Genomic DNA, 54,244 nt, shown 5'->3' with positions numbered 1-54,244 from the left:
ACCAGCTCGGCAAAGCGGTAGGCCTCTTCCAGGTGCGGATAGCCGGACAGCACGAAGGTGTCTATGCCCAGGTCCGCGTACTCCTTGATGCGGTCGGCCACGGTCTGCGCATCGCCCACCAGGGCCGTGCCCGCGCCGCCGCGCACCAGGCCCACGCCGGCCCAGAGGTTGGGGCTGATCTCCAGCTCGGCCCGCGTGCGGCGGCTGCCGCCGGCATGCAGGGCGGCCATGCGGCGCTGGCCTTCCGAGTCCATGCGCGCGAAGGCGGCCTGGGCCTGAACCACGGTCTCGTCCTTGAGGCGGCTGATCAGGCGATCGGCATCGGCCCAGGCCTCGTCCTCGGTCTCGCGCACGATGACGTGCAGGCGGATGCCGAACTTCACGCTGCGGCCATGGCGCGCCGCCTTCTCGCGCACATCGGCAATCTTCTTGGCCACCTCGGCCGGGGGCTCGCCCCAGGTCAGGTAGGCATCGACCTGCTCGGCGGCCAGGTCGTGCGCGGCCTCGGACGAACCGCCGAAGTACACGGGCGGATACGGCTTTTGCAGCGGCGGGAACAACAGCTTGGCGCCCTTGACCGAGAGGTGTTCACCTTCGTAGTCGAGCGTGCCGCCCTCATGGCTGCGCTCAAGGATCTCGCGCCAGATGCGGATGAACTCGGCCGATTGCTCGTAGCGCTGCGCATGGTCGAGGAAGACGCCGTCGCCCTCCAGCTCGGCGCGGTCGCCGCCCGTGACCAGGTTGATCAGCAGCCGCCCGCCCGACAGGCGGTCGAACGAGGCCGCCATGCGCGCCGCCAGGCTGGGCTGGTGCAGGCCGGGACGCACGGCGACCAGGAACTTCAGGCGCCTGGTGACCGGAATCAGGCTGGAGGCGACGACCCAGGGGTCCTCGCAGGAGCGGCCCGTGGGAATCAGCACGCCCTCGTAGCCCAGGCTGTCGGCCGCGATGGCGACTTGCTTGACATAGTCGTGGCTGAGCGGGCGGGCGCCCTCGGCCGTGCCGAGGTAGCGGCTGTCGCCGTGGGTGGGAATGAACCAGAAAACCTGCATGCGCTGCTCCAGTCAGGGGACGGAATCGAGGAAGGAAATCAAAGGGCGGAAGAAGGCCGTGCCGCCGCAGGCTCGGCCAGCCGCGCGTACTCGGCCGCCGAGGGCCGCCAGACGATGTCGGCCACCTGCACCTGGCGCGGAATCAGGCCCAGCCGAAAAAATGCATCGGCCACGCGCTGCTGCTCCACCACGGTCTGCGCAGCCAGCAGGCCCACGGGGGAGCTGGGCCGGCGCGCAATGAAGCGGCTGACCACCGCCGTATCCAGGCCGCTGAAGCCGGCCACCAGGGCCACGGCCTCCTGGCGTGCGCTCTGGGCCAGGCGATCGGCGCGCGTGAGCTCATCGAACAGCGCGCGCAGCACCTGCGGATGGCGCTCCACCAGTCCGCGCGCGGCCAGATAGAACGAGGCGTTGCCCGACAGGCCTTCGCCATTGGCCAGCACGCGCGGGCGAATCGCCAGCTCGGTGGCCGCGTAGAACGGGTCCCAGATGGCCCAGGCGTCCACGCTCTTGCGCTCGAAGGCGGCGCGCGCATCGGCCGGGGCCAGGTAGACGGGCTGGATCTCGTTCCAGGCCAGGCCCGCCTTGTCCAGCGCGCGCACCAGCAGGTAATGGGCGCTGGAGCCTTTTTGCAGCGCCACGCGCCGGCCCTTGAGGTCGGCCAGGGCGCGCAGCGGCGAGTCCGACGGCACGAGGATGGCCGAGCTCTCGGGCTTGGGCGGCTCGGCGCCCACGTACAGCAGGTCGCGGCCCGCGGCCTGGGCAAAGACCGGGGGTGAATCGCCGGTCAGGCCGAAATCCAGGCTGCCGGCGGCCAGGGCCTCCAGCAGCTGGGGGCCGGCCGGAAACTCCAGCCAGCTGACCTTGGTGCCCGCAAAGCGCTTTTCCAGCACGCCTTGCTGCTTGAGGATGACCAGGTTGACGGCCGACTTCTGGTAGCCGATGCGCAACTGCTCGGGCCCGGCCACGGCGGCCGGCGTCTCGGCGCGTGCGTACTGGCCGGCCAGGCTCCAGCTGAAGGCGGTGGTGCCCAGCAGTTGCAGGGCCTGGCGGCGCACGCGGTCCAGGCGGGGCTTCTTGGAATTGGCATTCATGGTGCGGACTCCTTGCAGTGGGCTCAGGGACGCGACGCGATCAGGTCCACGGGCGCGGCATGCAGCAGGTTGAGCTTGCGGGGGATGAGCTTGAGTTCGAAGAAGGTGTCGGCGATCTGCTGCTGCTCGGCCAGGATCTCGCGCGTCACGGACGAGGTGCCGAAGCGTGCGCGGCTCAGGTACAGCTCGGTGATGGACTTGTCCAGCCCCAGGATGCTGGACAGCTCGGCGGCCGCCGCCGTCTGGTTCTTCGAGGCCCAGCGGTCAATCCCATCGACCTCTTCGATGGCAATGCGCAGCACATCGGCATTGCGCGTGGCGAAATCGCGCGAGGTGAAGTAGTAGGCGCGGTTGTTGACCACGCCCGTGGCATCGGCCAGCAGGCGGGCGTCCAGCGTCTTTTGCGCGGCAGCCAGGAAGGGGTCCCAGATCAGCCAGGCATCGACGGAGCCGCGCTCGAAGGCGGCACGCGCATCGGCCGGCGCCAGGAAGACGGACTGCACATCGCCGTACTTCAGGCCGTGCTTTTCCAGCAGCTTGACCAGAAAGTACTGCACGTTCGAGCCCTTGTTGTAGGCCACGCGCTTGCCCTTGAGGTCCTGCACACTGCGGATGGGCGAATCCTTGGGCACGATCACCGCCTCCAGCCCGGGGCGCGGCACGGTGGCGCCCGCATAGACCAGGGGTGCGCCTGCGGCCTGCGCAAAGATGGGCGGGGCCTCGCCCACATCGCCGAAGTCGATGGAGCCCACGTTCAGCGCCTCCAGCTGCACGGGGCCGGCGTTGAACTCGATCCAGCGCACGGATACGCCCAGCGGCGCCAGCCGCTTTTCCAGCGTGCCCCGGCTCTTCAGGATGGACAGCCAGCCCTTTTGGTGGCCGACGCGCAGCACGCGGTCACCCGCCTTGTCCTGGGCCAGGGCCGGGCCGCCCACCGTGGCGACTGCTGCGGCAAGGCCCGCGCCCAGCAGTTGGCGTCGGCGCCAGTTGGCTGTGTGTCGGGGGAAGGAATCGAACGAGACCATGACGGACATCCTTGGAAGAGTGGTGCGTGGTGCGTGGTGCAGGCAAAGCGCTGCCCATGCATGCGCGCGGCATGCAGCCAGAAAACAAAAAGGGAAGGCGGAGCAAGGGGCAGCCGCCTGCAGGACCAGGCCTGCAGACGCGCCGCACGGAGTCGTCAGGTGCTACATCGCCGGCTGGCGAAGGCCACGGTCTCGAAGCGAGGAAAAGAGCTGGATGCCACCACGCCTGCCTGCGCCGTGCGGCGCGGGGCCTGCAAAGAGTGGCGGGAAGTCAGCAAGATGGACATGGCGGATCGTGGTAGTTGGCAGAGATCTGGGAAAGCGGGTGAATTCAGTGGGTGGGCGCCGGCCGGGCCGGCGCGCCGCACTCACTTCTTGGTGTAGATCTGGTCGAAGCTGCCGCCGTCGGCAAAGTGGTCCTTGTCGGCCTTGGCCCAGCCGCCAAAGGCCTGGTCGATGGTGACCAGCTCCAGCTTGGGGAACTTGTCCGCGAATTCGGCCTTGACCTTGGCATCGGTGGGACGGTAGTAGTTGCGGCCGGCGATGCGCTGGCCTTCCTCGGAGTACAGGTACTTCAGGTACTCCTCGGCCACGGCGCGTGTGCCCTTCTTGTCCACGACCTTGTCGACCACGGCCACCGAAGGCTCGGCCAGGATGGACAGCGAAGGCACGACGATCTGGAACTTGTCGGGACCGAACTCCTTGAGCGCCAGGAAGGCCTCGTTCTCCCAGGCCAGCAGCACATCGCCCACGCCGCGCTGCACGAAGGTGATGGTGGCGCCGCGCGCGCCCGTGTCCAGCACGGGCACGTTCTTGAACAGCTTGCCGATGAAGTCCTTGGCCTGTGCGTCGCCGCCGTACTTGCGCTTGGCGAATTCCCAGGCGGCCAGGTAGTTCCAGCGCGCACCGCCGCTGGTCTTGGGGTTGGGCGTGATCACCTGCACGCCAGGCTTGACCAGGTCGTCCCAGTCCTTGAGGTTCTTGGGATTGCCCTTCTTCACCAGGAAGACGATGGTGGAGCTGTAGGGCGCCGAGTTGTGAGGCAGGCGCTTTTGCCAGTCGGCCTTGAGCAGGTTGCCGTTCTTGACCAGGGCGTCGATGTCGCCGGCCAGCGCCAGCGTGGCCACGTCGGCGTCGATGCCGTCGATGATGGAACGCGCCTGCTTGCCCGAGCCGCCGTGCGACTGCTTGACGCTCACGTCCTGCCCGCTCTTGGCCTTCCAGTGCTTGGCGAAGGCTTGGTTGTATTCCACGTACAGCTCGCGCGTCGGATCGTAGGAGACATTGAGCAGTTGCACCGACTGGGCCAACGCCGGCAGAGCCGACAGGGTCAAGCCCGCGATCAGGCCGGCGGCAACAGGAAACTTGATAAAGTGGCGGCGAATTTTCATTGGAGTGTCGGTAGAGAGTGGAGACGACGGTCTGGTGCCGTGGAAAGCATTCTCAAAGCCAACTCTTAAAACTCAAACCAATAAGATTTCAGTTTGTTATTCCCAAAACATCTGAATCTCTGCAAGACAAGGACTCAATTCCCCATGGCACGTACCGTTCACTGCATCAAGCTTGGCGTTGACGCTGAAGGCCTGGATTTCCCGCCCTACCCCGGCGAGCTGGGCAAGCGCATTTTTGAAGGCGTGAGCAAGCAGGCCTGGGCCGACTGGCTCAAGCACCAGACGATGCTGGTCAACGAAAACCGCCTGAACCTGGCCGACGCACGCGCCCGCCAGTACCTGGCCCGCCAGATGGAAAACCACTTCTTCGGCGGCGGCGCCGATGCGGCGGCCGGCTACGTGCCTCCTACGGCCTGAGCCGCTTCGTGCCCTTTCACCGCCCCCGTCGCACCGCGCCGGGGGCGGTTTCATTTGCGGTGCCGCAAACGGCCGCCGCCCAGAGACCGCCTACAATGCCCGCCTTCTTGCGCTGGACGGCGCAGTGGCCGCACACCCTGCGGCGCGGGCCGGTCTTCATCCGAGGTTTTCCGTGCTTCCATCCGTCTCCCTGCTGGAATCGTTCCAGGCATCGCAGTTCACCGTCATGCTGGTGATCTACCTCGTGGCCATCACGGCCGAAGCCATGTCGGGCGCGCTGGCGGCGGGCCGGCGCAACATGGACATCTTCGGCGTGGCCGTGATCGCCTTCGTCACCGCGCTGGGCGGCGGCACCATCCGCGACATGGTGCTGGGCCACTACCCCATCGGCTGGACGCAGCACCCTGAATATGTCTACCTGGTCATCTCGGCCGGGCTGCTGACCATCGTCGTGGCGCGCCACATGCACCATCTCAAGCAGGTCTTTCTGCTGCTGGACGCCATGGGGCTGATCGCCTTCTCGCTGATCGGCTGCAACGTGGCGCTGGAGCTGGGCTACCCGCCCGTGGTGGTGGTGATGTCGGGCATGTTGACCGGCATCAGCGGCGGCATTCTGCGCGACGTGCTGTGCAACCAGGTGCCGGTCGTCTTCCGGCGCGAGCTGTACGCCAGCGTGTCCCTGGCCGTGTGCCTGCTGTTCCTGGGGCTGCGCACGCTGGACGTGGGCTCCAACCTCAGCACCGTCGTCTGCTTTGCCGGCGGACTCACGCTGCGCCTGGCCGCCATCCGCTTCAAGTGGCGGCTGCCCGTGTTCTCCTACCAGCAGCGCTGGGAGGAGTAGTTCTGCCCCTTGCCCATGTCCGAACCCATTGACTGGCTGCCCGATGGCACGCCCTACAGCCCGCGCTTCGGCGACCGCTACCACAGCGAACTCGGCGGCCTGGACCAGGCCCGCCACGTCTTTCTGGGCGGCTGCGGCCTGCCGACGGCCTGGGCCGATGCGCCGCAATGGCGCATCCTGGAGACCGGTTTCGGCTTCGGGCTGAATTTCCTCGTGGCCTGGGAAGCCTGGAAGGCCGATCCCCGGCGCCCGAGGCTGCTGCATTTCGTCTCGGCCGAAGCCTTTCCCGTCAGCGCCGACGCCATGCGCCAGGCCATGCCGCGCGAGCCAGGATTGCGCCTGCTGGCCGAGGAGCTGGCCACCCGGTTCCAGGGCCTGCTGCCCGGCGTGCACCGCCTCGCCTTCGAGCAGGGGCGCGTGCTGCTGACGCTGTACATCGGCGATGCCCAGGCCATGCTGCGGCGCCAGCAGCTCACGGCCGACAGCATCTACCTGGACGGCTTCACGCCGGAACTCAACCCCGACCTCTGGAGCGCCGATACCCTGCGCGCGCTGGCGCGCCATTGCCGGCGCGGCACGCAGCTGTCCACCTGGTGCGTGGCGCGCACGGTGCGCGATGGCCTGGCACAGCACGGCTTTCAGGTGCGCAAGGTCGATGGCGTCCCACCCAAGCGCCACAACCTGCATGCCGTCTTCGACCCGGCCTGGCAACCGCGCGGGCCGCGCGGGCCGGGAGCACAGCCGCAGGAAGCCATCACCCCACGGCGCTGCATGGTGCTGGGTGCAGGCATCGCCGGTGCGGCCGCCGCCGCCAGCCTGTCGCGCCGTGGCTGGCAGGTCACCGTGCTGGATGCTGCCGACGCGCCTGCAGCGGGCGCCTCGGCCCTGCCCGCGGGCCTGTTCTGCCCCCATGTCTCGCCCGATGACAGCCTGCTGTCCCGCCTGAGCCGCGACGGCGCACGCCTGACCCTGGCGCAGCTGCAAATGCTCTCCGGCCAGGGCCTGCTGCAACCGGCCACGGACTGGTGCGATACCGGCGTGCTGGAGCACGGCGTGGAGGCCGCCCCGCGGCTGCCGCGCGACTGGCAATCCCCCGGCCCGGGCGACCACTGGAGCCGGCCCGCAAGCGCCGATCAACTCTCGGCGGCCGGCCTGCCCGCCGACGCCCCGGCCTGCTGGCATGCGCAAGCTGGCTGGGTACGCCCGGCACGGCTGGTGCAGGCGCAACTGGCGCTGCCGGGCGTGCGCTGGCAGGGCCGCGCCTGCGTGGCGCGTCTTGCACGCACCGACACAGCCGGTGGCGCGCCCGTCTGGCAGGCCCTGGATGCACAGGGCAATCTGCTGGCCGAGGCTGAACTGGTCGTTCTCGCACTGGGCCCCGCAACCAATGCGCTGCTGGAGCACAGCCTGGGTGCGCAGGCCGCCTGGCCGCTGCAGCCCATACGCGGCCAGGTCAGCTGGGATGTGCACACCCCGGCCAGCGCGCAGGCCATGCCGCCCTTTCCCGTCAACGGCCATGGCAACCTGGTGCCTGCCATGCCGCTGCCCGGCGATGCAGCCGGGCCAGGCTGGGTCATGGGATCGACCTTCGAGCGCGACCAGACCGCGCTGCCGCCCAGTCCCGAAGACCAGGCCGCGGCCCATGCAGCCAATGGCGCCAAGCTGGCTCAGCTGCTGCCACGTGCCTACCAGGGCCTGCAAGGCTTCTTCGACGCGCCACCGCGCACCACCTGGGGCGCCGTGCGCGTGGCCTCGCCAGACCGGCTGCCCGTGGTCGGACCGGTGTCCGACCAGGCTCCCGGCCTGTGGGCGCTGACGGCCATGGGCTCGCGCGGGCTCACGCTGTCGCTGCTGTGCGGCGAGCTGCTGGCAACACGCCTGCACGACGAACCGCTGCCCCTGGATGCCAAGCTGGCGGCTGCCCTGGCCAGCGAACGCCTGGGCCGCAGGCGCTGAGCCGTTGAACCGCCCGGCCGCTGAACGGCCGGGCATTCACACAACGGCCTGAAAGAAAACCCGAGTCTTCCCGCAGACGGTTTTTTGTCACTCGTTATGTTTATCAGTACATATCGCTAGAATCCGGAACCTGTTTTCAAAAGGAAACAACCAGCCGCCCCGCGTCCACTCACACAACCACCGAAAATCGTGCCTCTCCAGCCCCGCTACAGCGCCCCAGCCTCCTCCCCTGTCTTCCGCCTGCAGTCCACGCTGGCCCACGCCCTGCTGCTTGCGGGCCTGGCCGCCAGCACCCAGGTACAAGCCCAATCGGGCACGTCCGCAACACAGGCTTCGCAGACCTTCCAGCTGGGCACGGTCGATGTGCACGGTGCGCGTGATGAAGCAGAGGCCATATCCGGCGATGAACAGCGACTGGACGCCGCCGAGATGCGCCAGCGCAATGCCGAAACCGTGGCCGACGCCGTGCGCCTGCTGCCGGGCGCCACGCTGTCGCGCAACAATCGCAACGAGGAAATGATCTACCTGCGCGGCTTCGATCCGCGCCAGGTGCCGGTCTTCGTGGACGGCGTGCCGCTGTACGTGCCCTATGACGGCTATGTGGACTTCGGCCGCTTCACCACGTTCGACCTGTCCGAGATCCGCGTGGCCAAGGCTGGCGCCTCGCTGATGTATGGCCCCAATACGCTGGGCGGCGCCATCAACCTGGTCACGCGCAAGCCGGTCAAATCCGTCGAGGGCGATGCGCGCATCGGCGCAGGCGCAGGCGGCGAACGCAAGGCCGCCGTGAACCTGGGCGGCAACCTGGGCACCTGGTACTACCAGCTTGGCGCCTCCTACCTGGACGCGGACAGTTTTCCGCTGCCCAAGGGCTTCAAGGACTTCAAGAAGCAGCCCACCGACACGGGCAACTACCGCGACAACGCCTACCGCACGGACAGGCGGCTGTCGTTCAAGCTGGGCCTCACGCCCAATGCCACGGACGAATACGCGCTGGGCTATGTGCGCCAGGAAGGCGAGAAGGGCAACCCCGTGTATACCGGCAGCGCCACGGGCAAGAACGTCATCCGCTACTGGCGCTGGCCCTATTGGGACAAGGACAGCGTGTACTTCCTGAGCACCACGCGCATCAATGCCGACAACCTGCTCAAGACACGCATCTACCACGACACCTACCAAAACGGCCTGGACATGTACACGGACGCGAGCTACACGCGCCATGACCCCACCAGCAGCTACAAGGACGTGAGCCAGGGCGCCAGCATCGAGTGGGCCAACTACAGCTTCAAGGGCCATGCGCTGCGCCTGGGCGCGCACTACAAGATCGACGAGCACACCGATGCCGCCTCGGCCAAGGACCCCAGCAAGCACTACCGCGACGTGACGCGCTCGCTGGTGATCGAGGACACGATCTCCCTGGCCGAACGCTGGAGCCTGAACCTGGCGCTCAGCCACGACCAGCGCGATGCGCGCGAGGTCTATCAGTGGCCCACGGGCTCGGCCAGCGCCACCAATGGCGTGGCCAAGCTCGGCTATGCGCTGGGCGGTGGCAGCGAGGCGTATTTCATCGCCTCGCACAAGACGCGCTTTCCCACCATCAAGGACCGCTACTCGGCACGCATGGGCACGGCCCTGGCCAACCCCGACCTGCAGCCCGAGACGGCCAACCACCTGGAGCTGGGCGTCAGCGGCTCGCCCTGGCAGGGCGGCCAGGGCCAGGCCGCGCTGTTCTACAGCCGCGTGCGCAACCAGATCCAGACCGTGGTCGTGGCGTCGGCCGAATGCGGCGGCACCACCTGCAACCAGGCGCAGAACGTGGGGCGCACGCGCAACATCGGCATGGAGCTGTCCCTGGCCCAGCAACTGTCCGCGCAATGGGGCGTGAACGCCGGCTACACCTACCTGAACCGCCGCAACACCAGCGACTCCAGCATCACGCTGACCCACACGCCACGCCACCGCCTGCTGGCCGGCGTTCAGTGGCGTCCGCTGGCGCAGTGGGAATTCAATGCCGAGGTCGAGACCGAGAAGGGCCGCTACGTGCCGCTGTCGGGCAGCGGCCAGCTGCAGACGCTCAAGCTGCCCGGCTACGGCATTGCCAACCTGCGCGCACGCTACAAGCCGCGCAGCGACATCACCGTGGACTTTGGCGTGGCCAATATCGGCGACAAGTGGTACCAGTTCGATGACGGCCTGCCCATGCCGGGCCGCTGCTGGTATGTCAACCTGGGCTATCACTTCTGAGGAGCGGACCTGGCGCGAAGCGCCCGCCCACGCCTGCCTGCGCTCCGGGTCCAGCCAAGCTGCCCATGGTCAACGACACCGGGGTCGGGCAGGAGTACAACAGCCCCATTGATACGCATCAACCTGCATGCCATGAACCCGCCCTTCACCACCCTGCCCCTGGCCGCCCTGGTCCATCCCGACGACGAGCATGCAATGGAGCTGCTGCTCGAACGCGTGGCACGCCGCCTGCAAGGCGCGGGCTGGCGCGTGGGCGGCCTGGTGCATCGCCAGGACCGCTATGCCAACGGCAACAAGCGCATGCAGCTGTTCGACCTGCGCAGTGACCGCCAATTCGAGCTGTCCCAGGACCTGGGCTGCGCCTCGCGCGCCTGCAGTCTCAACCCCCAGGCCCTGGCCCAGGCCAGCGCCGTGCTGCGCCAGGCGCTGGACGATGGCGTGGATCTGGTGGTGATCAACCGCTTCGGCATCGTCGAGGCCTCGGGCCAGGGCTTTGCCGCCGAATTCGCGGCCTTTGTCGAGGCCGGCACGCCCGTGCTCACGGCCGTCGCGGCCCGCCATCTTGAAGACTGGCGCAGGTACACCGGCAGCCTGCATGCCGAGCTGGCAGCCGATGAGGTGCAGATAGAGCAATGGTGCCAGGCACAGCTTGAGCGCCGTGGCTGCGCCAGCCCCATCCCCTGACTTTCATGACCGATCTTCTGTTCACCCGCCGCCGCTGGCTGGGCCAGGCCATGGCGGCGCTGGCCTCATCGGCTCTTGTTCCCGGCCATGCCCAGACCACGACCATTGCCGCGCGCATAGGCCAGATACCGGACGCGACCAAACTGCGCCGGGTGTTTGCCGCCGGCCCGCCTGCAGGCGTGCTGGTGGCCACGCTGGCACCGCACAAGCTGCTGGGCTGGCCCCAGCAGCTGGACGATGTCTCGCGCGCCTATCTGGGGCCCACACTGCAGGCGCTGCCGCATCTGGGCCGCCTGTCCGGGCGCGGCAGCACCATGCCGCTGGAGTCGCTGCTGAAGCTGCAGCCCGACCTGGTGCTGGACGCCGGCACGGCCGATGCCACCTATATCTCGGCCACCGAGCGGCTGGCGCGCCAGACCGGCCTGCCCTGCGTGCTGATCCAGGGCTCGCTGGCCGACCACGCACGCCAGTTGCGCGAGGTCGGCGCCCTGCTGGGCGAGGCCGCACGTGGCGAAACCCTGGCCCGCCATGCCGATGCCGTGGCGGCGCTGGCGCAGCGTTCCACCCAGGGCATGGCACCGGCCGAGCGCCCGCGCGTGTATTTCGCGCGCAGCGCCAACGGCTTGGAGACAGGGCTGGCGGGCTCCATCAATGTGGAAGCCGTCGAATATGCGGGCGGGTGCAATGTGGCCGCCGATGCAGGGCGTGGCGGGCTCACGCGCGTGTCCATGGAGCAGATCCTGGCCTGGGACCCGCAGGTCATCGTCACGCAGGAACCCGGCCTTGCCGAGCGCATGCGCCAGGACCCGCTGTGGCGCGGCGTAGCCGCCGTGCGCTCGGGCCGCGTGCACTGCGCGCCGGTCTGGCCCTTCGGCTGGCTGGATGGTCCGCCCGGCGTCAACCGGCTCATCGGCGTGCGCTGGCTGCTGGAAAAGCTCCACCCGCAGGCGCCGGCCCTGCAGGCACTGCCTCCGTTGGAGCGCGAGGTGCGCGACTTCTACCGCCTGTTCTACGGCGCCGACCTGTCGCCCGCAGCGCTGGGCAGGCTGATGGAGACTGCGCGTTGATGCCTGCCACAGGCCGCCGCCTGGGGTGGGTGCTCGCGCTGGCCTTGCTGGCCGCCGTGCTGCTGTGGGCACTGGCGGCGGGTCAGTTCTCCATCGCGCCGCAGCAGCTGTGGCAGTCGCTGCTGGCGCGCGCCACGGGCACGGCGTCCCCCTTGTCCACCAGCGCCGAGACCGTGCTCTGGAACATCCGCCTGCCGCGCATCGCCGCAGGCCTGGCCGTGGGCGCCACGCTGGCGGCGGCAGGCGCAGCCTACCAGGGCATGTTCCGCAACCCGCTGGTCTCGCCCGACATCCTGGGCGTCTCGGCCGGTGCCGGCCTGGGCGCGGTGCTGGGCATCTTCCTGGGCTGGTCCATGGCGGCCGTGCAGGCCCTGGCCTTTGGTGGCGGGCTGGCCGCCGTGGCCGTGGTGGTGGCCATCAGCACCAGCGTGCGCCGCCATGACCCGGTGCTGGTCCTGGTGCTGGCCGGCATTGCGCTGGGCGCGCTGCTGGGCGCGGGCATCGCCCTGGTCAAGACGCTGGCCGACCCCAATACGCAGCTGCCATCCATCACCTTCTGGCTCATGGGCGGCCTGAGCGCCGTGACCCTGCCCGAGCTGGGTGCCACGGCACCCGTGATGCTGTGCGCCCTGCTGCCCCTGATGCTGCTGCGCTGGCGCATCAACCTGCTGGGCCTGCCTGACGAGGAGGCGCTGGCCCTGGGCGTGCCCGTGGCACGCCTGCGCCTGCTGCTGGTGGCCTGTGCCACGCTGGGCACGGCGGCCGCCGTATCGCTGGCCGGCATCGTCGGCTGGGTGGGGCTGGTGGTGCCGCATGTGGCGCGCCTGCTGGTCGGCCCCAATTTTGTGCGCCTGCTGCCGGCCTCGGCGCTGCTGGGCGCGGGCTTCGTGGTGGCGGCCGACACCCTGGCGCGCAGCGCGGCGCGCATCGAGCTGCCGCTGGGCATTCTCACGGCCCTGGTCGGCGCGCCCTTCTTTCTCTACCTGCTGTCGCGCACGGGGCGCAATGACTGAAGTGCAGGCCCCACCCGTGCTGCAGACGCTGGCCCTGGCCACGGGCCATGGGCGCCGGCGCGTCAGCCAGGGGCTGGACCTGGCCATCACCGCAGGCGAGGTGCTGTGCCTGCTGGGCCCCAACGGCTGCGGCAAGACCACGCTGTTCCGCACCGTGCTGGGCCTGCTGGCGCCGCTGGCCGGAGAGGTGCGCGTGCAGGGCCAGCCCGTGCTCAGCTGGCCGCGTGCCGAGTTTGCGCGGCGCGTGGGCTATGTGCCCCAGGCGCAGGCCGGTGTCTTCGGCTTCGAAGCGCTGGACATGGTGCTCATGGGCCGTGCCGCGCGCCTGCCTGCGCTGGCCCGGCCTTCAAGTGCCGACCGCGCCCTGGCGCTGGGCTGCCTGGAGCAGTTGGGCATCGCCCATTTGGCGCTGCGCCCCTATACCGAGCTGAGCGGCGGCGAGCGCCAGCTGGTGCTGATCGCACGCGCCCTGGCCCAGGAGCCCGCGCTGCTGGTCATGGACGAGCCCACGGCCAGCCTGGACTTCGGCAACCAGATCCGCGTGCTGGACCAGATTGCCGCGCTGCGTGCACGCGGCATGGCGGTGCTGCTGTCCACCCACCAGCCCGAGCATGCGCTGCAGGTGGCCGACCGCATCGCCCTGCTGGGCCGCGGTGGCCTGCAGGCCTGCGGTGCGGCGGCGCAAGTGGCGACACCGGCCGCGCTGGCTGCGCTCTATGGGGTGAGCGAGGCGGCGGTGGCGGCGCGGCTGCCGGCAATCCCTAAGGTCTGGGCGGGCGCCACTTCCAACACGGCGGCGGCGTCAAGGGCCGGCCTGCATCCTTGAGCAAGCGCTGCAGCAATTGCTGCTCGCTGTGGATGGAAGGATCGGCCAGCAGCCGGGCAAACTGGGCTCCTCCGTCCTGCATGCCGAGCGGGGCGGACGCTTGCATCAGCCACTCCAACTGGCGGCGCCGGGCCTGGGCCGCGGCGCGCTCGGTCGGGGTTTTGGCCAGCCGGCGTTGAATCGCCAGCCCAAAGCCCTCGTCCAGCACGGTCGATGAGCGCTGCGTCAGCAGGTGGGCTACATGCAGGCAGTCGGCCTCGCGCGCCGGGGTTTTGCCCATCGCTTCGGGTTTGCAGGTATCCAGCAGCGCCTTGTAGCCCGTCAAGGGAAAGGCTGTCCAGATACCTATTGCAGTGATCACCGCGCCTTCCTCGAGCCGGTAGTTCGGACTGCCACCCAGCGCCTGCAGCTCCTGTGCCGTGGGCGGATGGCGCAGCAAAGCGGACTGCATCCAGCGCACGCCGTCATACATGTGCAGGTCCGCGTAGCGGCTTTCGCGCGCTGCAACCAGCAGTTCCTGCGGTCCCAGCGCCTGCTGCATCAGCGCAGAGAAATTGCTGGGCTCCAGCGCCAGCCAGCGGCGGGCAGCCTCGGAGCGCACTTCGCCTTCGTCCTCAGGGGCCTTGGAGGCCAGCAGTTGATAGGCCAGCGCATCCTGCCCTGCCCGCTCCAGCGCGTCCTGGCGCCAGCCCTCGGCCTGGCTGACAGCTCTTTTGTCACGGGGCGACAGATTGATCAGGATGGCCGCAAAGGCCAGATCGCGCCCGCTGCCGGAACTGGCCAACTGCGCCGCCACGCGATGCAGATACGCATCCCAGGCCGATTCCTGTGCGGATTTGTCGGGTTCAGGCATGTCAGCTGTGTGCGCTGCTGACAACGGGGACGGCGGCGGTGCCGGCTTTTGGACCTGCGCCTGAGCAGCAGTTGCCAATGCCAAGGCCAGCCCGATGGCGGCACAACGGTTTCGCATTCTGAAATCCTCCCTCTGGCCGGAAAGCATATCGGCCGCTCATGCGTTTGACATGCCCAGCCCCACAAAGCCTGCTGCCATTCACTTATATCCATATCCACATACTTGCAGGACAAAACAATCGTTTGCTTCTATAAGGCCATTGCTTACATTTCCGTCCATGCAGGGTTCTGCGCGCGTTTCCCGCAAGTGCCTCGGTGCCACGCAATGAACCCCTGCACCGCCGCCACTGGCGGCAGTCGAAGACCCCACATCCGAAGCGCCATGTACCAATACACCGAATTCGACAAACAGTTCATCCGCCTGCGCGCCGAGCAGTTCCGTGACCAGCTCGAACGCTGGCAGGCCGGCAAGCTCTCGGAGGATGAGTTCAAGCCCCTGCGCCTGCAAAACGGCTGGTATGTGCAGCGCTACGCGCCCATGCTGCGCGTGGCCGTGCCCTACGGCGAACTGTCCAGCGCCCAGTTGCGCGTGCTGGCCCGCGTGGCCCGCGAGTACGACCAGCCCGACGCCGCCCTGCTGGCCGAGGCCCGCGCCACCCAGGACAGGCTGGGCGACATCCCGCTGCACGACGGCCGCCGCATCGGCTCCGACCTGAAGTTCGGCTACGGCCACTTCACCACGCGCACCAACGTGCAGTACAACTGGATTCCGCTGTCCAAGGCCGCCGACGTGATGGACCTGCTGGCCAGCGTGAACCTGCACGGCATCCAGACCAGCGGCAACTGCATCCGCAACATCAACAGCGACGCGCTGGCGGGCATTGCCATCGACGAGATCGCCGACCCCCGCCCCTTCACCGAAATCCTGCGCCAGTGGAGCACGCTGCACCCCGAGTTCAGCTTCCTGCCGCGCAAGTTCAAGGTCTCCATCAGCGGCGCCGAGGAAGACCGCGCCGCGCTGGGCTGGTACGACGTGGGCCTGCAGCTGCTCAAGAACGAGGCTGGTGAGCTGGGCTTCAAGGTGCGCGTGGGCGGCGGCATGGGCCGCACGCCCATCATCAGCCCGGTGCTGCGCGAGTTCCTGCCCTGGAACCAGCTGATGAACTACCTGGAAGCCGTGATCCGCGTCTACAACCGCTACGGCCGCCGCGACAACGCCTGGAAGGCGCGCATCAAGATCCTCGTGAAGTCCGAGGGCCAGAACTTCATCGACCAGGTCGATGAGGAATTCCGCCAGATCGTCGAGGTCGAGGGTGGCCCCCACACCATCACGCAAGCCGAGTACGACCGCGTGGCCGCCAATTTCCGCGAGCCCGAGCTGGACCTGTCGCCCGCCAATGCCGAGGCCGAGACCCTGGCCCTGCTGCGCACGGCCGCCGAGGAAGACAAGGACTTCGGCCGCTGGCTGATCAGCAACGTGCGCCCGCACCGCCACCCGCAACTGCGCGCCGTGCTGCTGTCGTTCAAGCGCCTGGGCTACGCGCCCGGCGACGCCACGGCAGACCAGATGGATGCCGCCGCCGCGCTGGCCGATCAGTTCTCGGCCGGCGAGATGCGCGTCACCCACGAGCAGAACCTGCTGCTGCCCTGGGTGCGCCGCGACCAGCTGCCCCAGCTGTACAAGGCGGCCAAGGCCCTGGGCCTGGCCAAGCCCAACATCGGCCTGCTGACCGACATGATCGCCTGCCCCGGCGGCGACTTCTGCTCGCTGGCCAATGCACGCTCCCTGCCCATTGCCGAGGCCATCACCGAGCGCTACCAGGACCTGGACGAGCTGTGGGACCTGGGCGAGATCGACCTGCACATCAGCGGCTGCATCAACAGCTGCGGCCACCACCACAGCGGCCACATCGGCATCCTGGGCGTGGACAAGGACGGCAAGGAGTGGTACCAGATCACGCTGGGCGGCGCCGACGGCTCCCACCTGTCCGGCCCGGCCACGCCCGGCAAGATCATCGGCCCCTCGTTCAGCGCCGCCGAAGTGCCCGGCGTGATCGAGGCCCTGCTGGCCACCTACCGCGAGCAGCGCCAAAGCGAAGGCGGCCGTTTCGAGACCTTCATCGCCACCGTGCGCCGCGTGGGCATCGACCCGTTCAAGGCCGCCGGCAATGCCGCCCGCCACCCCGCCAAGCACACCGAGGAAGCGGCCGCCTGACCCCAGGTGAGAGCCGTAGGAGATCCCCATGAAAATCATCGCCGCCCACGAGCACCAAAGCCCGGCCGAAGGCCAGCAGACTGTCATCGCCCCGGCCAATGACGCCGACCCCTTCACGCTGGACCTGACCGGCGTGCAGCGCATCGACCTCAACTTTCCCAAGTTCACCGACGGCCGCGCCTTCAGCCAGGCCCGCCTGCTGCGCAAGCGCCTGGGCTTCCAGGGCGAAATCCGCGCCACGGGCGACGTGCTGATCGACCAGCTGGTGCAGATGCAGCGCTGCGGCTTCGACGTGGCCGTGCTGCGCGAAGGCGTGGACATCGCCGATGCCCAGCGCCAGCTGGACCGCTTCCACGGCTTCTACCAGGGTGATGCCGTCCATCCCGAGCCCCACTTCGTCAAGGCGGCCTGACATGGGTGCGCAAAGCTTTCTGTCGCGACAGACATCGGCCAAGGCCACCGAGGTCAACGGCCGAGCCAGCAGCGGCTTTGCCGACAAGCTGGCCGCCACCGAGGCCTTGCTGCGCGAGGCAGCGGCGCTGGGCGCCGAGGCCGTGACGCAGGCCTCCAGCCTGGGCGCCGAGGATGTGGTGATCACCGACATCATCCACCGCCTGGGCCTGGACATCCCCGTCTTCGTGCTGGACACCGGCGCGCTGCACACCGAGACCCTGGCCCTGCTGGAGCGCACCCAGTCGCTGCCCGGCCTGAGCGTCAAGGTCTACCGGCCGCAGCTCGAATCGGTGATCCACTTCATCCGCGACAACGGCCAGGACGCCATGTACCGCAGCATCGAGCTGCGCAAGGCCTGCTGCGGCGTGCGCAAGATGGAGCCGCTGGCGCGTGCGCTGGCCGGCAAGAGCGCCTGGATCACGGGCCTGCGCCGCGAGCAGTCCAATGCCCGCGCCGACGTGCCCGCCGTGGACCGCAGCGAGGTCGAGACCAAGGGCCTGACCAAGTTCAACCCGCTGACCGACTGGACCCAGGGCGATGTCTGGCACTACATCGCCAGCCATGGCGTGGACTACAACCCGCTGCACGACCAGTTCTATCCCAGCATCGGCTGCGCACCCTGCACGCGCGCCGTCAGCCTTGGCGAAGACTTCCGCGCCGGCCGCTGGTGGTGGGAGGATGAAGCGGCCAAGGAATGCGGGCTGCACGCCAAGAAGTGAAACAACAGCGTTTGACACCGATTTGATTGGAAACCAAGAAATGAACGCCCGTGTGGACACCTCCGTGCTGAGCCATCTCAGCAACCGCCACCTCGACGCCCTTGAAGAGGAAACCATCTTCGTGCTGCGCGAAGTGGCCGCCGCCTTCGAGCGCCCCGCCCTGCTGTTTTCGGGCGGCAAGGACTCGCTGGTCATGCTGCGCTGCGCCGAAAAGGCCTTCGGCAAGGGCCGCATCCCCTACCCGTTGCTGATGATCGACACCGGCCACAACTTCCCGGAAGTGACCGATTTCCGCGACCTGCGCGCCAAGGAGCTCGGCGCCGAACTCATCGTGCGCAGCGTCGAGGACTCCATGGCACGCGGCACCGTGCGCCTGGCCCATCCGGGCGAAAGCCGCAACGTCCACCAGTCGGTGACGCTGCTGGAGGCCATCGATGAATTCCGCTTCGACGCCCTGATCGGCGGCGCGCGCCGCGACGAGGAAAAGGCCCGCGCCAAGGAACGCATCTTCAGCCACCGCGACAGCTTCGGCCAATGGCAGCCCAAGGCACAGCGCCCCGAACTGTGGACGCTGTTCAACACGCGTCTGGCCCCCGGCGAGCACTTCCGCGTGTTCCCCATCAGCAACTGGACCGAACTCGACGTGTGGCAATACATCGAGCGCGAGCAGATCGCCCTGCCCAGCATCTACTACACGCACAAGCGCGAAGTGGTGGAACGCCGCGGCCTGCTGGTGCCCGTGACCGAACTCACACCGCCGCGCGACGGCGAGGAAGTCGTGGTGCGCGACGTGCGCTTTCGCACCGTGGGCGACATCACCTGCACCTGCCCCGTGGAAAGCGATGCCGCCACGGCGGCCGACATCGTGCTCGAAACCCTGGCCGCCGATGTCAGCGAGCGCGGCGCCACGCGCATGGACGACAAGACCAGCGAAGCCTCCATGGAAAAGCGCAAGAAGGACGGATATTTCTGATGACCACCGCAAGCATTGCCGCCGGCGCAGCCGTTGCGGATTCCCCCGCCACCGAGGCCTCCAACGCCTCGGCCCTGCGCTTCATCACCTGCGGCTCCGTCGACGACGGCAAGAGCACGCTGATCGGCCGCCTGCTGGTGGACACGCGTGCCGTGCTCCAGGACCAGCTCGCCGGCGTCACCAAGAGCGGCGAGACCGACCTGGCGCTGCTGACCGACGGCCTGTCGGCCGAGCGCGAGCAGGGCATCACCATCGACGTGGCCTACCGCTACTTCGCCACCGAAAGCCGCAAGTTCATCATCGGCGACGCGCCGGGCCATGAGCAGTACACGCGCAACATGGTCACCGCCGCCAGCAGCGCCGACGCCGCCGTGGTGCTGGTCGATGCCACCAAGCTCGACTGGAAGAGCCCGCAGCTCACCCTGCTGCCGCAGACGCGCCGCCACAGCCTGCTGGCCCACCTGCTGCGCGTGCACTCGCTGGTGTTTGCCGTCAACAAGCTCGACGCCGTCGAAGACCCGCAACTGGCCTTCGTCCACATCCGTGGCGCGCTGCAGCGCTTCACGGCCGAGGCCGGCATCGCCTCCGCGGCCACCGTGCCCGTCTCGGCCCTCAAGGGCTTCAACGTGGTCAACGCCGAGCCCGGCTGGGCCGGCTACGACGGTCCCAGCATGCTGCAACTGCTGGAGCAGTTGCCCAACACGCCGACCGACACCGGCCTGGCGCTGGCCTTCCCCGTGCAGTGGGTGGAGAAATTCTCGTCCTCGGCCGATACCAGCCAGGGCCGCCGCGTGTTCTGGGGCCGCGTGGCCGCAGGCCGCGCACGCGTGGGCGACGCCGTGCAGATCCTGCCCAGCGGCCAGCAAGCCGTGATTGCCCAGGTGCTGGACCATGCCCGCGTTCCCGGCTCCATCGACGCGGGCCTGTCGGCCGGCATCACGCTGGACCGCGAGGTCGATGTCTCGCGCGGCGACTGGATCGTCGCCGCCCCGGTGGCTGCGGCAGCAGTGGCGGACGACGACTTCGATGCCCCCGGGACACAGCCGGCATGGCCCAGCCAGCGCGAGCTGACCGCCACCGTGGCCTGGATGGACGAGCAGCCGCTGGTCCCCGGCCGCACCTACCTGGCGCTGCACGGCCACCGCTGGATCAAGGCCAAGGCCCGCCGCGTGGTGCACCGCCTGAACATCCACACGCTGGCCCAGGAAGAGGCCACCCAGCTGGAGCCCAACGCCATCGGCCGCGTGGAGCTGCTGCTGCAGGAAAGCATTCCCGCAGCGCCCTTCGCCCAGGCCCGCCAGCTGGGTGCGCTGATCCTTGTGGACACGGCCAGCCACGCTACCGCAGGCGCTGCACTGCTGGATTGAGCAACTGGACAGTCCCGCTTCGCGAGCCGGCACATGCCGGCTCGTGGGCTTTCAGAAAACCGCAGCAGTCCGCGCCAGAATCTCTTGCATGTGCAGGACCGTGTTCCGAAAAATTCTAGAATCCCGGGTTGATACCGACATTCACACCGCAAATAAAAGACTCCCATGACTCACGTCGTCACCGAAAACTGCATCAAGTGCAAATACACAGATTGTGTGGATGTCTGCCCCGTGGACTGCTTCCGCGAAGGCCCCAACTTCCTCGTGATCGATCCTGACGAGTGCATCGATTGCGCCGTGTGCATTCCCGAATGCCCGGCCAATGCCATCTTTGCCGAGGAAGACGTCCCCGCCGACCAGCTCGCCTTCATCAAGCTCAATGCCGAGCTGTCGCTGGAAAAGGGCTGGAAGAGCATCACCAAGCGCAAGGCCTCGCTGCCCGACGCCGACGACTGGAACGGCAAGCCCGGCAAGCTGGACCAGCTCGAACGCTGAAGCCGCGCAGCCCATGCAAGACACCTCCGGCGCGCAACCGATCCAGACCGATGCCCTCGTCATAGGCGCAGGCCCGGCGGGCCTGTTCCAGGTGTTCCAGCTGGGGCTGCAAGGCATCCGCTGCCATGTCGTCGATGCCCTGCCCCATGTGGGCGGGCAGTGCGCGCAGCTGTACGGCGACAAGCCCATCTACGACATTCCCGGCATTCCAGTGTGCACGGGCCATGAACTGGTCCAGTTGCTGCAGCGGCAGGTCGCGCCCATGGACGCGCAACTGCACCTTTCCCAGCAGGTCGCCCAGCTGCAGCGCCTGGACGATGGCCGCTGGCTGGCGCAGACCTCGCAAGGCCTTGAACTGCATGCGCGCAGCGTCTTCATTGCGGCTGGCGTGGGCGCCTTTGTGCCCAAGGCGCTGAAGGTGCCCGGCGTGGAGCGGCTGGCTGCAGGCCAGCTCCACTACCATCCCGCCGATCTGGACATGGTGCGCGGCCAGACCGCCATCGTCCACGGTGGCGACGAAGAGGCCGTGGCCGCGGCCATTGCCTGCGCCGACAAGGCCCAGACCACCTGCCTGCTCTACCGCCGCGACGCCTTCCAGGCTTCGGCGCCGTTGCTGGAGCGCCTGCAGGAGCTGCGCGACAGCGGCGCCATCCGCGTGGTGATCGGCCAGATCACGCAACTGCATGCCGACTCAGGCCTGCTGCGTGCCGTGCAGTGGATGGATGGCGAAGGGCAGGAGCATGAACTGGCGGCGCAGCAACTGGTCGTCTGCCTGGGCATCTCCCCCCGCCTGGGCCCGGTCGCCGAATGGGGCCTGGCCATGGAGCGCAAGCAGCTGCTGGTGAACCCTGCAACCCAGGCCACCGATGCGCCCGGCATCTATGCGATTGGCGACATCGTCAGCTACCCGGGCAAGCACAAGCTGATCCTGTGCGGCTTCCATGAAGCCACCATGGCGGCCTTTGCCGCCGCCGAGTACCTGCAGGGCGAGAAACCGCTGCTGCAGTACACGACGACCAGCGCACGGCTGCACGCCATCCTCGGCGTTTCCCATCCGGACGCCTGAGCTTGGTGGTCGCCGCCCGGCGACCCTACAGTTCGGCGCGGCAGTGCCGATAAGGTGGGCAGCGTCCACTCATGCACATCAAGCCTATGGTTGCCACTCTAGAAGCCCCTCCCAGCACTGCCGTCGCGCCACCGGCCGATCCGCGCAGCTTCACCTTCCAGATGCCGCTGTTCCGCCCGGGCACGCAGGTCACACAGAACGGGAAGGCCGAGAAGGTCAGCCACGTCATACTGCGCCGCCGTGAACTGATGGTCTATCTGGTCGGCCATGAAGACCCCGTCAGGCCAGAGCGGCTGAGCATCGCACCCTCGATGTTCACCACACAGCGGCGCCCTGAAGCCCTGAGCTGGATTCTTTGACAGAAAACCGGGCCTGGGCCCGGTTTTTCATCGACGACCCTTCGAGACTCAGGCCTCGCCGCGCCCGGCCATCTTCTGGCCCAGGCGCACGGGCGCGGCATGCGTCCACTGCGCGTTGAAGCGCAGCCCTGCCGATGCGGGAAACAGCATGACGACGGTGGAGCCCAGCTGGAAGCGCCCCATTTCCTCGCCCTGGCCCAGGACGATGGACTGGTCGTCGTAGCGCCAGTCCTGGATGCGGCCGGGCCGCGGCGGATTGACGATGCCGTGCCACACCGTTCCCATGCTGCCCACGATGGTGGCCCCCACCAGCACCAGCACCATGGGACCGTGGTCCGTATCGAAGACGCAGACCACGCGCTCGTTGCGTGCAAACAGGCCCGGCACGCCGCGCGCCGTGACCGGGTTGACCGAGAACAGTTCGCCGGGCACATAAATCATCCGACGCAACCGGCCGGCACAGGGCATGTGGATGCGGTGGTAGTCGCGCGGGCTCAGGTAAATGGTGGCGAAATGCCCGTTGTCGAACTGCCGCGCCAGCTGTGTATCGCCGCCGACCAGCGCCGTGGCGCTGTAGCTGTGCCCCTTGGCCTGGAAGATCTGCTCGCCCTCGATGGCGCCGATCTGGCTGATGGCGCCATCCACCGGACAGACCCAGTCAGCCGAAGCCAGCGGCCGCACACCGGGCTTGAGCGCCCGCGTGAAGAACTCGTTGAAGCTGGCATAGGCCGCAGGATCGGAATCGGCCGCCTCCGACATGTTCACGCCATAGCGTGCAATGAAGCGACGGATGACTGCCGTGGTCAGGTCACCCGCACGCGCCTGGGCCAGGCGCCCCATGACGGCAGTCAGCGCCTGCTTGGGCAAAAGATACTGGGAGAGAACGGCAAGTCGATCAGACATCGAGGTTTTGCTATAAAAGTAATAGAAGCTGAGGGCGGATTCTAGCCAACCCGCGACCATCGCCCCTCCTCGGCCACCGCGGCCTTCAACCCTGGCCGGACCGCCCCAAAGCCTCGCGCACGTTTTTCGAGGCCATCTCATCACACGCGGATGACAAAAGCCTCGCCGTCCCAGCACGAATCCGACCTGTGTTTTGCGTACGATGGCCGCTTTGAACACCGCCCGCACGGCGACGAATACAACACTGTAGAATCAGGAAGTTTAGGTGTTGCCGGGCTTCGTCTTTGCGACACCGTTGTGACCTGGTCCTCTGTCCGGTCTGCGCCTTTTGCGCAGAACATCCACAGCCTTTTCAGCCTGACCACGTACCCCATGTTCTGTGGGCCAGGCAAGGTTTTCGTGGTTCCGACAAATGAGTGCCGCAACCGACCCAGACCTAAGAGATTGAACACATGGCCAAAGAAGAACTGATTGAAATGCAAGGCTCCGTCACGGAAGTCCTGCCTGACTCTCGCTTTCGTGTGACGCTGGAAAACGGACACCAGCTGATCGCCTACACCGGCGGCAAGATGCGCAAGCACCATATCCGCATCCTGGCTGGCGACAAGGTATCGCTGGAGATGTCGCCCTACGACCTCACCAAGGGCCGCATCACCTTCCGCCACCTGGCCAACCGTGGCCCCGGCCCTGGATCGCGTTGAACAGAAAATTCGCACATTGCGAAAATACCCATTTTTTTGACGCTACAATAGCGTTTTAGTCGGAGCGTAGCGCAGCCTGGTAGCGCATCTGCTTTGGGAGCAGAGGGTCGCGAGTTCGAATCCCGCCGCTCCGACCAATGAATCAAGGGGTTAGCTCGAAAGGGCTAACCCCTTTCTTCTAACAAAATTCTGGGCCTTCTAACCGGAAGCTCGAAAACGCAAAGCCCCCCTCGGCGCCATCATGGCTGCCGAGGGGGATTTTTTGCGTTCCGGGCTCGCTACACTGCGGCATGCTCGCAGCCACCCTCCTCTGCCTCGTTGTCGGCATCAGCGATGGCGACACCCTCACCGCTCGGTGCCCGACCGAAAGCACAGAGCATCCATACAAACAGGTCAAGATCCGCCTTGGCGCCATCGATGCCCCCGAGAGCCGGCAACCCTACGGCGCCCGTGCGAAGCAGGCCCTGAGCGACTTCACGTTCCAGAAGCAGGCCGAGCTGAGGTGCAACAAGATTGACCGCTACCAAAGGCACGTCTGCTCGGTCTGGGTCGCTCCAGCATCTGCACCTAGTGGCCCGCGCACTCTCGACACCGGGCTGGCGATGGTCACGCAGGGTATGGCATGGTGGTATCGCTACTACTCCAGCGAGCAGTCACCGCAGGAGCGCGGGCAGTACGAATTCGCGGAGACGGAGGCCAAGGCCAAGCGCGCGGGCCTGTGGGCAGACTCCGACCCCGTAGCGCCTTGGGACTGGCGCGCAAATCTCAGGCAGCAGGGCCGGCGCTGAACACATTGCTCACGTACGAAGAATTTCCCACCTTGATCACAATGCCCCGCTGGTTCGGGCGACCAGAGGTCAAGGTCGTGCCAGGCAAGCCCGAGAACTACCGCATCGAGCAACTGCACGCAGACTGGTTTCGTGTGGTCGACAGCGACGGAGAGGTTGTCTACAGCGGCATCGGGCCTGTATCCGTGCACCAGTCCCCTGCCCCTTTCTGAGAGTTCGCCATGCAAAACCAGATTGAGGGTGGCGTCATCAGCAAGGTGGCTGGCGAGGAAATGTCGGCTGCGATGCGGTCTCTTCCCTCTGCAGGTCCACTACAGACCGAACTCATAACTTGTGACATCAACACGCTCCTTGTGGGTCACGTCCGCATCACTTTCGAGTGCCAGAGATACAGGTATGGGCGCAACACCTTTTGGCATTGGTGCGGAAAAAGAGCAATTCAGCTGGAACAGCCAGCTGGCTGAGCGGGGTGAATTCGCTCATCTGGGAAGGCGCGCCCACGGCGCCGGGCTGATATGCGGCCGTCGTGGACTATGGCTGCCTGCCATTCCCCGCCGCGCGGCGATGGACCGGCGCACTGTGGGATGACGAGCGAGGCATCAAGGCATTCGACGGGCCGCACCCTACTGCGGCTGATGCTCTGGACTGGGTCGGAAAGTATTGATTGGCAACTGCAAACTGCATACAATGCAGAATCAAATTACACATAGAAACATTGTGTTTCCGGTCAATCCATTAATAAAACGGAAGATGGATGACAACGTATAACTTCCGTTTTATATTTTATTAGAAAACATGGATTTTATTGATCAATATAGAATACAGAGGCCATCTTATGAAATTCTGGCTACGCGACTACAGGATTTACTGCATTATCTAGCCAAAGCGAATAAAATAGAAGTTCACACTATTGAATCGCGAGCGAAGACGCTTGAGTCATTTTCCGAGAAAGTTTCTAGACCAGGCAAGACCTATCAAAATCCGCTTGAAGATATTACCGACCTATGTGGTTTACGGGTAATCCTTTATTACCAAGAGGACGTTCACCATCTCGCAAAATTAATACGAGAAGAGTTCAATGTCGACGACAAGAGGTCTGGGGATAAACGAGATGAACTCCGATCCGATCAATTCGGATATATCTCTGTTCATCTAATTTGCCAATTAGGAGACAATCGCAATAATCTGCCAGAGTGGCGCGACTACAGGGACTTGCGGGCTGAAATTCAGGTACGTACCGTATTGCAGCATGCGTGGGCCTCTATCTCACACGCACTTCAGTACAAAAATAAATCTGATATTCCCGAGCAGTTCATGCGCCAAATGACGCGAATAGCAGGGCTGCTTGAGCTATCAGATGAGCAGTTCTCAAGCCTAAGGGAGAAAACTTCCACCCTTCGATCAGAGGTGGGTAAGAGTCTTGCGAGCAGCAACCTCCAAGTAACGATAAACTCAGTTGCGCTGGAGCAATTTCTTGAGACATCAGAACTAGCAATCGAAATTGAGAATTACTCCAGGGATGCTGGAAATACAATCATGCAAACATTTACCACCAATCAACTCTTGTCCACGTGCAGAGCCTTCGAAATCCTCAAGCTTTCCGAACTCAGTGCGATTCTAGGCGCGTTCATTCCACACGCACGGGAATTCTTTGAGGCCTTCAAAATTCTACAAGGGGAAGATAATTCAGGTGATAGAGATCACTGGGTTGCAATGGCAGTTGTTGCAATGAAAGGCGGATCAGGTAAAGAGCAATTCATTCTGGAAGAAGGGCATTGGCACGAAGGCTATCTTAAAGATACGCTTCAAGCTGCCATGCAGGCTAAAATCAAACCCGAGCAATAAAATCCCATTACTACACAATCGAAAAAGTACGGTATTTCTACGTAACAACTTCGGCCAATCATCTCGCACCAGCGCGGCGTCAGCGGCTCCGTGCGCGCCACCAGCGCGGCCGGAAGCCGCACCCCGTAGCCTTCGCGGCGGTCGATCTCGGCAAGCGGCTCGACTGTCGCAGACCGCCCGAAGGCGACGTTGAGCGTAACTATACAGTCCGGTCATTTATTCTGCTTGCAGCCCAAACTTGAGCGCTGTCTTCCCTGCCTTTGCACGTTCGCAGGCTATAGTTTGCTCAGCTGAAGCTTGCGGGGTTTGCAGGAGTCTTTACACCTGCATTTTTCCACAGCCCTACGCTTGCAGACCCAGCCTGTAAGCCGCTTTCAAAAGGAAATCGTGTCTAAAATACCCTGCTCGGTCCAGTTCATCCTGCAGGATGTATGCCGCCGTGCTTTTCAATATAGAAAGGACACTTAAATGACGCTCCGCGAACGCCTATTAGACGCAATGTTGGATGGTGAAATCGGACATGGGCTTATTGTCACACGTCAGGAACTTATCCGCCATTTCTCCGACGTCAACGAAGCAACGACTGGCGTCCTCCTCTCGAATTCAGAGATCACAACTGGGGCTCCTCATAGCCCGACCTATACGCACTTCACTCAAAGAATCTCGGAAGGGCGGTATCGCGTTCATCCGTCGGCTCTTGCAGAACGGCTGACACAGCGTGGCGAGGCAGGTGGTTAAAACGTGCCATCTAACCCGTCGTTGCAGCGGATCGCCTTTGGCGCCTGCTGAACTCACACGTTGAGCGTACGCTTTCTCCTGCCGCCGCAGACCGCTTCTGGCCGTGAGCAGTCCATTGCCGCAGGCGCAGCAGGAACAAACGTCAGTCAGTGCGAGACCTTCGGCCAAGCATCCCGCATTAGCGCGGCGTCAGCAGCGCCGTGGCTGATGGGTTCACCTGGAACGCGGCACACCCACGGCGTCGAGGGCCGGTACACCTGCGTCGTGGGCTACGGCCACCTGCCATTTCCAGCCGATCGGCGTTGGGACGGTCGGGCCTGGGATGATGAGCGCGGTATCGAGGCATTCGACGGGTCGCGAGACACGGCGGCCGAAATGCTGGAATGGGCTATGTAGCGCTGTCCAGAGGAGAAACGGCACTGTCAATTGCAGCACTCATCTATATCATAGAAACACCAACTTACTTTAGGGGTATTTATGAGTGAGGAATTGATATTTCGCGTGGTCGGAGAATACGAGTACGAGCAAATCCACAGCCGAGAGATCACGAAGTCCCCAAGGCCTCCAAGCAGGGGAGCGCTACTGAGCGCAGTAGTCCAATGCCCTGCGTGCGGACACATTTGGAAATCTGCCAGAGGTGCCAAAAGTGGGGGGATGCTGCCAGTCTTAGCAGCCCAACAGCCCATTGATTGCGAGTCATGCGATGCATCCGGCATCCTTGGCCCACGCCCTTAAGGTCAACGTCTTCGCGGACCTAGTAGCGCTCGACAACAGCCAGTTGCTCTAATCGCTGCTATCCGCGAGCCTGTGCAGTCTAGTCTCTTCTCCGGTTAACGGATCTCTATATATCTTTGCCCGAGTCTTCAATGCGACTGCTTGCCCTAGTCGCAGTTGAGCAACACGCTGGCCCTGGCTTTTCGGCTTAAATCTTACATTCGTTTTTTGCCCGCTGGATTCAACAACTTGAATGCGACCAGATGATGCCAAGAGCCCAACAAGACCGCTTACCTCATCATCAATAACGTCTACCCCGCTAGAGCCTTCAAGCATCGCGCGCATGCGGACAATCTGGTCAAATCGAAGTGACTGCATCCTTGCCTCACCGCTGGAACGCCAAGTGACCTCAACTGAGCATTCTTCCTGCTCCATCGCTTTTAGGGCGTCATGCAAGGCGCTGGCCGCTTGCTCACCCAAATCTCCAAGGGAATCATAGAAAGATGTCGCAAGTTCGCCGGAACCGAGTGCGTTCATCACATGAGTGATAGCTTCCGGGAGAGGGGCAGAGCCTGTGGCATCTGGCAGTGTATTACCTACAATAAATAGGCGTGCCGAGCCTTTCGACAAACCAGCCAACTTCAAATTCAACTCTTGTGCAAACTGATCTCCGACGCCCCTTTGGGCATCCTCTTTGTTTCTCGAAAAATATGCCGCCTTGAGCAATAGTTTATTTATTGAATCAGACAGCTTTGTCAATAATCCAAGCGGCACGCTCCCGCTCTCCATGCGCGCTCCAATTAATCTCCACTCCAACGACTGTGCACTTTGCTGGCCAACCGCGAGAAGATATTTTTCATCCGCCTCATGAGAGGCATCCCTCTGATTTTTGGCCACAAGCTGCAGCACGAAATCCTCTGGATTTTCACGTGCACGCGACTCCGTCTCCTGCGCAAACAGATGCAACTTCTCGGCGTGCTCCTTCATTCTCAGGAGATTCATATCACCACCTCCGCGACGCCTTTAGCCGTTCTGCCATCATGGCAAAAACCAAATAGTCCCTTCCAGTATGCTTCCCGATGCAATTTTTCATCAGCATCTGGAGCCTCAAGATAAAGATCAATATCGAAGGTTGCTCTGCAACAAGCCTTGTCGAGCAACCCTTTTAAAGCCATCTGATCGGCATTCGTCAAAGTCCGACTGGGACATGGAAACCACAAGATCAAATCAATATCATCAGGGCAGTATTTGCTGGTCAAAAATGATCCATCGAGCCAAGCCACGCCTTGCAGGCCTGCGGCTCTAAGAAGTTCTCTCCAAGCCAAGAACTTACCAAACAGCTCTGCCCTCCGCATGTCAGCGGGGAACGCATCAACAGCAATCTGTTTCAGTTTGTGACTTGTGACATGATGAATGCCCGCCTCTAACAACGGAGGAGCATCAACCTTCATGGGGTGCTCTAATCCTTTGACCATCTGCGCATGCCTCACTCCTTGGATGCGCAATGTTACATGGTCATCTGTTCAAACAAATTTTTCCCCAATGTTTGGATGGTGCGTATGAACGCCACGCCGATGTTGGCAAGTGCATCAGTTGGCCACCCATAAAGGCGCCCCGCCGACTTGTCGCAGAGCCAATTGCAAGCGAGGCATCAGCGCACCGGCAGCGGCGTAGCCATCAGCCGCTAACGCCCTACTGCGCTGCCTGGATCATTTCGCCGCCGACATCGTATGCCCGCTCACAGGCCCCGCCCCGGCCTCGGGCGTCGTCAGCAATGCGCGCCAGCTCTCCCGCTCGCTCGTCAGCGCGGCGCTGCAGCTCGGCGAGCAGATCGAGGGCTGCGGTGTCTGGCGTGCACTGTCCGGCAGCGGCGCGAGCCTGGGCGGGGGCACGGTGGGCGGCGATGAAGTCGGCGAGGTCGCCGCGCAGCCGGCCAGCAGCAGCGCGGGCAGCATCAGCGTCAGCTGCGGAGCGCGCCAGATCCCGCTGGGCTTGGCCGTCGATGTTGCGTAGGTCGTCACGGTGCTTTTCCTCCAGTTTTCGGTATCGCTCTGATGCCTGCAGCGCTGCGGTGGCAGCCTTCTCACGGTCGCTGGCCAGCTCGGCACGGGCCTGGGCCGCATCGCGCTCGGCAGCCAGCCGGCCCAGGGCCTGCCATGCGAGCAACGCCGCCAGCAGAAGGGCCAGCGCTTGCCACGCATAGGCCTTGAGGCCGGCGATCATGGCGCTGCCTTTGCCGCGACCAGCGCCGCGCTGAAATGCCCATCCCTGCCCCACTGTGCGCACAGTTCGCGCGTGGTATCGCGGCGATCAACCAGGCCTGGCAGCCGCGCCGGCAGACCGTTGACTGTGCCGTAGACCCACTGCGGCATCTGCTGGCATGCAGCATCCAGCCGCCCAGCGTTTGCCAGTCGCATGACCGTGGTGCTGGGCTCCAGCGCCGAGGGCACGTTGTAGGCCATGTCGATAAAGCTGGCCTGCACCCACACGTTGTAGCTGTCCCAGTGCCGCAGCGCGCGCCGCGCCAGGCGCTCAGCCTCGCGATATTTGGGACGCTCCAGGCGCTCGCAATCCTCGGGCGAGTAATAGCGCCCAGCGATCACCTCGGGGCCTGTCACGCCCGCGCAGACGGTCAGCGGCTGCCCTCTGCCCAAGTGGTCAATGTACGGCGTGCCGATGTGCCGGCCGCTACTTTCGTAGTGCAGCCCGATCTCGCGGGCCAGCCTCACAGCAGGACTTGGCCCGGCCTCATTCGTGGCGACGTAGCCGCCGGCCGCAGTGACAGCCAGGCCGGCGGCCGTAGCCAGCAGTCGATTGCGCAGGGCCTCTTTCATCGCCCACCTCCGCCGACCATCAAAGCTTTCCAGAACGCGATGCCGGCCGTGCCCAGCATCACGATGTAGGTGATGGGTTTTGCCGCCTTGCCGATCCAGTTGAGCACTTTGAAGGCCCCTTGTGCCGCCGCAAAAAACTCCACCATTTCAGCCGTATTCACACGCACTTTTTCAGTGGCCTCTGTGTTTGCACGCAGATCCGCTTCGATGCGCGTCATGCGAGCGTCACCCTCGTCTAGCCGCGCATTGATGGTGCGCGCTGTGTTCACGCTGATAGCGTTGCCGTAGTCGTCTTGCATAGGCACCTCAGGGCAGTTCGCTCGGCTGGATCGGGGCGTCAAGGATGGCGGCCGGGTCAATCGCATGACCTGCAGCCTGCAGGATGGCCAGCCCTGCCGGAAGATCAGCGTTGTCCAGGTCGATGTACTTGCGCACGCTCGCGTCCTGGATCACCGCCTTGCATTGGTCACTTCCATCGGCCAGGATCTGCCATTTACCGGAGCCGAACCTGTCAAAAAATGCTCCCACGCTGATGTGGCGCACGGGCGTAGGCTGCAGCCCAGGGTCAGGCACAGCAGGCGCGGCGAATGCCTGGCCATCCCATGACCAGCCAATCCCGACACCTTCGGGCGCCGGCTCTACGTGGTCCCACTGTGCGCGGACCGCGTTCGCAAAATCTGCGTCAGCAACGATGACTTGCTCGACACAGCCGCTTTTGATGAGTGCGTAGTTTTTGATCATTCGTACCACCAGATCCTTACAAAGCCAGAGCCACCGGCGCCGCCAATGGCGTTGTAAGCGCCACCACCTCCGCCGCCGCCACGATTTGCCGCACCAGCGCTACCAGGCGCACCAGGGTTGCCTTCCACGCCGCCACTACCGCCGCCAGACATACCCAGTCCAGGACCGTTGGTGGCCGAATCCCCACCACCTCCTCCCCCCCCGCCATAGCCGTTGATGCCCAAACCACCAACGCCACCACTGCCAGAGCCCCCGGCGCCACCACCACCGCCCCAGATGCCCTCACCACCACGTGCCGAGCTGGCTCCTCCACTGACACTGTTGTTGCCGGAGCCGCCGGCTCCACCACCACCGCCTCCTGTACTTGCCCCGCTGCCACCGCCGCCTGCCCCCCCGTTGCCACCTCGCTGGTATCCAGTCAAACCGCCAGCGCCATACCCACCACCTGGGACAGACACAGATCCAACAGATGTGGCGCCACCCGCAGTGCCGTTACCAAACCCCGATGCAGTCCCGCCAGCACCACCCGCACCGATAGTGACTGCAACAGGCCCGGTAAACGTCATCGGCAATGTCAAGACACCACCACCACCGCCGCCGCCGCCCCGCGAGCAACCGCCACCGCCACCACCACCGACCAGCAAGACCCAGCCCTGGCCGCCACTCGCCAAAAGTGCGGCAGGAGGGGTAAACGTCCCAGACGCCAAGAACTCTTGGTAGCGCAGTTTTCCCCCGCCACCACCGCCAAAGTAATCCGAATAAAAGCTCATGCTGCCTCCATAAATCCATCCGTTGCATTGACCCAGCGGCATACCGCTGAATCGTTTTGGGACAGCAGTTGCATCACGCCAGGACTGCGGCCCTTGAGCTTGTTTGACTGCCAGTCGATGTTTGCGGCCCAGATGCCGCGCGACATCCCAAAACCAAAGGCCTGGCCTGCAGCGAAATTGATTGGCACCGTCAGCGTGATTCCGGCAGCCGCCAGAACGTAGAACACCCCCGGCACAGCGACCGCAGATGCAGTGATGACTTGCGTTGTCATCCAGGCTGAAGCACCTGGCGCAGCCACCCCGATCACCCAGTCCGCTTTTGCTGCAGTCCCCGCGAACGTGTCAACTCCAATGACTAGAGCGCCGGTGCCTGGGTTGTAGCTCTGGACGTAGCCGCTCATCCGTGTACCAGGGTCGCTTGCGGACGTGGCCACAAGGTACATGCCCGCCACAAACGAGCGCGATGGTTCCATGCCGAAGGTCTTCGCGCCGGCGCCAGGTGTGACGCTGGTTGTGCTGCTGCCCTTTAGCTGAGCAGACGCGAATACTTCAGCTTGGTCGCGGTAGGCCTTGGATGCGTCGCGGGCAACAACGCTCGCATCTCGTGCGGACTCAGATGCAACACGAGCGGAGTTCGACAGTCCCGCTTGCGTAGCGGCGATACCTGCTTGTGTCGCGGCAGCGTTCGCGCTTCCAGCTGCTGCGGCGGCTGAGCCGGATGCTGCAGACGCTGAGCCCGACGCTGCCAAAGCGCTGCCATGTGCCTCGCCCGCTTTCGTTGTCGCCGTGGCTGCAGCTGTCTCAGCCTGCTGCCGGGAACCGTCCCCCGACAGTGCATATGCACGCGACGCCAGAGCGCATTCGCGAGCTGCCGCGGCAATGGCGTTGATTCCTGAGACGACGCCAGGCATACCGACACCTACTGCGTATGCCATCTGATTGAAATTTGGCGCCCCCAGCGCGGGATATGGCGGAACAGCCGGTGCTGCCGGAATATCAGGTATATAAATTTCGTTCACACATTCCCCTTTATCTGCAAATCAACCTGCGCCTCATTCCATTCAGTGGAACGAACTGTCCCCGTCACTTTCCCCACTGTCGCAAGATGCCCATAACGGGGCAAATCACTCACTTCAACCGCAACTGCTTTTCCCAGAATCTGATCCAACAATGATTTAGCTTCGGGCGCCTGAACTGCATCAATCACACAAGATAGATTAAAGTTCGTAGCTAATCTACCTGGCACCTCTAAATAGGTTCCATCTTTTTTATCTTCAACATAAGAATAATCTCTAGTACTAGCTTCCACACCGTATAGAGCGGCCCCCATTTTATCCACCCCTGGAAATAGAAGCCGTTTCCAGTTTCCAACACTGATATATCCAACAGCCGCCTCTACATTAGGATCATTGCGTCCTACGGTAATCTCCACTTCTATATCCGGGTGAATTGGAAGGTTCTTTAAGGTGTAGTAGGTTCCTCGCTGCAACTCACCAAAAAGATATTCCCACTCTCCGAATGCCTGCTGCCATAAATCAATCTCTATCGGCGGCATTAGGTCCACGCCTGCAGCTCGCACATTCATTCGAAGAAAATCAGCTTCGATTCCATAAATAGCGACGCCGTTGATAAATCCGGGTTTCAGAACGTAAGTAAATGAACCTTTTCGCTTTGCCCGCGTGAATAGATATTTATCGAATGGAGCCATGCGGTTACTGGGCGCATTCTCATCCTTCTCCCAGTAACCTGCCGCCGTGGCACTACTAGGCTCCACTGAATTTATGGGAGAACCTGTGATGGCCTGCACGCATTCATACGTATAGCCCTTCCAGACCCTACGATCCTTTACCACATAATCAGCCCCTGAAATCCACGCAACTTCACCGATAGCAGAGTCAACCTCGGGAATCGTCGTCCCAGCGCCAAACATGCCAGGTGTGATTGTTTTGGGCAAAAGAATGTTCATGCGCGGACCCCACCACCAGTACGCATGATCTGACCCCCACCCGTCACGGTATCAAACTGCTGCGCAAGCTCAGGCAATCTGGCAGTGTTGTTAGCCGTCTTCGCCATTTGCATTTCAAGTCTCTCCAGCCGCCGCTCCAGCCTGTCAATGGACGCAGCCAATACCTTATAATCTGGGCCACCTGAATTACCAGCAATCGCCCTTCCAAGCTGCTCCTGATTCCAGTATCTTGCCGGCCCAGACGCCTCAATTTCCCAACCACGCTCACCAACCAGGCGCAATCCCCCAGAATGCAATCCACCATCGGCAAAGCGAGGGATTCCATTTCTATCCAGCGCTGCAACAACATCGTTCTCAGAGAAACCGTAAAGATAAGCAAGGTCGCTTGCCGTGCCGCCCGCGTTACGGATAGCATTGGCCAGGCCTACAAAGTCACCAGTTCCGTCATAGGAGTGGAAGAGTCCGGACAAGCCATCCAACTTTTTCTCTTGCTCGGAATTTGCGTGCTCGTAGATAACCGCGCCACCTGAAAGTATCGCAGTAGGCTTTTTATATTTTGAATCGACGGTCGAAATCCCGCCTCCACCGCTCCCCCAACTAGGACCGGCTGCACCCCCCTTGCCGCCCCCTGGCTTCGTTGGATCATCAGTTTTAAACAGCTCAGAAATCAGGCGTTCAAAATATGCCTGCACTGTTTCAGTAAGCTCAACCGTGCCGTTCACGAGTTCTTCTGCACGCTTGTTCAGCGTGTCCAATCCCTCAATCTGCGCCTGCAGGGCCTTGAGAGATCGCTCCTCGATGCTCAGCTGTGACTCGCCGAGCGCCCCCAGCTCAGAGAACTTGCCCGCCCACACCAGGGCATCGCGGCGGCGCTCGAAGTCGGTGGCGTAGACACCGGATGCGAGACCGGCCCGGGTTGCCTGCACGGCCCCGCCAATGTCGGTGTATTCGGAAAGCTTGCGCCCCGACCTCACGCCATCCAGAGCCTGCTCGATGTAGACCATGCCCCGGGCGGCAGCGAGCAGCTCCGTGGAATCGACGGTGCCGTAAAGATCCTCGGCTGCGCTCTTGAGCACGCCCACCGATGAGGCAATGGCATTGATGGTCTCCTGCACCACAGAAACGCGCTGCTGCAGTGCTTCGCGGTCTCGGTCCACTGCGCGGCGGAACAGGTCATATGCGGCGGCCTGGGCGGCCTTCTCGTCCTCGATAGCCCAGATGCGTTCCTGCAGGGCGCGATTGCTCGGGTCCAGGGCAGCCAGCTCGCGGCGGCGCAGCTCGGCCGTGTTGCCCTGCAGTTCCAGCAGCTTGCGCTCCAGGTCCGTGCGCTGGTCCAGGCGCGCAATTTCCTCGCGCAACGCCTGGTTGTAGTCCCAGGCAGCGCGCTCGGCTTCGGTCATGCCCTCGGTGGCCAGCTTGCGCAGGGCCTCGCGGTATTTGTCGGTCTGGCCCGTGGCGCGTAGGTATTCGGCTTCCAGCTGCCGGCGGTCGTTTTTGAGCGTGTCCAACACCTGGCCGGCGGCATCGGCCACGGCGCCGAATTCCTTGGCCAGCGGGATGAGCTTGGCCAGCAGTTCCACGTCACCGGCCGCCATGGCGTCCTCGATGAGCTTGCGAAACTTGGCCTTGGCGTCCTGGCCCATGCGTGGATCGATGTCGATCTTGAGATCCTTCAGCGCCTTGTCCACCGCCTTGGCCGCGTTCTCGACACGCTCCCGCTCGGAATAGAAGCTGGTGTAGAACGCATCCATGCCGGTGATCAGGTCCTGGATGCCACCCGCGCTCTTGATGAGCTTGGCAATGGCTTCGTCGCCCAGCTTGCCGAAGTTGGTGATATTGCGGGTCCAGCCCTCGATGGCGGCGCCCGTCAGTTCCACGGTCTGCATTGCAGCGTTGAAGCTCTCCAGCGTGATGTCTTCGCCCATGTCATCGAAGACATTGCGCATCCAGCTGGGGATATCAGCCTTTTTCAGCTGCTCGATCAGCGATCCGCCCATGTCGGCAATGAACTGGGCATAGGCCTTGGTGGGGTCCGTACCAAGCGCGCCATCGCGCTTGGTGTAGCTGCTCAAGACCTCGCCGGTCACCTTGTCGATCAGCTTGAAATAGCCGTAGGAATCCTCGTCGCCGTACTTCGGATTGGATGCGAAGCCCGCGACGATATCGATCTGCTTGGCACTGTCACCGGCATAGCGCGCGAGACGCTTATAGACATCGGACAGCGAATCAACGGTGGTGCCCAGTTGCAACTCAAGATCGGCGCTGTGGCGCTTGGTCAGATCGTCATACCAGTCACCGCCAGCACGATCGAACAGCATCTCGGCTGCCTTGTCATTGCCCGCGCCCGTGGTGCTGTAGGCCGCGCCAACGTGGTTGGCACCGCGCGAACCAAACAGGCCACCCTTGAGCAGCGAGAAAATGGCGATGGCACCCGCAATCCAGGGCATGGCAGCCCCCAGACCGCTCATCAACGAGCCAAAGCTACTGCCGACACCGGCCCAGCCGCCATTCCCCGCGATCAGGGCGCCAAGGGCATCGCCACCGGCCAGGCCCACGGCATTGGCACCAGCAAGGCTGGCAGCCGAGGCACCAGGCATAAAGCCCCACATTGCCTGGGCACCTGCACCCAGCGTGCCAAGGTTGTTGAGCATGCCCATGCCAGCACCGCCGCTCTGGCCAGCCGCTGCAGGCGCACCAAACAAACTGCCCAGGGCACCGCCAGCAATCTGAACCGTGGCCTGGATCAGCGGCTTGAAAATGAGCGTGCGCGCAAGATTCTTGAGGTACTGGCCGAACGAGAGCCCGCCTTGCATCAGCTGGTCGGCCAGGCTCTGGCCGATCTGGTCCACACCCTTCTGCCACTCCGAGGTGCTGGCCTTGGCAGCCTCGGCAGACGCTTCGCGCGAGGCCTTCACCGAGGTCAGGCCCAGGCGCTCGCGCAGCAGCTCGATCTCCTGCTGGAGCAGCGCGTGCTCCATGGTCATGGTGCCGGTGAGCGCGGCGGCGCGCTCTATCTCGGCCAGCTGCTGCTCCTTGCTCAGGATGATGGCCATCTGTCGCTGCTCGATGACCACGCGCTGCTGCTCGGCGCTCAGGCCGATCAGCTCGATCTCATCGCGCAGCGCCTGGTTGCTGGCCGTCAGCTCCTCGACTGTCTTGCCCTGTGTGGTCATCCACTCCTGGCGGTACTTGCGTTCCTCCTCGGCCAGCTTCAGGGCCTTCTGCCTGGCCTCGTTTTCCTTCTCCAGCGTCTTGAGTGTCTTGAGCTTGGCTTCGATGTTGGCGCGCTCGCCGGCATTGAGCCCCTTGAGCGAGCCCAGCAGGTCCTGCGAGTACTTGATGCGCAGCTTGTCGGCCTCGCCCAGCTTCTCCCCGCCGGAGATCTCCAGGCGCTGGGAGGCAATCTTTTCCTCGATGGAATCGACCAGGTTGCCATAGGCCGTGTGCAGCTGCTTGGCCGAGCTAGCACGGGCCTTGGCCGACTCATCTTCCTTGTAATTTTCCTTGGCCAGCTTGCTGACCAGCTCGACATAGGCAGCCTCTGTGATGCGGCCGGCCTGGCGCAGCTCGTTGAGCTTTTGCAGCTGCGGCAGGTAGTCCTTGTTGACGCCGTAGAGCTTCTGGCGGATCTCCAGCAGAGCCTGCTCAGCGTCAGCATCTTCCTGGGCCTTCTTCGCGGCAGCCTCTGCAGCGGTGGGCGGATTGACGGAGCCACGCCCACCGCCAGCGCCCTTGCTGCTGGCGTTGAGCATGTCCAGCTCGGCCCGCAGCTTGGCTATCTGGTCCTTGCGTGCCTCGATGGTCTTGGCGATGTTGTCCGCGCCAGCCGTGCGGCCCCCCGCCACGGCGCGCGCCATGGCGGCCTCGGAACGCTCGTTCTCGACGCGCAAGGTGGCAATCGCGTCCTCGATGCCTGCAGCCGTCTTGGCGTACATGCTGACCGCCGCCACGCCGGCACCAGCCACCACGCCAACACCCAGCAGCGCAAGCGTCACGGGATTAGCGGCCAGCACAGCCGCCAGCGTGACGATGGCCCCCTTGACCACGCCGATGGCCCCGCCCACGGCCACCAGGCCCGCCGCTGCGGCCGCGCCGCCAGCAGCACCCAGGAAGGTCATCACCACACCCTGGTGGTTCTCGACCATCTTGCCCAGCCCGTAAATGGCATCCGTGACCAGGCGCACGCCGCCGGCTGCCTTCTCCGAAAAACCCGTGCTCTCGTTGATGGTGCGGAACAGTTCGTCCCAGGAGTCACCCAAGGCGGCAATGGCGCCATCCAGGGTCTTGGCACGCTGCTCCATGGCGCCGCCGAAGGCGGTGTTGCCGATGTTCTCCAGATAGTCGGTGATGTCCTTGGCCGAATTCTTCACGCGGGTGGTGACACCCTGGAACGTGAACGCCACCATGTCGCCCTGCTTGGACGCCTTGATGCCGAATTCCTTGAGGCGCTCGAATTCGCCCGTGGCCGCATCCGCCACGGCCTCGATCATCTGCATGAGGCTCTTGCCCATGCCGGCCGCCGTATTGCCGAAGCTGGTGAGCTTGGCCTGAGTGGGATCAAGGCCCAAGGCCTTCATCTTCACGAATGCCTCGGTGGCCTGGGCCAGCCCATAGGGCGTGTCCTTGGCAAAGGTCTTGATCCAGGCCATCTCGCGGCCAGCGGCCTGGGCGCTGCCCGTGACCGTGACCAGCGAGCTGTTGAGTACGTCGAATTCGCGCTGCACCGATACCAGCTTGCCGACGAACGCCGTGACGGACACGCCGGCAAACACGCCACCGAGCAGCGTGCCCAGGCGCCCCAGCGAGCCGGCCATGCCATCGACCATGCCCGTGACGGTGCGCTTGGACTTCTCCACCTCGGCCTGCAGCTGCGAGCTGTCGCCCGTGATCAGGAACCGCAGGTAGTTGATGTTGCTGGAGCCGATCATGCAGCCCCCTGCAGGTCACTTCGGCGCGCGCCGGAACGAGCGCAGCATGTCGCCCAGGCCGTTGGAGACGCGCTCGCGCCGCTCCTCGGCTTGTTCGGGCGATTCATCGACACTGCCGGGCCGAGTGGCGCCAGGGTCCTTGGCTGCGTCCTTGGCGACCAGCCACGCGATGGACAGGTCGCAAAGCGTTTTACCCTCCCAGGGCGTGAGCTGCACCCCATGAATGGACTGCCATGCCACCAGCTGCTCGTAACCGATGGGCGTTTCGCCCATGGGCGACTGCAGCGATGGCCCCAGGTCGAAGAACACTTCGAGGAGATAGCCGGCCGGGCCAGGGTCGGGCATGTCGGGCTCACGGCCTTCTGCCTTGAATTCCTCGATGCGTGTGATCCTGGGTTCATCATCTTGCGGCTGGGTCTTTTTTCCGTTCTTGGGCTTGAGCGGGGCGTTGAGCCACGCCCATGTGCGCACGTAGAGGCTCAGTCCTTCGGCGCACTCTTGGAAAAATTTGCCCAGTCCGCCGCAAAGGCGTTGACCTGGTCAGCCACCCAGCCGGCAGCAGGGTCCGCGTACAGGGCCTGCATCCCTTCGCGCACGGGGCGGCCCTCCAGATCCAGGCCTTCGACGGAATGCGTGATGTCCGCCAGCAGCGCGGCTGTGTCGGCAGTGCGCTCCTCGGGCGTGCGCTCTTCCAGCGCGCGGCGGTTCTTCTTGACCAGCGCCATGACACGGCGCTGCGCGCCCAGTTGGGCCTTGCGGTAGGGCTCCGAACCGGGGCCGTACACATGGATCAGCACGGGCTGCTCCACCGCACCAGCGCCTTTGGTGGGGTCCTTGAAGTACAGGAGTTCGCCGGTGGCATCCTTCAGGTGCAGGGCAGCGGTATCGGCAACGCGGAGTTGGGAAAGTTTGAGCATGGTGGTGGCGATGAATGAAAGACAGAGGGGCATGCCACCCGGCCGCAGCCGGGCATGGCGGCGGCGAATTACTCGGGGATGAAGCTGGCCTGCACCGCCACGTTGGCGAGCACGTTGGCATCGGAGCGCGGGTTTTCCGTGCTGTTGTCGCTCCACTTCTCGAAGTCGAAGCCGGCCGCAGCCTGCGCGAACACGGGCTTGCCTGTGGCTCCCTGGAGCACGGTCTGGCTTGCGACCCCGACGATGGAGCCGTTGGTACCGGCCGTGTAGGCCAGGGTGAACGAGATGGCCGGGACTTCGATGATGTCGTTGTCGATTTCCAGCTGCGCCGTGTGCGCCGTGATGGAATCGACACTGCCCACGTTGAGCTTGAAGCTCATGCACTGCGCCGTGAAGTAGTGGCTCGAACCGTCCTGCAGGCGGATGCAGTAGCTGTAGCTGTCGTCGGACATGGAGGCGGCCTTCAGCAGCACCTGGCCCTCGTCGTTCATGTCGCGGGCCATGGGCACGGACAGACTGCCATCGTTGAAGCTGCCTTTGCGCTTGACGATGCGGCGGGTTGCCAGGGGCGAATGCGTGGCCTGGTTGTATTCCCGGCCCAGTTCGGCCAGGTCGGTGATCTCAGCGATCTCTTTGAAGGCCAGGGCCTGGAAGCCGGCCGCATCGTAGGATGCTGGCCGGGCGGCGCAGATCAGCAGCTTGCTGCCGGCCGAGGTACGAACGTTTTGGACTGCCATGGTCGTTTCCTTTCAGGGATGGGATGCCGGGCCGCGCGGGGCGCCCTCGGCGGTGAGGTATCGGCACAGCCACATGCCGCGCACGATGTAGATGGGCTGGGTAGCGGCGTCGTCCCACTGCCCCCGGATGCCGCGCAGGCGCGGCGGCGCGATCAGCAGGCCGGGCAGCACGCCGTTGGCAGCAGGCCCCATGCGCTCTTCGATCTGCGCATGCAGCTCCATGGCCTGTTCGCGTGCCAGGTCGCCGGTGGCAATGCTGATGACATCGACCAGGAATTCGCGGTGCAGCGTGGCCAAGCCACCGTGCCCGCCTGTGATGGGTTCGATGCCTTCGTCTGCCGCGCTGATATCAATGGCTGGCAGGGCACTTACCGGGTATGCGTTGCGACCTTCGACGCGCACGCTGTCTCCAGCCAGGGTGGCCGCGAGCACAAGATCCACCCGCCAGGCGGCCAGGATCTGCTGTTGCATGTGCTGCGCCATGTCAGGCCACCTCCAGCTGCAGCAGCAGCCAGCCGGATTCGTCGGGCTGGGGCGGCTCGGCGATCCGGTAGGTGACCTGGTCGATCTCGATGGGCTCGCCCTGGGCGATGCCAGGCACCATGTCAGCGGGCAGCCGGCAGGCCAGGACATAGGCGCCCACCATCCCCAGGGCCTCGCGCGGGCCGCGCCGCAGGATGACGCCGAAGGGCTCGCCGCCCTGCCAGACAGCCACCGCATTGGCGTGGTGCCGCTGCTGGGCCGAGCGCACGCGCCCTGCCCGCTCGGCGCCAGGGATGAGGAGGATCGTCATGCCCTGCCCTGCTCCGCTCAGGCCGCGACCGTGCCGATGACGCCGGGCAGGCAGACGGCGCCCTGCGTGGCTGCGCTGTCGGCCGCCTCGAAGGCGAACGCCGCCCCCGTCACGTCGCCGGCCGTGGCCGCGCCGCCAACGGCGAACGCGCCGGTTTCGACATCCCAGCGCAGGGGCTGGCCCTGTGTCCACGCGATGCCTGCAGCCTTGGGCAGGACAAAGACGCCCACGCGCTCAGCGTTGTAGGGCTCGCCGACCTGGGCCGGGCCATTGGCCACGGCGAGGATGGCGCCGATGGCCACGGGCTGGCCTGAAGCCACTGCGCCGGCAGCTGCCAGGACCTCGATGACGTGGCCGCGCTGTTGGTAGTTTTTCATGGGTTGAACTCCTGAAAGCGTGTGTGTGGATGGCGGCGCGCTCAGGCGCCGTTGCTCTTGGCCAGGCCGTGCCAGTCCAGGCTTTTGGCAGCAAAGTCCAGGCTGGCGCGCAGCTTCACGCCGTCCACGTCTTCGCTGGAGAAGGTCTCGGTGCGCAGGCCCTCGTAGCCGTCCACGTAGGCGTACTCGACGGTGTCGATCTGGCCGGCGCGGGCCGCCAGGTAGAAGGCGGTGGTGGACACGTCATCCAGCAGCGGCTCCACGATGGGTTCCAGCGCCGTGCGGCCGCCCGTGCGGAACTCGTTGATGTCGCCGGACTTTGTGGGCTGGTAGTTCGGGCTGGTGAATTGGTAGGCCAGGGTTTCCAGATCTGAGGGGACCAGCAGGTAGGCTGGAGCGATGTTCAGCGCCTCCTCGTCCCGGCCCTTTTGCTTGCGCATCAGCGTGCGCAGGCTGGACAGCGCTTCCAGCGAGAACTTGGAGCCTGCGCCGGTCAGCAGATTCTTGTGCTCGGCACCGAACAGCGGTTCCCCATCCGACATGACCGGGTTCCCCAGGATCTGTGCATAGACCAGGCGGTTTTCCAGGCTCCGCGCTGCAGCGGCAAACTTGGTCCCTGTGCGTGTCAGGGAGTCCAGATCGTCATTGACGATCATCTGGCGGGTGATGGCCAGCGAGCGGCCGAACGTGAAGGCGCGGTAGCCCGTGACATCTTCGGACAGGCTGCCGTAGGTGTACTCGCCGTGCTCGTTGAGCTTCTTGAGTTCGACATCACCGCCCACACCGATGGCCTGGCGGATACGGAAGTCCGGCAGGTTGGAGGCACGGCGCGCCCACAGCTGGTAGGTGCTGGGCGCCTCGTCATAGGCAGCACGCAGCACGCGCTGGCCCACTCCACCGAGCAGCGCAGGGAAGTCGCCCGTGCCCAGCATGCCGGAGCGCACGCGCAGCGCCACGTTGACGATCTCGGCGCGACTCATGCCGCGTGTCTTCTGGCCCAGGCCTTCGGCCACCTCGCGCGCCATCTCCACCAGCGACAGCGAGCGGTACTGGCGGCCGTTGTCGTCCAGCTGCGCGCCAGGGTCCAGGCGGTGCATGAGCGCGTTTTCGATCCCGCGCATGCGGGTTTCGTGCTCGTCGCCCACGGTGCGGATGGTGGTTGTGGGTCCGCTGGCGTTGGCCTGGCTGCGCTGGTCCAGCGCCGTCAGCACGGCGGCGCGGGCCTGGTCCATGGTGGACTGGTTGCGCAGCAGCTCGGCCTGCAGATCGGCCAGGTTGTGGCGCTGGCACAGCGCAACGATGTCGGCGGCGCGCTGGCCGTCGAAAACTGCGACGGGCGCGGGCTGCTGGCCACCCTCGGCTTGACGGTTCTGCGGGTTCTGCGCGACGTTCGCGGCCGGAGTGGTGTTGGCGGTCTGGCCGCCTTCACCGGCTTGGTTTGCTTGGGGCATACGTTGGTGCTCCTGGGTGGTAGGTTGGGCGGCTGCCCGTTGAAAGAACTCGCACGGCATGCCGCCCTGGGGCACTGCACCGGACGGGGCCTGGGATGTGGGTGCGCTGCGCGTGCCGGCGTTGGGGTCGGCAGGCACGGTGACGAAAGAGATTTCCTGTGGGGTCCAGGCGACTGCGCGGTAGAGATCGACGTTGATGCCGTCCGTGCGGTCCTGGGCGCGGGTGATTTCGTAGCGCTGGACGCTGTAGCCAAAGCTGATGGCGCGGATGATCCCGGCGCGGATGTCGGCCACGATGCCGGCCAGCTCGGGGCGCTGGCTCAGCCGGATCACGGCCCGGCCCTCGCCGCCCTCGATCCAGCCCCGTACAGCGATGCCAAGGATGGCGGCCACGCCGCCGTAGCTGCGGTGGCCGTCCAGCACCTGGACAGTGCCGGCGTCAAAACGGGCCATGTCCACGGCCTCGGGGGTGATCTGCAGGTCCTCGTCGTAGGGACGCTCGTTCCAATAGTCGTAGCGGCGCACCATGGCGCCCGTGGTCCAGACCACCTCGACCGTGCCGTCAGTCTCGTTGTAGGTGTCGGGGACCAGGCTTGCGGCGCGCGTCTGCACCGGCAAATCGTGGATCTGGGGCGCGGAAGATTGGGCGTTGGCTTGTGGCATGGCGCTCAGTTTTCCGGTTTGACTGTCTCAAATCCCGGAAAACTGAGACGATTTCACTTCTGCCCCTGTCCCTCCATCTGGGCCACCAGATCGATAGGGTTCTGCGCGCCCCACAGTGCGGCCAGCAAAGGCAGGATGCCGCGATCACGCAGCTGTACCAGGTCGCCCTCCAGCTCGCTGAAAACGGCCTCAGGGTCATAGCCCCGGCGCCGGATCACCTCGCTGATGCTCTGCATGCCGCCCTTGACGGCGCTCAGGTCGCTGGCCACGTCCTGCACAGGGTTGGGGCTGGCCCAGCGCGGCGTGCTCCAGTCCGGCGCCTGCACGTTGGCCGGCACCGTGGCCACCAGATCCACGGCCGCCACGAACCAACGCGCAATGGGCGCGCACAGGCGCGGCACGGTGACGCGCCACTGCTCGGATTCGACCTCGGCCCGGAACTGGTTCATGGACATGCGTGAGGTTGAGAAATTGACCTCGGTGAGGTCGCCCGTCATGAGTTCGTAGGGACAGCGGTAGCCGGCGGCTACCTCCTTCCACCCCCCTTTCATGTAGTCACCGAAGCCCGGGACGGCCTTCGGCTCGATGAAGGTGGGATTGGTCATGCCTGGCGGCAGGCCCACGATGCCGCCGCCAGCAAGATCGCCCAGGTCCATCAGGCCGGGCTTTTGCCCTGCGGCCTCGTCTGGCAGCGGTGGCGGCATGCCACCATCCCCACCCATCTCGGCCAGCACCCCCATGCGCGATTCCAGCTGCTTGCGCTGCAGCTCGGAGTCACCGTAGGTATGCAGGTCGCGCACCTTGGCGATGATGGGCGCCAGGCGCGTGATGCCGTCCTGCTGGCCGGCGCGCTCGGGGTCGAAGAAGTGGATGATTTCCTCGGCCGGCACGCGCTGACTGGTGCCGCTGCGGCCCAGGGTCCACATGCCGGCATCACCGGGGTGGCGGTCGAACAGGTAGTAGGCCAGGCGCTGGCCGCGCTTGTCGTACTCGATGCCCCGGATGATCTCCCGCCCGCCGGCCAGCACGCCGTTGCGCTCCACGTCCAGGAAATCGATCTCCAGCAGCTGCAGCTTGAGCGGCACCGTGGAGCCCATGCGCTGGATGTGCTTGCGGATGAGCACGGCGCCGTCCACGTCGCGCGTGCGCTCGGCCTTGTACTGCAGGCCGTAGAAGTCCAGCAGGCCGTCATAGTCGGCATGGGGCACCCATTCGCGCCAGCGCTTGGCCAGGCCATCGTCGGCCCACACGGGCACGATGCCCTGGCCCACGCGCATGGCGAGCACGGCATTGACGGCGCGCACGATGTTCGGCACGTTCTGGGCGAGTGAGCGCGCACGCATGCGCAGCTCGCGCGCATCGGCGGCGTGGTCTGCCGTGGGGCTGGCCCCCGAGCGCTTGACGCGCCAGCCATCGGCGCGGCTGGCACCCTCGTAGGCGCGCACCAGCATTTCCCGGGCGACCTGGCGGCGCACGCCCTGCGCGGGCGAGAAATAGCCGACAACACGGTCAACCAGCGTGGGGGAGGCCCTGCGGGCTACGGTACGGCGCTGCATGATCAGCGGTCCCGCAGGCCGGCGAAGCGAAAGCGGGCCACCAGGGCGCGCGGCTGGCCGGTACCGGCCACGGACGCGATCTGCGTGTGCAGATCCCGGCGCGCGCCCATCATCTCGTCCAGGCTGCGATAGGTGACCGAGGCGCCATCCTCGGTCGTGATGGTGCGTTCACCACTGTGGATGGCGGCATTGAGGCGCGCGAGGCGCATCTGGAGGTCTTGGAGCGTGCTCATATGCCGCACGCTACCGGGGCAACTGTCTCATTTCCCGGAAACCTGAGACTGATTCAGCCGACTCGCTTCTAGGTACCGATACACCGTGGCCCGACTGATGCCCAGCGTGCGCGCCACAGCCTTGGCGTTGCGCCCGTTCCACAGCCGCAGCACCTGCCGGCGTTCCTCTGCCTTGCCCACGGAAGAACGGGCGGGAATGTAGGCATCCTGGCCGGCGAACTCGCTGCGCAGCTGCTGCTGGACACGCTCAACAATGGCGGGGCTGCCACGCAGCTCGGGTAACAGTTCGACCAGATAGTCGAACATGCGGTCCACGAGGTCTGGTGCGAAATCCGCTTCTGGCGTGGCGGGCGACTTGGCCGCGTCCGGTTGCATGAGGGGCAGAGTGGTGTTGGTTTTGGAGGTCATGAGGGCTACCAGGAACGGGAGAAACCGCCGTTGCGGCGAATGGGAGCTGCACGGCGCGGCGCTGGGTCCGGAGCACGGGCAGGGGATGAGGTAGGAGCAGGCGACGGTGCTGAAGCGGTGGCAGTCGCAGCGGCCGGAAGTGCGCCAACGGGTGGCAGTTCAGGCGGGCTGAAGAGGTCGCGGGCTGGCTGAACCATCTGCTCGACCTGCGACCAGCGCGCATCGGTGTACTTGTGCAGGCCCTGGGCCATGGCCGCGTGGATGGCGTAGTTGCGGCAGTCCAAATCCTCATTGCGCTGGCGGCGCTTGACCCAGCGGTAGGCCTCGCGGCCCTGGACCTTGGCCAGGATGCGCTGTTCGGCGGTCAACTGCTCGAAGAACTCGCGCGGCAGGTCCTCGCTGAAGTGCACGCACCCCGGGCCGGCGTCCGTGATCGCCAGCTGGCCCAGTAGCAGGTCCTTGGCGTTGTCCACGCCCACCAGCCACAGCTTGATGCCCTGCTTGATCTTCTGGCCGCGCCAGTCCATGTCCTGCATGCTGGCCGGTCCCACGATGGGCCGGTTGTCGTTGTTGTCGCCCTTGATGGCGCGCAGGTTGGGCAGCAGGTGCTGGTGGGTGCGGACGTAGTTGTAGACGGCCTGCGTCTGGTCGGACGAGTCGATGCTGATGGCGCTCAGGCCCAGGCTGCCGCCGTGCCAGGCCTGCCGGTAGCGGCGCTGCAGGTAGGCCGTCACGGGCGCCCAGTCGCCCTCGCTGGAGGGATTGCCCTCGATGATGTGGCGGTCCACGATCCAGCTTTCCATGCCGCGCGCCCAGGCCCAAACGTTGATCTGCCACCAAGTGCGCTGCACGTCCACGCCAGCCGTCAGCACCAGGCCGCCCACGGGCACCGTGCCGATGGCATAGGGCTCGGCGCGTGCCTGCAGCACATGGTCGTCAGTGCCCTCTCCCTTCAGTTCCCAGGCCTGACCCAGCGTCTCGTTGGTGAACGAGGTCATGGGGCCTGCATCACCCTCCAGCAGCGCGCGGTGGGCCTTCTCGAACTCGTCAACGATGGACGCCCAGGTGCGCTGCGGGGAGTAGGCGGCCCAGATGTGCACGCCCAGCGTGCGTGGGGGCCTGCAGGGCGTGCCATCGGCATTGCGCCAGATGCGGTCGGCGCCGAAGCGGCGGCCAGAACGCCGGCACACCCAGGCTCCCGTCAGCGGCCAGCCGCCGGGCAGGTATTCGGCCTGGCTGATGGACTCGCGACAGTGTGGGCACATGTGGCGCACGGTCTGGGGCTTGCCGGCCTCCCATTTGAAGCCGTGCATTGCCTCCTTGCCGCCCCAGGTGAGCGGGTGCTCGGCCTCGCAGCGCGGGCACTCGATCAGGTAATCGACCTCGTCCTCGGAATCCTCGCAGGCACGGCTGACGTGGCACAGGCCCTTGATGCCGGGCGTGCTGCCGCCGATGAATTTGGGGTATGGAGCGCCTTCCAGCCGGCCCTTGGCCAAGGTGCCGGGCGAGCCCGCGGACTTGTCCTTGCTGCCGCCGATGGTCTGGTCGAACGCCGTCCATTCGTCAAGGATGGCCACGGCCACCGTGATCCGGCGGTAGGCCCGCGCCGCCTTGCCGCCCAGCAGGTGCAGCACGCTGTCGCGGAACGGCTTGTATTTGATGGTCTCTTCGACCCGGCTGCCCTGCTTGCGGGCCGCGATCACCGAGGGCACGCCGTCCTTGCTGTCCAGCAGCGGCTCGATCTCGGTCTTGACGAAGCTGTCACGGTCATCGTCCGTGGGCTGCCACAGCGCCTGCTTGCGGCGGCGGTGCGCGATGTTGTAGCAGACGAAGGCCGTGATCATTTTCGAGTAGCCGACACGCTTGGACTTCTTGACGGCCAGTTCCTCGATGCGGTCATCGGACATGAAGTCCAGGATTCCGATCTGGAACGGCCAGGCCACCCAACCGCCCTTCTGGTGGCTGGATTCGCCGGCCAGCAGGAAGTGGTCGGCTGCCCATTCGGACAGTGTTTGCGGCGCGTCGGCCCGCAGGCTGGACAGGCCCAGTTGCACGGCGGCCTGGATGGCGGAAATGGCCTCTCTCGACAGGGGTGCGCTCAAAATGCGGCCTCCTCGTCCAGCTCATCCTCGTCGGGCGCCTCGGCCATGGCCGCCACGCGCTCGCCGATCAGCTTGGACGTGACCCGTATCCACTCATTGCGAGCATCGGCCAGCACGCGCAGCACCGTGACGCGGGCATCCTCGGGCAGATCCGGGCAGGCCTTGCGCAACTGGCCTTCGATCTGGTCCATGCGGTCCACAACGGCCGAGCTGGCCAGACCCAACACGTCCGCCAAAGCACCGATGGGCGCGAATTCGCCACTGGAGACAGCGTTTTTCAGGTCCTGGGCCACACGTTGCGAACGCGCCAGCGCCGCACGTTCCTGGACCAGGTCCAGGCCACCCAAACCGGCCGAGGCACGCCCCGCCGCCTGGTCGCGCAGGCGCTCGCAGTAGGCGAGCAGCCATTCGTGGCCCGAATCGCCCCGGACGATCACGCCTTCGCTGACCAGCTGGCTCACGCGGGCCTCGCTGACACCGATCAAAGCAGCGAATTCTGCTTGCGAAATAGGAGCATCAAAGTAAGGCAGAACCTTCACTTAACCCCCTTAGGAAGGTTGCGCAACAGTCCGCACACGCGGCTCGAATTACCCGCTTCCAAGGGGGCCAAAAAGGACCCGCGATCCTGCCTATTTTTTGAGCACATCGAGAGGGGCGCCGCCGCGCCGATGAGGGTGCGCACCGTCATGCCGACACCCCCTGACGCTCGGCCAGCAGCGCATGCACTGCCGCCTCGTAGTCCGCGAACGCTCGCCGCAGGCCCTGCCCCGCTCGCGCATCGCACCAGTCGTCGTAGCCGGACATGCCCAGGCTGGCCGCCATGCCTTCGACGCCGCTGCGCGTGTCTGCCCAGTTGTCGGGCTGCTGCCCCTCGCCAGCCGAAGATGCCAGCATCACCACGTCCTTCCAACGCTGCTCACGCACCCAGCGCAGCAGGCTGGGGCAGGCCTTGCCATCCTTCGCCGCCAGCAGTCCACGCTGCTGCTCAGCGGCAGCCAGCAGCTCCTCGGCCGTCACGTCGCCACGGGCGATGGCCTCGGCCACGGCGTCGGCCACGTCCACCAGCCGGGTGCGTCGATGCTCCGGGAAGCTGCCTGCTAGCGCCGTGGCGATAGCCAATCCACCGTTCGCCCCCCCTGCAGGGGGGTTGGGGGGTATGTATTGGTTTTGGTTCTGGTTCTGGTTACCCGTGTCATCCCCGTGACGAGGCGTGACACCACCCGTGACATCACCGTGACGCGGCGTGACATTGCCCGTATCACCACCAAGCCAGTCCGTGCCATTGAGCGTGACACTGGTGTCTGTCACGACGATCCCATGCTGACGGCACAGAGCCATCAGATCTGCAGCCTTCGCCTTGGCAGCAGGCACGACACCCAGGGCACGCAACGCAGAAAAGATAGCACTGCGCCTAGCCCTGCTGCGCTTCTGCCGCAGATGCTCATTGCTCTTGACCTCGTTGCGCCCCTCCTGCTGCTGGCGGAACTGGGCCACGATCTGCTCACATTCGTCGTTCTGATATCGGCCATCGGGCAGCAGCGTGAAGAACTCGGCCAGCACGAACTGCAGGGCATCGATCTCTTCCGGCGACCGGCACAGCAGGCGCCGCGCCAGCAGATCGAAGCTGGAGCCGTCCAACGCTGCCTCGGTGTCACAGTACATGTCACGCATGTCACGGTAGATGGCACGCTCCAGCCGTGACAGGTGCCGTGTCGCGGTGTTGAAGTCGCCGATGTGGTGGGGGTAGTGATTCATGCCTGCTCAACCTTCGATATCAATTCAGTCCGTCAACGTCGCCTGCTGCAGGCGGCAGCGCACAGGCTTGACCAGGCGATGCGGCGGCAGGGAGCAGGCCCGCGCCGCCACCTCTTCCACGCGCTTGGCCGCGACCAGCGCATTCACCGTGCTGGCCACGCTGGAGATCTCCAGCCATTCGCCCGTGCACTCGTTGTGGAAGTCCCGCAGCTCGCGCCGGCTCAGGGCAGGCTGCCCCCGGCGATGGGCCTCGGCCAGGCTGCTGTACAGCCGCTCGTTGAGGCGCACCCGTGTGGCATTGCCAATGGCGGAGAACGAATCCGCCTTGGTGTCATGCGAGGTCACCTGATGGGTGGTGTGTTGCATGTCTATCTCTCCTGATATCAGCCGGGCCGTCAGCCCTGACTGGCTTTCTTGAATGCGTCGTAGACGCGGCCACGGACCCAGCGGGGAATCAGCTCATCGATGCCCGAGCGCTTGCGCACCCCGTCCAGGCTGATGCGGGGCTTGTAGTTGCCACCGCGCACGAACATCAGCACCGGCCGCACGTCTGCGCCGCCGGTGCCGGTCACCGCCCAGATGCCGGGCGGCAGGTTGGATGCGCGCTTGTCGTACTCGCCACGTGCTGTAGCCCGGGCACCGCCGCGCAGGCGGCCATAGGCCACGATGTAGCGAATGCCCTTCACCGGCCCCATGAAGCGCGCACCCTTGCCACCGCGCTGGTGCAGGGCCTGCATGCGCCGTTCGGTCATGTTGAATCGATAGCCGTGCGTGCCAAATGCCTGGAAATAGGCAATCAGTTGCACAAGGGTCGAACCCTTGAGATTGCCGCGTCCGTCATCGCTGCCTGGGTACGGCGTGGCCGGGATTACGGTCTGGTAGCCAATGGGCAGAATGCCGGCCGTGCGCAAGGCCTTCTCGCTGCGCTTGTCACGCCGCCGACCGCCGACCTCCTGCGCGGCCAGGATCTGTTGCGGGTCCACCCCTTTTCTGCCCATGTACGTTGGAACGACAACGGCATTGAGATTCGTCGGCGTGGCCTTCTCAACCTGGATCGACTGCAGGATGTAGTTTGTGGGCCGATCAAAGACGCTCTGCATTTCAGCGCGCATCGCGTTTTTCACACGACCCAGCGCCATGTTGATGGACTCCGCTGTAGCCTGAGCAATCTGCCCGCTGTTGAGACCCTGCAAAGCACGCTTGTATCGATCACCGCCTGCAGGCTTGATATCAACCCGCATGGCAAGGCCCTCCAGATGCAGGCAAACGTCGCGCTGCAGCACCCGCCAGATGCTGGGCCACAACAATCAGTTCTTGCACCTGCCGGTCAAGGCGCCGCACGGCATTGCGCGAGGGGAGAAGGTGGGCATCGGCTGCCGCACGCGTGACCTCGGCCACTTCAGTCTGAAAGCGCATAAAGGCCTCCACCGGATCACCGCCCGACTGGTCAGGAACCGTGCGGCGAACCTCGCACCCCAGTTGATGGGCCATCGCGTGGAGGATCGAGAAATTGCCCGTGACAGCCTGCAGCCTGACGGCCTCGAGCAGCGTTAGCTGATGGGTTTCATTGTTGGGATTGAGCTTGTGCTGCAGGGTGCCGGACTTGACGCCCATATCACGCGCCAACGTCGCAACGCCGCCTGGATGCGCTTGAGCCGTGAGGTACGCGGCATTGACCACATCCATGCCGCGCGCAATGTCGAATTGCCCCCCAGATTCGACATAGCCAGGCTCGATCCCAACTGAGAAAGTAAAGGCCATCAGGAACCCACCTCGGAAGAAGACGAAATGGCAAAAGACACCCCCACCAGCCGCGCAGTAGCCCATGGCAGCCCCCAATGGGCGCAGGCCCTGGAGCTGTTCCTGGGCCAGATGATCGAAGTCCTGGAGGGCGAAGGCCGAGCCGGTTTCAGCGCGGCCGCGCTAGCCCGCTGGAGCGAGATGTGCTGCCAGCGCATGCAGGAAAGCGGGAGCGCGCAGCCGGACGTGATTACCCATCTGCGGGGCATCGCCGCGCGAGTTGTGGAATGAGAGCGGTTTTTGGTGCTAGCCCCTGCGTTGGGTACGATGTGAACTCTCATACAGCAACGAACATCCCCAGGGAGGGCAGGCAAAAATGGATGTTTCATTACTCGTCAGCTCTGTCAGCGGAGCCATCGAACTTGGTCGCCTGTTGGTCCACGAGCGCGACCGCCAAAAAGCGGCGACCATCGAGAGTCAACTCTCGGACAAACTCGCCCAAGTCCAGATCCAGCTCTCGCAAGTATTGGGCGCCGTCATCGAAAAAGACGGACTTATCCAAACCCTTAGTGAGCGCGTACGCAATCTGCAGGCTGAGCAAAGCGAGAAAGCTCGTTATCGCCTTACAAAAATGGGCTCCATCGGGGATCTCCACGTATATGCCCTGCGCGCTGCGTCCGAACTGGTCGAGCGAGCCGATGAGCCCCCGCACTTCTTGTGCCAACCTTGCTTCGATATTCGCAAGCACAAGAGCGTTTTGCGCATCCTCCCCTACTACGGAATCTGTGACGCCTGTGCCAGGACAGTCCAAATTGAACCCACCCCGCCCCAGCCCCCCAGGAAACTCGGCGGTATCGCGCGCGGCGGTGGATTCAGTAACGGGAACTGGTGAACCAAATTCGCCTTCAAGTGGGGACGGTGGAAGGTCAACCATGGACCACCTCCTCAACCTGGGTTGCGGACTGAGCCAGTTCGGGCCAGATGTCCTGCCAGTCATTGGGACGAAGGTCTCGGCGTGACACAGCGCCTTGTGTCGCCACTTCGATAGCAACAGCAGATTTCTCTGGCACAACACGCTTCCCCGAAGCCCAGCGGGACACATCAGGCCGGTGCGCGCCGATCTGATCGGCCAGCTCACCGATTGACCCACGCCCCTTTTTGGAGATGTACTCATGGAGGTTCATGAGCAAATTATTAGCGATGCGCTACATATCGTCAATAGCGCCACGCGCTTTGCCAAAAGTAGCGTTTTGCTAAACCATCGCCCGATGGATCCGATTGAAGTGACTCGCCGCCGTAGACTCGCCATCCTTGTTGAGGAGGCAGGCTCACAAGCAGCTCTCGCTGAAAAAATAGGCAAAGCACCCGCTCAAATCAGTCAGTGGGTCCGCGCTCTACCGGACTCCAAAACGGGCAAGCCTCGCTCGATGAGCAAGGAGGCCGCAAGGGAGGTTGAAGCGCGTGTAGGCCGCCCTTCTGGATGGATGGACCAGCCGATCTCACAGGCCGTTTCTTCGAACGATGTGGCCGCCACCCACCCCTCTGTTCCCTTCTGGCATGCGCCAGATGCGGTGCGTGTTCCCTTGCTATCCAACGGAGCCAGCATGGGGCCAGGTGAAGCGCTGCTTGAGTCCGATGTGATCGTCGGTGACCTTGCCTTGTCTCCGCACTGGATCAACCAGCACATCCGCCCACAAAACCACAGCGAGCTTCGTTTCATTCATGCTTATGGCGACAGCATGGCACCAACCTTTACGGATGGTGATGTGCTGCTGGTTGATACGGGCCCAGGCGCCAAAGACCCACATTCGCGCGAAGGCGTCTATGTTCTCCAAGCGGGAGACAAGAACTACGTCAAACGCGTGAGCCCTACGTTTGATGGCAAGTTGCAGGTCACAAGCGACAACCCAAGCTCTAAGGTCGTTCAAATTCTGAACGGCGATCACCAAGTAGTTGTGATCGGAAGAGTCGTTTGGGCTTGGAACGGCCGACGCCTCTGACTGAGCTAGCTAGCTCGCCACTTGCCTGACTGCTACGCAAAGACCCCTCTGCAGGGGCAGCCAGGCACGACTCGAAGCTCCATTTCAAAAAGTTAGCGCAACGCTATTGACCAAAATAGTAGCGTAGCGCTACTATTCATCCATCGCTCCACGGATAGCGATGGGCACCACGGCATCGACCGAGGGCAGGCCCCTCGGTCTTTATCTCTGCTGCTGGATACCCAAGGCGCCACTTTGTAGAAAGCGCCCTGCACCTGACCCCGCGCCTGCAGACTAGGAAGTGCGCGAAATCTGGCCCTCCCTGGTCGAGCGCGCTGCGTGGCGCGTGTTGACGCTACAGGGCTTTCCCGCTCAAAAAGTGGCGCCTACCGGCAGTGGCGAGGTAACTGCAGGACGGCAGGAGCGCATCGGGCTGATGTGCACCTCCTGACCAGCCCGGGAAAGCAGCGGGCGCCTATTTACAAGGGAAGACTGC

General features: G+C 64.6%; 57 protein-coding genes and 1 tRNA gene (2 of these 58 running past the window's edge). 23 read left to right on the top strand and 35 right to left on the bottom strand.

Annotated features, from left to right (window positions below; translation table 11 throughout):
* The 4 genes from ssuD to ACF8O7_RS27850 form a co-directional block, all read right to left on the bottom strand.
* On the bottom strand, nt 1-1,052 hold the 5' portion of the coding sequence (gene ssuD / locus ACF8O7_RS27865; protein WP_012206437.1) for an FMNH2-dependent alkanesulfonate monooxygenase. Its footprint begins 109 nt before the window's first position; the window shows 1,052 of its 1,161 coding nt (coding positions 1-1,052); its start codon is at nt 1,050-1,052; the stop codon falls past the left edge of the window.
* Between the two features lie 38 nt (nt 1,053-1,090).
* The gene (locus ACF8O7_RS27860) at nt 1,091-2,146 is read right to left on the bottom strand and encodes an aliphatic sulfonate ABC transporter substrate-binding protein (protein ID WP_392445090.1); all 1,056 of its coding nucleotides are present in this window, start codon (nt 2,144-2,146) and stop codon (nt 1,091-1,093) included.
* A gap of 23 nt (nt 2,147-2,169) precedes the next feature.
* Nucleotides 2,170-3,171 carry a sulfonate ABC transporter substrate-binding protein gene (locus tag ACF8O7_RS27855; RefSeq protein ID WP_016448337.1) on the bottom strand — a complete coding sequence of 334 codons (1,002 nt, stop codon included), beginning with the start codon at nt 3,169-3,171 and terminating at the stop codon, nt 2,170-2,172.
* A 368-nt stretch (nt 3,172-3,539) separates the two neighbouring features.
* On the bottom strand, nt 3,540-4,562 hold the full coding sequence (locus tag ACF8O7_RS27850; protein WP_012206440.1) for a sulfate ABC transporter substrate-binding protein: 1,023 nt from the start codon (nt 4,560-4,562) through the stop codon (nt 3,540-3,542).
* Between the two features lie 144 nt (nt 4,563-4,706).
* Here ACF8O7_RS27850 and ACF8O7_RS27845 point away from each other — a divergent pair, with 144 nt between their 5' ends.
* The 8 genes from ACF8O7_RS27845 to ACF8O7_RS27810 all read left to right on the top strand — a co-directional run bounded on the left by ACF8O7_RS27845 (nt 4,707) and on the right by ACF8O7_RS27810 (nt 13,610).
* A complete protein-coding gene (locus ACF8O7_RS27845; RefSeq protein WP_012206441.1) occupies nt 4,707-4,979 on the top strand; it encodes an oxidative damage protection protein in 273 nt (90 codons plus the stop codon).
* A gap of 172 nt (nt 4,980-5,151) precedes the next feature.
* Nucleotides 5,152-5,820 carry a trimeric intracellular cation channel family protein gene (locus ACF8O7_RS27840; protein WP_016453307.1) on the top strand — a complete coding sequence of 223 codons (669 nt, stop codon included), beginning with the start codon at nt 5,152-5,154 and terminating at the stop codon, nt 5,818-5,820.
* 15 nt (nt 5,821-5,835) lie between these two features.
* The gene (mnmC, locus tag ACF8O7_RS27835) at nt 5,836-7,776 is read left to right on the top strand and encodes an FAD-dependent 5-carboxymethylaminomethyl-2-thiouridine(34) oxidoreductase MnmC (protein WP_392445087.1); all 1,941 of its coding nucleotides are present in this window, start codon (nt 5,836-5,838) and stop codon (nt 7,774-7,776) included.
* 189 nt (nt 7,777-7,965) lie between these two features.
* Nucleotides 7,966-10,020 (top strand): TonB-dependent receptor plug domain-containing protein, encoded by a 2,055-nt coding sequence (locus ACF8O7_RS27830; RefSeq protein WP_392445084.1) that lies wholly within the window; start codon nt 7,966-7,968, stop codon nt 10,018-10,020.
* A gap of 132 nt (nt 10,021-10,152) precedes the next feature.
* Entirely contained in the window at nt 10,153-10,704 is a 552-nt protein-coding gene (locus tag ACF8O7_RS27825; RefSeq protein WP_016448340.1) for a DUF2478 domain-containing protein, read from the top strand.
* A gap of 5 nt (nt 10,705-10,709) precedes the next feature.
* Nucleotides 10,710-11,771, top strand: coding sequence for an iron ABC transporter substrate-binding protein (locus tag ACF8O7_RS27820; RefSeq protein WP_126312036.1), 1,062 nt, complete (start codon nt 10,710-10,712; stop codon nt 11,769-11,771).
* Nucleotides 11,771-12,784: an iron ABC transporter permease gene (locus ACF8O7_RS27815; protein WP_126312035.1), complete on the top strand. Its 1,014-nt coding sequence runs from the start codon at nt 11,771-11,773 to the stop codon at nt 12,782-12,784. The genes ACF8O7_RS27820 and ACF8O7_RS27815 overlap by 1 nt, the downstream gene beginning before the upstream one ends.
* The gene (locus tag ACF8O7_RS27810; RefSeq protein WP_126312034.1) at nt 12,777-13,610 is read left to right on the top strand and encodes an ABC transporter ATP-binding protein; all 834 of its coding nucleotides are present in this window, start codon (nt 12,777-12,779) and stop codon (nt 13,608-13,610) included. The genes ACF8O7_RS27815 and ACF8O7_RS27810 overlap by 8 nt, the downstream gene beginning before the upstream one ends.
* Here the strand turns inward: ACF8O7_RS27810 and ACF8O7_RS27805 are convergent.
* Nucleotides 13,546-14,463, bottom strand: coding sequence for a hypothetical protein (locus tag ACF8O7_RS27805; protein ID WP_227472553.1), 918 nt, complete (start codon nt 14,461-14,463; stop codon nt 13,546-13,548). The two genes, ACF8O7_RS27810 and ACF8O7_RS27805, sit on opposite strands and share 65 nt — an antisense overlap.
* Nucleotides 14,464-14,844: 381 nt before the next feature.
* Between ACF8O7_RS27805 and ACF8O7_RS27800 the strand changes: the two genes are divergently transcribed.
* The 8 genes from ACF8O7_RS27800 (at nt 14,845) to ACF8O7_RS27765 (ending at nt 22,109) form a co-directional block, all read left to right on the top strand.
* Nucleotides 14,845-16,677, top strand: coding sequence for a nitrite/sulfite reductase (locus tag ACF8O7_RS27800; protein ID WP_126312032.1), 1,833 nt, complete (start codon nt 14,845-14,847; stop codon nt 16,675-16,677).
* A gap of 28 nt (nt 16,678-16,705) precedes the next feature.
* A complete protein-coding gene (locus ACF8O7_RS27795; RefSeq protein WP_126312031.1) occupies nt 16,706-17,089 on the top strand; it encodes a DUF934 domain-containing protein in 384 nt (127 codons plus the stop codon).
* Between the two features lies 1 nt (nt 17,090).
* On the top strand, nt 17,091-17,849 hold the full coding sequence (locus ACF8O7_RS27790; protein WP_126312030.1) for a phosphoadenylyl-sulfate reductase: 759 nt from the start codon (nt 17,091-17,093) through the stop codon (nt 17,847-17,849).
* Between the two features lie 40 nt (nt 17,850-17,889).
* Nucleotides 17,890-18,822, top strand: coding sequence for a sulfate adenylyltransferase subunit CysD (gene cysD / locus ACF8O7_RS27785; protein ID WP_016448348.1), 933 nt, complete (start codon nt 17,890-17,892; stop codon nt 18,820-18,822).
* Nucleotides 18,822-20,189: a sulfate adenylyltransferase subunit 1 gene (locus ACF8O7_RS27780; protein ID WP_126312029.1), complete on the top strand. Its 1,368-nt coding sequence runs from the start codon at nt 18,822-18,824 to the stop codon at nt 20,187-20,189. Before cysD ends, ACF8O7_RS27780 begins: the two co-directional genes overlap by 1 nt.
* A 165-nt stretch (nt 20,190-20,354) precedes the next feature.
* Nucleotides 20,355-20,684, top strand: a complete 330-nt coding sequence (gene fdxA / locus ACF8O7_RS27775; RefSeq protein WP_012206456.1) for a ferredoxin FdxA — start codon at nt 20,355-20,357, stop codon at nt 20,682-20,684.
* Nucleotides 20,685-20,697: 13 nt separating this feature from the next.
* On the top strand, nt 20,698-21,750 hold the full coding sequence (locus tag ACF8O7_RS27770; protein WP_126312028.1) for an NAD(P)/FAD-dependent oxidoreductase: 1,053 nt from the start codon (nt 20,698-20,700) through the stop codon (nt 21,748-21,750).
* Nucleotides 21,751-21,836: 86 nt separating this feature from the next.
* Nucleotides 21,837-22,109, top strand: coding sequence for a hypothetical protein (locus ACF8O7_RS27765; protein WP_227468472.1), 273 nt, complete (start codon nt 21,837-21,839; stop codon nt 22,107-22,109).
* Between the two features lie 48 nt (nt 22,110-22,157).
* Here the strand turns inward: ACF8O7_RS27765 and asd are convergent, their stop codons facing one another.
* Nucleotides 22,158-23,012 carry an archaetidylserine decarboxylase gene (asd, locus tag ACF8O7_RS27760; protein WP_126312027.1) on the bottom strand — a complete coding sequence of 285 codons (855 nt, stop codon included), beginning with the start codon at nt 23,010-23,012 and terminating at the stop codon, nt 22,158-22,160.
* A gap of 452 nt (nt 23,013-23,464) precedes the next feature.
* On the opposite strand from asd, the gene infA reads away from it, so the two are divergent.
* The 5 genes from infA (at nt 23,465) to ACF8O7_RS27735 (ending at nt 26,346) form a co-directional block, all read left to right on the top strand.
* A complete protein-coding gene (gene infA / locus ACF8O7_RS27755) occupies nt 23,465-23,713 on the top strand; it encodes a translation initiation factor IF-1 (RefSeq protein WP_012206460.1) in 249 nt (82 codons plus the stop codon).
* A gap of 60 nt (nt 23,714-23,773) precedes the next feature.
* Nucleotides 23,774-23,850 (top strand) — tRNA-Pro (locus ACF8O7_RS27750).
* A 153-nt stretch (nt 23,851-24,003) separates the two neighbouring features.
* Complete coding sequence (locus ACF8O7_RS27745; RefSeq protein WP_349614546.1) at nt 24,004-24,501, top strand: thermonuclease family protein; 498 nt, start codon at nt 24,004-24,006, stop codon at nt 24,499-24,501.
* Between the two features lie 32 nt (nt 24,502-24,533).
* Complete coding sequence (locus ACF8O7_RS27740; RefSeq protein ID WP_392445118.1) at nt 24,534-24,713, top strand: hypothetical protein; 180 nt, start codon at nt 24,534-24,536, stop codon at nt 24,711-24,713.
* Nucleotides 24,714-25,296: 583 nt separating this feature from the next.
* Complete coding sequence (locus tag ACF8O7_RS27735) at nt 25,297-26,346, top strand: hypothetical protein (protein ID WP_349614548.1); 1,050 nt, start codon at nt 25,297-25,299, stop codon at nt 26,344-26,346.
* A gap of 1,521 nt (nt 26,347-27,867) precedes the next feature.
* On the opposite strand, the gene ACF8O7_RS27730 is transcribed toward ACF8O7_RS27735, so the two are convergent.
* The 26 genes from ACF8O7_RS27730 to ACF8O7_RS27605 form a co-directional block, all read right to left on the bottom strand.
* Nucleotides 27,868-28,800 (bottom strand): hypothetical protein, encoded by a 933-nt coding sequence (locus ACF8O7_RS27730; RefSeq protein WP_349614550.1) that lies wholly within the window; start codon nt 28,798-28,800, stop codon nt 27,868-27,870.
* A complete protein-coding gene (locus ACF8O7_RS27725; RefSeq protein ID WP_349614551.1) occupies nt 28,797-29,249 on the bottom strand; it encodes a DUF6932 family protein in 453 nt (150 codons plus the stop codon). Before ACF8O7_RS27725 ends, ACF8O7_RS27730 begins: the two co-directional genes overlap by 4 nt.
* A 241-nt stretch (nt 29,250-29,490) precedes the next feature.
* The gene (locus tag ACF8O7_RS27720; protein ID WP_349614552.1) at nt 29,491-30,021 is read right to left on the bottom strand and encodes a DUF2514 family protein; all 531 of its coding nucleotides are present in this window, start codon (nt 30,019-30,021) and stop codon (nt 29,491-29,493) included.
* Complete coding sequence (locus tag ACF8O7_RS27715; protein ID WP_349614553.1) at nt 30,018-30,632, bottom strand: glycoside hydrolase family protein; 615 nt, start codon at nt 30,630-30,632, stop codon at nt 30,018-30,020. The genes ACF8O7_RS27720 and ACF8O7_RS27715 overlap by 4 nt, the downstream gene beginning before the upstream one ends.
* Nucleotides 30,629-30,931, bottom strand: a complete 303-nt coding sequence (locus ACF8O7_RS27710; RefSeq protein ID WP_349614554.1) for a hypothetical protein — start codon at nt 30,929-30,931, stop codon at nt 30,629-30,631. The genes ACF8O7_RS27715 and ACF8O7_RS27710 overlap by 4 nt, the downstream gene beginning before the upstream one ends.
* A gap of 7 nt (nt 30,932-30,938) precedes the next feature.
* Complete coding sequence (locus ACF8O7_RS27705; RefSeq protein WP_349614555.1) at nt 30,939-31,373, bottom strand: hypothetical protein; 435 nt, start codon at nt 31,371-31,373, stop codon at nt 30,939-30,941.
* Nucleotides 31,370-32,143 (bottom strand): glycine-rich domain-containing protein, encoded by a 774-nt coding sequence (locus tag ACF8O7_RS27700; RefSeq protein WP_392445073.1) that lies wholly within the window; start codon nt 32,141-32,143, stop codon nt 31,370-31,372. The genes ACF8O7_RS27705 and ACF8O7_RS27700 overlap by 4 nt, the downstream gene beginning before the upstream one ends.
* On the bottom strand, nt 32,140-33,162 hold the full coding sequence (locus ACF8O7_RS27695; RefSeq protein ID WP_392445071.1) for a hypothetical protein: 1,023 nt from the start codon (nt 33,160-33,162) through the stop codon (nt 32,140-32,142). The genes ACF8O7_RS27700 and ACF8O7_RS27695 overlap by 4 nt, the downstream gene beginning before the upstream one ends.
* The gene (locus ACF8O7_RS27690) at nt 33,159-34,109 is read right to left on the bottom strand and encodes a hypothetical protein (RefSeq protein WP_392445068.1); all 951 of its coding nucleotides are present in this window, start codon (nt 34,107-34,109) and stop codon (nt 33,159-33,161) included. Before ACF8O7_RS27690 ends, ACF8O7_RS27695 begins: the two co-directional genes overlap by 4 nt.
* Complete coding sequence (locus tag ACF8O7_RS27685) at nt 34,106-39,037, bottom strand: tape measure protein (RefSeq protein WP_392445066.1); 4,932 nt, start codon at nt 39,035-39,037, stop codon at nt 34,106-34,108. The genes ACF8O7_RS27690 and ACF8O7_RS27685 overlap by 4 nt, the downstream gene beginning before the upstream one ends.
* A 15-nt stretch (nt 39,038-39,052) precedes the next feature.
* Nucleotides 39,053-39,508, bottom strand: a complete 456-nt coding sequence (locus tag ACF8O7_RS27680; RefSeq protein ID WP_349614561.1) for a hypothetical protein — start codon at nt 39,506-39,508, stop codon at nt 39,053-39,055.
* A gap of 8 nt (nt 39,509-39,516) precedes the next feature.
* Nucleotides 39,517-39,954: a hypothetical protein gene (locus ACF8O7_RS27675; protein ID WP_250134236.1), complete on the bottom strand. Its 438-nt coding sequence runs from the start codon at nt 39,952-39,954 to the stop codon at nt 39,517-39,519.
* 68 nt (nt 39,955-40,022) lie between these two features.
* Nucleotides 40,023-40,691, bottom strand: coding sequence for a hypothetical protein (locus ACF8O7_RS27670; protein WP_349614562.1), 669 nt, complete (start codon nt 40,689-40,691; stop codon nt 40,023-40,025).
* 12 nt (nt 40,692-40,703) lie between these two features.
* Nucleotides 40,704-41,162 (bottom strand): hypothetical protein, encoded by a 459-nt coding sequence (locus tag ACF8O7_RS27665; protein WP_392445062.1) that lies wholly within the window; start codon nt 41,160-41,162, stop codon nt 40,704-40,706.
* A gap of 13 nt (nt 41,163-41,175) precedes the next feature.
* A complete protein-coding gene (locus tag ACF8O7_RS27660) occupies nt 41,176-41,484 on the bottom strand; it encodes a hypothetical protein (RefSeq protein ID WP_349614564.1) in 309 nt (102 codons plus the stop codon).
* A gap of 17 nt (nt 41,485-41,501) precedes the next feature.
* Entirely contained in the window at nt 41,502-41,861 is a 360-nt protein-coding gene (locus ACF8O7_RS27655) for a DUF2190 family protein (RefSeq protein ID WP_349614565.1), read from the bottom strand.
* Between the two features lie 41 nt (nt 41,862-41,902).
* A complete protein-coding gene (locus ACF8O7_RS27650) occupies nt 41,903-43,975 on the bottom strand; it encodes a prohead protease/major capsid protein fusion protein (protein ID WP_349614566.1) in 2,073 nt (690 codons plus the stop codon).
* A gap of 53 nt (nt 43,976-44,028) precedes the next feature.
* Nucleotides 44,029-45,531, bottom strand: coding sequence for a phage portal protein (locus tag ACF8O7_RS27645; RefSeq protein WP_349614567.1), 1,503 nt, complete (start codon nt 45,529-45,531; stop codon nt 44,029-44,031).
* Between the two features lie 2 nt (nt 45,532-45,533).
* A complete protein-coding gene (locus tag ACF8O7_RS27640; protein ID WP_349614568.1) occupies nt 45,534-45,764 on the bottom strand; it encodes a phage head-tail joining protein in 231 nt (76 codons plus the stop codon).
* A gap of 27 nt (nt 45,765-45,791) precedes the next feature.
* Nucleotides 45,792-46,172, bottom strand: a complete 381-nt coding sequence (locus tag ACF8O7_RS27635) for a Mor transcription activator family protein (RefSeq protein ID WP_349614569.1) — start codon at nt 46,170-46,172, stop codon at nt 45,792-45,794.
* A 5-nt stretch (nt 46,173-46,177) separates the two neighbouring features.
* Nucleotides 46,178-48,274 (bottom strand): phage terminase large subunit family protein, encoded by a 2,097-nt coding sequence (locus ACF8O7_RS27630; RefSeq protein ID WP_392445055.1) that lies wholly within the window; start codon nt 48,272-48,274, stop codon nt 46,178-46,180.
* Entirely contained in the window at nt 48,271-48,759 is a 489-nt protein-coding gene (locus ACF8O7_RS27625; protein WP_230355135.1) for a hypothetical protein, read from the bottom strand. The genes ACF8O7_RS27630 and ACF8O7_RS27625 overlap by 4 nt, the downstream gene beginning before the upstream one ends.
* Nucleotides 48,760-48,958: 199 nt before the next feature.
* Nucleotides 48,959-50,029, bottom strand: coding sequence for a YdaU family protein (locus ACF8O7_RS27620; RefSeq protein ID WP_392445052.1), 1,071 nt, complete (start codon nt 50,027-50,029; stop codon nt 48,959-48,961).
* A 24-nt stretch (nt 50,030-50,053) separates the two neighbouring features.
* Nucleotides 50,054-50,395 (bottom strand): hypothetical protein, encoded by a 342-nt coding sequence (locus ACF8O7_RS27615; RefSeq protein WP_034395242.1) that lies wholly within the window; start codon nt 50,393-50,395, stop codon nt 50,054-50,056.
* A gap of 29 nt (nt 50,396-50,424) precedes the next feature.
* Nucleotides 50,425-51,270, bottom strand: a complete 846-nt coding sequence (locus tag ACF8O7_RS27610) for a hypothetical protein (protein WP_392445050.1) — start codon at nt 51,268-51,270, stop codon at nt 50,425-50,427.
* Nucleotides 51,260-51,790 carry a phage regulatory CII family protein gene (locus ACF8O7_RS27605; protein ID WP_392445047.1) on the bottom strand — a complete coding sequence of 177 codons (531 nt, stop codon included), beginning with the start codon at nt 51,788-51,790 and terminating at the stop codon, nt 51,260-51,262. Before ACF8O7_RS27605 ends, ACF8O7_RS27610 begins: the two co-directional genes overlap by 11 nt.
* A 27-nt stretch (nt 51,791-51,817) precedes the next feature.
* Here ACF8O7_RS27605 and ACF8O7_RS27600 point away from each other — a divergent pair, with 27 nt between their 5' ends.
* Nucleotides 51,818-52,060, top strand: a complete 243-nt coding sequence (locus ACF8O7_RS27600; protein ID WP_392445044.1) for a hypothetical protein — start codon at nt 51,818-51,820, stop codon at nt 52,058-52,060.
* Between the two features lie 97 nt (nt 52,061-52,157).
* Here ACF8O7_RS27600 and ACF8O7_RS27595 read toward each other — a convergent pair whose 3' ends face one another.
* Together ACF8O7_RS27595 and ACF8O7_RS27590 are read right to left on the bottom strand one after the other, a co-directional pair.
* Nucleotides 52,158-52,703 carry a hypothetical protein gene (locus tag ACF8O7_RS27595; RefSeq protein WP_392445041.1) on the bottom strand — a complete coding sequence of 182 codons (546 nt, stop codon included), beginning with the start codon at nt 52,701-52,703 and terminating at the stop codon, nt 52,158-52,160.
* Nucleotides 52,696-52,953, bottom strand: coding sequence for a transcriptional regulator (locus ACF8O7_RS27590; RefSeq protein ID WP_392445039.1), 258 nt, complete (start codon nt 52,951-52,953; stop codon nt 52,696-52,698). The genes ACF8O7_RS27595 and ACF8O7_RS27590 overlap by 8 nt, the downstream gene beginning before the upstream one ends.
* On the opposite strand from ACF8O7_RS27590, the gene ACF8O7_RS27585 reads away from it, so the two are divergent.
* Nucleotides 52,942-53,769: a S24 family peptidase gene (locus ACF8O7_RS27585; protein WP_392445036.1), complete on the top strand. Its 828-nt coding sequence runs from the start codon at nt 52,942-52,944 to the stop codon at nt 53,767-53,769. The two genes, ACF8O7_RS27590 and ACF8O7_RS27585, sit on opposite strands and share 12 nt — an antisense overlap.
* A 454-nt stretch (nt 53,770-54,223) precedes the next feature.
* Here the strand turns inward: ACF8O7_RS27585 and ACF8O7_RS27580 are convergent, their stop codons facing one another.
* On the bottom strand, nt 54,224-54,244 hold the 3' end of the coding sequence (locus ACF8O7_RS27580) for a hypothetical protein (protein WP_392445033.1). It continues 630 nt past the right edge of the window; the window shows 21 of its 651 coding nt (coding positions 631-651); its start codon lies off the right edge, out of view; its stop codon occupies nt 54,224-54,226.

Source organism: Delftia sp. WSY_16, from assembly GCF_043104415.1.
Classification (GTDB): Bacteria; Pseudomonadota; Gammaproteobacteria; order Burkholderiales; family Burkholderiaceae_C; genus Comamonas; species Comamonas tsuruhatensis.
Note: the sequence above shows the minus strand (reverse complement) of the source record. Positions and strands in the feature narration are given on the sequence as shown.

What these genes read in the sequence shown, in the direction of transcription:
- ACF8O7_RS27825 (WP_016448340.1), top strand. Translation starts at nt 10,153, where the DNA reads ATGAACCCGCCCTTCACCACCCTGCCCCTGGCCGCCCTGGTCCATCCC.
- ACF8O7_RS27805 (WP_227472553.1), bottom strand. Translation starts at nt 14,463, where the DNA reads ATGCCTGAACCCGACAAATCCGCACAGGAATCGGCCTGGGATGCGTAT.
- ACF8O7_RS27600 (WP_392445044.1), top strand. Translation starts at nt 51,818, where the DNA reads ATGGCAAAAGACACCCCCACCAGCCGCGCAGTAGCCCATGGCAGCCCC.
- ACF8O7_RS27605 (WP_392445047.1), bottom strand. Translation starts at nt 51,790, where the DNA reads ATGGCCTTTACTTTCTCAGTTGGGATCGAGCCTGGCTATGTCGAATCT.
- ACF8O7_RS27585 (WP_392445036.1), top strand. Translation starts at nt 52,942, where the DNA reads ATGGAGGTTCATGAGCAAATTATTAGCGATGCGCTACATATCGTCAAT.
- ACF8O7_RS27800 (WP_126312032.1), top strand. Translation starts at nt 14,845, where the DNA reads ATGTACCAATACACCGAATTCGACAAACAGTTCATCCGCCTGCGCGCC.
- ACF8O7_RS27815 (WP_126312035.1), top strand. Translation starts at nt 11,771, where the DNA reads ATGCCTGCCACAGGCCGCCGCCTGGGGTGGGTGCTCGCGCTGGCCTTG.
- mnmC (WP_392445087.1), top strand. Translation starts at nt 5,836, where the DNA reads ATGTCCGAACCCATTGACTGGCTGCCCGATGGCACGCCCTACAGCCCG.
- ACF8O7_RS27615 (WP_034395242.1), bottom strand. Translation starts at nt 50,395, where the DNA reads ATGCAACACACCACCCATCAGGTGACCTCGCATGACACCAAGGCGGAT.
- ACF8O7_RS27595 (WP_392445041.1), bottom strand. Translation starts at nt 52,703, where the DNA reads ATGGTTGACCTTCCACCGTCCCCACTTGAAGGCGAATTTGGTTCACCA.
- cysD (WP_016448348.1), top strand. Translation starts at nt 17,890, where the DNA reads ATGAACGCCCGTGTGGACACCTCCGTGCTGAGCCATCTCAGCAACCGC.
- ACF8O7_RS27690 (WP_392445068.1), bottom strand. Translation starts at nt 34,109, where the DNA reads ATGAACATTCTTTTGCCCAAAACAATCACACCTGGCATGTTTGGCGCT.
- ACF8O7_RS27790 (WP_126312030.1), top strand. Translation starts at nt 17,091, where the DNA reads ATGGGTGCGCAAAGCTTTCTGTCGCGACAGACATCGGCCAAGGCCACC.
- ACF8O7_RS27705 (WP_349614555.1), bottom strand. Translation starts at nt 31,373, where the DNA reads ATGATCAAAAACTACGCACTCATCAAAAGCGGCTGTGTCGAGCAAGTC.
- ACF8O7_RS27730 (WP_349614550.1), bottom strand. Translation starts at nt 28,800, where the DNA reads ATGAATCTCCTGAGAATGAAGGAGCACGCCGAGAAGTTGCATCTGTTT.
- ACF8O7_RS27645 (WP_349614567.1), bottom strand. Translation starts at nt 45,531, where the DNA reads ATGCAGCGCCGTACCGTAGCCCGCAGGGCCTCCCCCACGCTGGTTGAC.
- ACF8O7_RS27620 (WP_392445052.1), bottom strand. Translation starts at nt 50,029, where the DNA reads ATGAATCACTACCCCCACCACATCGGCGACTTCAACACCGCGACACGG.
- ACF8O7_RS27770 (WP_126312028.1), top strand. Translation starts at nt 20,698, where the DNA reads ATGCAAGACACCTCCGGCGCGCAACCGATCCAGACCGATGCCCTCGTC.
- asd (WP_126312027.1), bottom strand. Translation starts at nt 23,012, where the DNA reads ATGTCTGATCGACTTGCCGTTCTCTCCCAGTATCTTTTGCCCAAGCAG.
- ACF8O7_RS27665 (WP_392445062.1), bottom strand. Translation starts at nt 41,162, where the DNA reads ATGCAACAGCAGATCCTGGCCGCCTGGCGGGTGGATCTTGTGCTCGCG.
- ACF8O7_RS27765 (WP_227468472.1), top strand. Translation starts at nt 21,837, where the DNA reads ATGGTTGCCACTCTAGAAGCCCCTCCCAGCACTGCCGTCGCGCCACCG.
- ACF8O7_RS27650 (WP_349614566.1), bottom strand. Translation starts at nt 43,975, where the DNA reads ATGCCACAAGCCAACGCCCAATCTTCCGCGCCCCAGATCCACGATTTG.
- ACF8O7_RS27670 (WP_349614562.1), bottom strand. Translation starts at nt 40,691, where the DNA reads ATGGCAGTCCAAAACGTTCGTACCTCGGCCGGCAGCAAGCTGCTGATC.
- ACF8O7_RS27660 (WP_349614564.1), bottom strand. Translation starts at nt 41,484, where the DNA reads ATGACGATCCTCCTCATCCCTGGCGCCGAGCGGGCAGGGCGCGTGCGC.
- ACF8O7_RS27675 (WP_250134236.1), bottom strand. Translation starts at nt 39,954, where the DNA reads ATGCTCAAACTTTCCCAACTCCGCGTTGCCGATACCGCTGCCCTGCAC.
- ACF8O7_RS27820 (WP_126312036.1), top strand. Translation starts at nt 10,710, where the DNA reads ATGACCGATCTTCTGTTCACCCGCCGCCGCTGGCTGGGCCAGGCCATG.
- ACF8O7_RS27700 (WP_392445073.1), bottom strand. Translation starts at nt 32,143, where the DNA reads ATGAGCTTTTATTCGGATTACTTTGGCGGTGGTGGCGGGGGAAAACTG.
- ACF8O7_RS27735 (WP_349614548.1), top strand. Translation starts at nt 25,297, where the DNA reads ATGGATTTTATTGATCAATATAGAATACAGAGGCCATCTTATGAAATT.
- ACF8O7_RS27860 (WP_392445090.1), bottom strand. Translation starts at nt 2,146, where the DNA reads ATGAATGCCAATTCCAAGAAGCCCCGCCTGGACCGCGTGCGCCGCCAG.
- ACF8O7_RS27725 (WP_349614551.1), bottom strand. Translation starts at nt 29,249, where the DNA reads ATGAAGGTTGATGCTCCTCCGTTGTTAGAGGCGGGCATTCATCATGTC.
- ACF8O7_RS27655 (WP_349614565.1), bottom strand. Translation starts at nt 41,861, where the DNA reads ATGAAAAACTACCAACAGCGCGGCCACGTCATCGAGGTCCTGGCAGCT.
- ACF8O7_RS27780 (WP_126312029.1), top strand. Translation starts at nt 18,822, where the DNA reads ATGACCACCGCAAGCATTGCCGCCGGCGCAGCCGTTGCGGATTCCCCC.
- ACF8O7_RS27850 (WP_012206440.1), bottom strand. Translation starts at nt 4,562, where the DNA reads ATGAAAATTCGCCGCCACTTTATCAAGTTTCCTGTTGCCGCCGGCCTG.
- ACF8O7_RS27710 (WP_349614554.1), bottom strand. Translation starts at nt 30,931, where the DNA reads ATGCAAGACGACTACGGCAACGCTATCAGCGTGAACACAGCGCGCACC.
- ACF8O7_RS27640 (WP_349614568.1), bottom strand. Translation starts at nt 45,764, where the DNA reads ATGAGCACGCTCCAAGACCTCCAGATGCGCCTCGCGCGCCTCAATGCC.
- ACF8O7_RS27810 (WP_126312034.1), top strand. Translation starts at nt 12,777, where the DNA reads ATGACTGAAGTGCAGGCCCCACCCGTGCTGCAGACGCTGGCCCTGGCC.
- infA (WP_012206460.1), top strand. Translation starts at nt 23,465, where the DNA reads ATGGCCAAAGAAGAACTGATTGAAATGCAAGGCTCCGTCACGGAAGTC.
- ACF8O7_RS27720 (WP_349614552.1), bottom strand. Translation starts at nt 30,021, where the DNA reads ATGATCGCCGGCCTCAAGGCCTATGCGTGGCAAGCGCTGGCCCTTCTG.
- ACF8O7_RS27610 (WP_392445050.1), bottom strand. Translation starts at nt 51,270, where the DNA reads ATGCGGGTTGATATCAAGCCTGCAGGCGGTGATCGATACAAGCGTGCT.
- ACF8O7_RS27715 (WP_349614553.1), bottom strand. Translation starts at nt 30,632, where the DNA reads ATGAAAGAGGCCCTGCGCAATCGACTGCTGGCTACGGCCGCCGGCCTG.
- ACF8O7_RS27855 (WP_016448337.1), bottom strand. Translation starts at nt 3,171, where the DNA reads ATGGTCTCGTTCGATTCCTTCCCCCGACACACAGCCAACTGGCGCCGA.
- ACF8O7_RS27590 (WP_392445039.1), bottom strand. Translation starts at nt 52,953, where the DNA reads ATGAACCTCCATGAGTACATCTCCAAAAAGGGGCGTGGGTCAATCGGT.
- ACF8O7_RS27635 (WP_349614569.1), bottom strand. Translation starts at nt 46,172, where the DNA reads ATGACCTCCAAAACCAACACCACTCTGCCCCTCATGCAACCGGACGCG.
- ACF8O7_RS27745 (WP_349614546.1), top strand. Translation starts at nt 24,004, where the DNA reads ATGCTCGCAGCCACCCTCCTCTGCCTCGTTGTCGGCATCAGCGATGGC.
- ACF8O7_RS27685 (WP_392445066.1), bottom strand. Translation starts at nt 39,037, where the DNA reads ATGATCGGCTCCAGCAACATCAACTACCTGCGGTTCCTGATCACGGGC.
- ACF8O7_RS27795 (WP_126312031.1), top strand. Translation starts at nt 16,706, where the DNA reads ATGAAAATCATCGCCGCCCACGAGCACCAAAGCCCGGCCGAAGGCCAG.
- ACF8O7_RS27845 (WP_012206441.1), top strand. Translation starts at nt 4,707, where the DNA reads ATGGCACGTACCGTTCACTGCATCAAGCTTGGCGTTGACGCTGAAGGC.
- fdxA (WP_012206456.1), top strand. Translation starts at nt 20,355, where the DNA reads ATGACTCACGTCGTCACCGAAAACTGCATCAAGTGCAAATACACAGAT.